At 62.4% G+C, this 56,734-nt stretch carries 60 protein-coding genes and 1 pseudogene (1 of these 61 only partly in view); 39 read left to right on the forward strand and 22 right to left on the reverse strand.

All coding sequences use genetic code 11. The annotated features are described in order from the left end of the window. The first annotated feature begins 292 nt into the window (after positions 1-292). Complete coding sequence (locus tag CXY83_RS11055; RefSeq protein WP_104197386.1) at positions 293-814, forward strand: hypothetical protein; 522 nt, start codon at positions 293-295, stop codon at positions 812-814. 99 nt (positions 815-913) lie between these two features. Here the strand turns inward: CXY83_RS11055 and CXY83_RS11060 are convergent, their stop codons facing one another. From CXY83_RS11060 to CXY83_RS17420, 3 genes are all read right to left on the reverse strand, one after another. Continuing rightward, entirely contained in the window at positions 914-1,351 is a 438-nt protein-coding gene (locus tag CXY83_RS11060) for a DUF1579 family protein (protein ID WP_104197387.1), read from the reverse strand. A gap of 82 nt (positions 1,352-1,433) precedes the next feature. Then, the gene (locus tag CXY83_RS11065) at positions 1,434-2,159 is read right to left on the reverse strand and encodes a LysM domain-containing protein (RefSeq protein WP_104197388.1); all 726 of its coding nucleotides are present in this window, start codon (positions 2,157-2,159) and stop codon (positions 1,434-1,436) included. A gap of 645 nt (positions 2,160-2,804) precedes the next feature. Then, the gene (locus tag CXY83_RS17420) at positions 2,805-3,224 is read right to left on the reverse strand and encodes a hypothetical protein (RefSeq protein WP_146069915.1); all 420 of its coding nucleotides are present in this window, start codon (positions 3,222-3,224) and stop codon (positions 2,805-2,807) included. Positions 3,225-3,689: 465 nt separating this feature from the next. On the opposite strand from CXY83_RS17420, the gene CXY83_RS17640 reads away from it, so the two are divergent. Continuing rightward, positions 3,690-3,866, forward strand: a complete 177-nt coding sequence (locus tag CXY83_RS17640; RefSeq protein ID WP_158251875.1) for a hypothetical protein — start codon at positions 3,690-3,692, stop codon at positions 3,864-3,866. A gap of 1,034 nt (positions 3,867-4,900) precedes the next feature. Here the strand turns inward: CXY83_RS17640 and CXY83_RS17425 are convergent. The 4 genes from CXY83_RS17425 to merA all read right to left on the reverse strand — a co-directional run bounded on the left by CXY83_RS17425 (position 4,901) and on the right by merA (position 9,635). Beyond that, a complete protein-coding gene (locus tag CXY83_RS17425; RefSeq protein WP_134571468.1) occupies positions 4,901-5,113 on the reverse strand; it encodes a hypothetical protein in 213 nt (70 codons plus the stop codon). Between the two features lie 912 nt (positions 5,114-6,025). Further along, complete coding sequence (locus CXY83_RS11080) at positions 6,026-7,375, reverse strand: NAD(P)/FAD-dependent oxidoreductase (protein WP_104197391.1); 1,350 nt, start codon at positions 7,373-7,375, stop codon at positions 6,026-6,028. Positions 7,376-7,482: 107 nt separating this feature from the next. Next, a complete protein-coding gene (merB, locus tag CXY83_RS11085) occupies positions 7,483-8,145 on the reverse strand; it encodes an organomercurial lyase MerB (protein ID WP_104197392.1) in 663 nt (220 codons plus the stop codon). Positions 8,146-8,177: 32 nt separating this feature from the next. Continuing rightward, complete coding sequence (gene merA / locus CXY83_RS11090; RefSeq protein WP_104197393.1) at positions 8,178-9,635, reverse strand: mercury(II) reductase; 1,458 nt, start codon at positions 9,633-9,635, stop codon at positions 8,178-8,180. A gap of 144 nt (positions 9,636-9,779) precedes the next feature. Between merA and CXY83_RS11095 the strand changes: the two genes are divergently transcribed. Both CXY83_RS11095 and CXY83_RS11100 read left to right on the forward strand, forming a co-directional pair. Beyond that, positions 9,780-10,169, forward strand: coding sequence for a heavy metal-responsive transcriptional regulator (locus CXY83_RS11095; protein WP_104197394.1), 390 nt, complete (start codon positions 9,780-9,782; stop codon positions 10,167-10,169). Continuing rightward, a complete protein-coding gene (locus tag CXY83_RS11100; RefSeq protein WP_104197395.1) occupies positions 10,105-10,539 on the forward strand; it encodes a class I SAM-dependent methyltransferase in 435 nt (144 codons plus the stop codon). The genes CXY83_RS11095 and CXY83_RS11100 overlap by 65 nt, the downstream gene beginning before the upstream one ends. Before the next feature lie 519 nt (positions 10,540-11,058). Here the strand turns inward: CXY83_RS11100 and CXY83_RS11105 are convergent. Both CXY83_RS11105 and CXY83_RS11110 read right to left on the reverse strand, forming a co-directional pair. Further along, positions 11,059-11,358 (reverse strand): PadR family transcriptional regulator, encoded by a 300-nt coding sequence (locus tag CXY83_RS11105; protein WP_233200804.1) that lies wholly within the window; start codon positions 11,356-11,358, stop codon positions 11,059-11,061. A 136-nt stretch (positions 11,359-11,494) separates the two neighbouring features. After that, positions 11,495-12,124 carry a cysteine hydrolase family protein gene (locus tag CXY83_RS11110; protein ID WP_104197396.1) on the reverse strand — a complete coding sequence of 210 codons (630 nt, stop codon included), beginning with the start codon at positions 12,122-12,124 and terminating at the stop codon, positions 11,495-11,497. 556 nt (positions 12,125-12,680) lie between these two features. Between CXY83_RS11110 and CXY83_RS11115 the strand changes: the two genes are divergently transcribed. Continuing rightward, on the forward strand, positions 12,681-14,093 hold the full coding sequence (locus CXY83_RS11115; RefSeq protein WP_104197397.1) for a glycosyltransferase family 39 protein: 1,413 nt from the start codon (positions 12,681-12,683) through the stop codon (positions 14,091-14,093). A gap of 393 nt (positions 14,094-14,486) precedes the next feature. Here the strand turns inward: CXY83_RS11115 and CXY83_RS11120 are convergent, their stop codons facing one another. Continuing rightward, entirely contained in the window at positions 14,487-15,152 is a 666-nt protein-coding gene (locus CXY83_RS11120) for a hypothetical protein (RefSeq protein ID WP_104197398.1), read from the reverse strand. A gap of 144 nt (positions 15,153-15,296) precedes the next feature. Here CXY83_RS11120 and CXY83_RS11125 point away from each other — a divergent pair, with 144 nt between their 5' ends. From CXY83_RS11125 to lepB (CXY83_RS11180), 12 genes are all read left to right on the forward strand, one after another. After that, positions 15,297-15,890: an RNA polymerase sigma factor gene (locus CXY83_RS11125; protein WP_233200805.1), complete on the forward strand. Its 594-nt coding sequence runs from the start codon at positions 15,297-15,299 to the stop codon at positions 15,888-15,890. After that, on the forward strand, positions 15,853-16,944 hold the full coding sequence (locus CXY83_RS11130; protein ID WP_104197399.1) for a CU044_5270 family protein: 1,092 nt from the start codon (positions 15,853-15,855) through the stop codon (positions 16,942-16,944). Before CXY83_RS11125 ends, CXY83_RS11130 begins: the two co-directional genes overlap by 38 nt. Positions 16,945-17,223: 279 nt before the next feature. Further along, positions 17,224-17,814: a TetR/AcrR family transcriptional regulator gene (locus CXY83_RS11135; RefSeq protein WP_104197400.1), complete on the forward strand. Its 591-nt coding sequence runs from the start codon at positions 17,224-17,226 to the stop codon at positions 17,812-17,814. Between the two features lies 1 nt (position 17,815). After that, entirely contained in the window at positions 17,816-18,175 is a 360-nt protein-coding gene (locus CXY83_RS11140; RefSeq protein ID WP_104197401.1) for a DoxX family protein, read from the forward strand. A 247-nt stretch (positions 18,176-18,422) separates the two neighbouring features. After that, positions 18,423-18,992: a cysteine hydrolase family protein gene (locus CXY83_RS11145; protein WP_233200806.1), complete on the forward strand. Its 570-nt coding sequence runs from the start codon at positions 18,423-18,425 to the stop codon at positions 18,990-18,992. A 181-nt stretch (positions 18,993-19,173) separates the two neighbouring features. Next, complete coding sequence (locus CXY83_RS18155; RefSeq protein ID WP_233200839.1) at positions 19,174-19,305, forward strand: helix-turn-helix transcriptional regulator; 132 nt, start codon at positions 19,174-19,176, stop codon at positions 19,303-19,305. Positions 19,306-19,448: 143 nt separating this feature from the next. Continuing rightward, complete coding sequence (locus tag CXY83_RS11155) at positions 19,449-19,691, forward strand: hypothetical protein (RefSeq protein ID WP_104197402.1); 243 nt, start codon at positions 19,449-19,451, stop codon at positions 19,689-19,691. Next, on the forward strand, positions 19,652-19,945 hold the full coding sequence (locus tag CXY83_RS11160) for a hypothetical protein (RefSeq protein ID WP_146069917.1): 294 nt from the start codon (positions 19,652-19,654) through the stop codon (positions 19,943-19,945). Before CXY83_RS11155 ends, CXY83_RS11160 begins: the two co-directional genes overlap by 40 nt. Before the next feature lie 274 nt (positions 19,946-20,219). Next, positions 20,220-20,774, forward strand: a complete 555-nt coding sequence (locus CXY83_RS11165; protein ID WP_104197404.1) for a hypothetical protein — start codon at positions 20,220-20,222, stop codon at positions 20,772-20,774. Positions 20,775-20,948: 174 nt separating this feature from the next. Then, complete coding sequence (locus tag CXY83_RS11170) at positions 20,949-21,914, forward strand: BTAD domain-containing putative transcriptional regulator (protein WP_104197405.1); 966 nt, start codon at positions 20,949-20,951, stop codon at positions 21,912-21,914. A 78-nt stretch (positions 21,915-21,992) separates the two neighbouring features. After that, positions 21,993-23,603, forward strand: coding sequence for a multicopper oxidase family protein (locus CXY83_RS11175; RefSeq protein WP_104197406.1), 1,611 nt, complete (start codon positions 21,993-21,995; stop codon positions 23,601-23,603). After that, positions 23,585-24,082 carry a signal peptidase I gene (gene lepB / locus CXY83_RS11180; RefSeq protein WP_255408765.1) on the forward strand — a complete coding sequence of 166 codons (498 nt, stop codon included), beginning with the start codon at positions 23,585-23,587 and terminating at the stop codon, positions 24,080-24,082. Before CXY83_RS11175 ends, lepB (CXY83_RS11180) begins: the two co-directional genes overlap by 19 nt. 608 nt (positions 24,083-24,690) lie before the next feature. Here lepB (CXY83_RS11180) and CXY83_RS11185 read toward each other — a convergent pair. Further along, on the reverse strand, positions 24,691-26,916 hold the full coding sequence (locus CXY83_RS11185) for a fibronectin type III domain-containing protein (protein WP_233200808.1): 2,226 nt from the start codon (positions 26,914-26,916) through the stop codon (positions 24,691-24,693). Between the two features lie 604 nt (positions 26,917-27,520). Here CXY83_RS11185 and CXY83_RS11190 point away from each other — a divergent pair. From CXY83_RS11190 to CXY83_RS11230, 10 genes are all read left to right on the forward strand, one after another. Continuing rightward, on the forward strand, positions 27,521-28,963 hold the full coding sequence (locus tag CXY83_RS11190; protein ID WP_233200809.1) for a multicopper oxidase family protein: 1,443 nt from the start codon (positions 27,521-27,523) through the stop codon (positions 28,961-28,963). 71 nt (positions 28,964-29,034) lie between these two features. After that, positions 29,035-29,490, forward strand: coding sequence for a signal peptidase I (lepB, locus tag CXY83_RS11195; protein WP_369831156.1), 456 nt, complete (start codon positions 29,035-29,037; stop codon positions 29,488-29,490). 133 nt (positions 29,491-29,623) lie between these two features. Continuing rightward, positions 29,624-30,124: a hypothetical protein gene (locus CXY83_RS11200; protein WP_233200810.1), complete on the forward strand. Its 501-nt coding sequence runs from the start codon at positions 29,624-29,626 to the stop codon at positions 30,122-30,124. Positions 30,125-30,142: 18 nt separating this feature from the next. Then, positions 30,143-30,661, forward strand: coding sequence for a GNAT family N-acetyltransferase (locus CXY83_RS11205; RefSeq protein ID WP_104197411.1), 519 nt, complete (start codon positions 30,143-30,145; stop codon positions 30,659-30,661). 47 nt (positions 30,662-30,708) lie between these two features. Further along, positions 30,709-30,843, forward strand: a complete 135-nt coding sequence (locus tag CXY83_RS18365; protein WP_255408766.1) for a hypothetical protein — start codon at positions 30,709-30,711, stop codon at positions 30,841-30,843. After that, on the forward strand, positions 30,840-31,478 hold the full coding sequence (locus tag CXY83_RS11210) for a hypothetical protein (protein WP_104197412.1): 639 nt from the start codon (positions 30,840-30,842) through the stop codon (positions 31,476-31,478). The genes CXY83_RS18365 and CXY83_RS11210 overlap by 4 nt, the downstream gene beginning before the upstream one ends. A gap of 23 nt (positions 31,479-31,501) precedes the next feature. Then, positions 31,502-31,990, forward strand: a complete 489-nt coding sequence (locus CXY83_RS11215) for a hypothetical protein (protein WP_146069918.1) — start codon at positions 31,502-31,504, stop codon at positions 31,988-31,990. Further along, positions 31,987-32,970: a hypothetical protein gene (locus CXY83_RS11220; protein ID WP_104197414.1), complete on the forward strand. Its 984-nt coding sequence runs from the start codon at positions 31,987-31,989 to the stop codon at positions 32,968-32,970. Before CXY83_RS11215 ends, CXY83_RS11220 begins: the two co-directional genes overlap by 4 nt. Next, positions 32,967-34,169 (forward strand): S9 family peptidase, encoded by a 1,203-nt coding sequence (locus CXY83_RS11225; RefSeq protein ID WP_104197415.1) that lies wholly within the window; start codon positions 32,967-32,969, stop codon positions 34,167-34,169. Before CXY83_RS11220 ends, CXY83_RS11225 begins: the two co-directional genes overlap by 4 nt. Positions 34,170-34,312: 143 nt before the next feature. Then, entirely contained in the window at positions 34,313-35,680 is a 1,368-nt protein-coding gene (locus CXY83_RS11230) for an NAD-dependent succinate-semialdehyde dehydrogenase (protein ID WP_104197416.1), read from the forward strand. A gap of 90 nt (positions 35,681-35,770) precedes the next feature. On the opposite strand, the gene CXY83_RS11235 is transcribed toward CXY83_RS11230, so the two are convergent. Then, on the reverse strand, positions 35,771-37,399 hold the full coding sequence (locus tag CXY83_RS11235; RefSeq protein ID WP_104197417.1) for an AMP-binding protein: 1,629 nt from the start codon (positions 37,397-37,399) through the stop codon (positions 35,771-35,773). A gap of 195 nt (positions 37,400-37,594) precedes the next feature. On the opposite strand from CXY83_RS11235, the gene CXY83_RS17645 reads away from it, so the two are divergent. Genes CXY83_RS17645 through CXY83_RS11250 form a run of 3 tightly spaced genes read left to right on the forward strand, consistent with a single transcriptional unit; the run spans position 37,595 to position 40,145 of the window. After that, entirely contained in the window at positions 37,595-38,191 is a 597-nt protein-coding gene (locus CXY83_RS17645; protein ID WP_158251876.1) for an FAD-dependent oxidoreductase, read from the forward strand. Beyond that, a complete protein-coding gene (locus CXY83_RS11245; protein WP_233200812.1) occupies positions 38,188-38,940 on the forward strand; it encodes a phosphonatase-like hydrolase in 753 nt (250 codons plus the stop codon). Before CXY83_RS17645 ends, CXY83_RS11245 begins: the two co-directional genes overlap by 4 nt. A 2-nt stretch (positions 38,941-38,942) precedes the next feature. Then, the gene (locus tag CXY83_RS11250; protein ID WP_233200814.1) at positions 38,943-40,145 is read left to right on the forward strand and encodes an alcohol dehydrogenase catalytic domain-containing protein; all 1,203 of its coding nucleotides are present in this window, start codon (positions 38,943-38,945) and stop codon (positions 40,143-40,145) included. 41 nt (positions 40,146-40,186) lie between these two features. Here CXY83_RS11250 and CXY83_RS11255 read toward each other — a convergent pair whose 3' ends face one another. Continuing rightward, entirely contained in the window at positions 40,187-40,648 is a 462-nt protein-coding gene (locus tag CXY83_RS11255) for a DUF3817 domain-containing protein (RefSeq protein WP_104197420.1), read from the reverse strand. Between the two features lie 280 nt (positions 40,649-40,928). Here CXY83_RS11255 and CXY83_RS18605 point away from each other — a divergent pair. Further along, positions 40,929-41,018, forward strand: a pseudogene (locus CXY83_RS18605) (polysaccharide deacetylase); the annotation flags it as partial. Positions 41,019-41,026: 8 nt separating this feature from the next. On the opposite strand, the gene ykgO reads toward CXY83_RS18605, so the two are convergent. Continuing rightward, the gene (gene ykgO / locus CXY83_RS11260; RefSeq protein WP_088455075.1) at positions 41,027-41,149 is read right to left on the reverse strand and encodes a type B 50S ribosomal protein L36; all 123 of its coding nucleotides are present in this window, start codon (positions 41,147-41,149) and stop codon (positions 41,027-41,029) included. 46 nt (positions 41,150-41,195) lie between these two features. Here ykgO and CXY83_RS11265 point away from each other — a divergent pair, with 46 nt between their 5' ends. Further along, the gene (locus CXY83_RS11265; protein WP_104197421.1) at positions 41,196-41,582 is read left to right on the forward strand and encodes a hypothetical protein; all 387 of its coding nucleotides are present in this window, start codon (positions 41,196-41,198) and stop codon (positions 41,580-41,582) included. 49 nt (positions 41,583-41,631) lie between these two features. Continuing rightward, on the forward strand, positions 41,632-42,057 hold the full coding sequence (locus tag CXY83_RS17870; RefSeq protein WP_104197422.1) for a (2Fe-2S) ferredoxin domain-containing protein: 426 nt from the start codon (positions 41,632-41,634) through the stop codon (positions 42,055-42,057). 381 nt (positions 42,058-42,438) lie between these two features. Here the strand turns inward: CXY83_RS17870 and purQ are convergent, their stop codons facing one another. From purQ to CXY83_RS18370, 4 genes are all read right to left on the reverse strand, one after another. Further along, entirely contained in the window at positions 42,439-43,137 is a 699-nt protein-coding gene (gene purQ, locus CXY83_RS11275; RefSeq protein WP_104197423.1) for a phosphoribosylformylglycinamidine synthase subunit PurQ, read from the reverse strand. After that, complete coding sequence (locus CXY83_RS11280) at positions 43,137-43,421, reverse strand: phosphoribosylformylglycinamidine synthase subunit PurS (RefSeq protein WP_104126403.1); 285 nt, start codon at positions 43,419-43,421, stop codon at positions 43,137-43,139. Before CXY83_RS11280 ends, purQ begins: the two co-directional genes overlap by 1 nt. 96 nt (positions 43,422-43,517) lie before the next feature. Continuing rightward, positions 43,518-44,810, reverse strand: a complete 1,293-nt coding sequence (locus tag CXY83_RS11285) for a kynureninase (protein WP_104197424.1) — start codon at positions 44,808-44,810, stop codon at positions 43,518-43,520. Continuing rightward, positions 44,807-44,929, reverse strand: coding sequence for a hypothetical protein (locus tag CXY83_RS18370; protein ID WP_255408768.1), 123 nt, complete (start codon positions 44,927-44,929; stop codon positions 44,807-44,809). Before CXY83_RS18370 ends, CXY83_RS11285 begins: the two co-directional genes overlap by 4 nt. A gap of 290 nt (positions 44,930-45,219) precedes the next feature. Between CXY83_RS18370 and CXY83_RS11290 the strand changes: the two genes are divergently transcribed. Further along, positions 45,220-45,939, forward strand: coding sequence for a TetR/AcrR family transcriptional regulator (locus CXY83_RS11290; protein WP_104197425.1), 720 nt, complete (start codon positions 45,220-45,222; stop codon positions 45,937-45,939). A gap of 39 nt (positions 45,940-45,978) precedes the next feature. Here the strand turns inward: CXY83_RS11290 and CXY83_RS11295 are convergent, their stop codons facing one another. Genes CXY83_RS11295 through CXY83_RS11305 form a run of 3 tightly spaced genes read right to left on the reverse strand, consistent with a single transcriptional unit; the run spans position 45,979 to position 48,551 of the window. Then, positions 45,979-46,830 carry a VOC family protein gene (locus CXY83_RS11295; protein WP_104197478.1) on the reverse strand — a complete coding sequence of 284 codons (852 nt, stop codon included), beginning with the start codon at positions 46,828-46,830 and terminating at the stop codon, positions 45,979-45,981. 54 nt (positions 46,831-46,884) lie between these two features. Then, a complete protein-coding gene (locus CXY83_RS11300; RefSeq protein WP_104197426.1) occupies positions 46,885-47,835 on the reverse strand; it encodes a phosphoribosylaminoimidazolesuccinocarboxamide synthase in 951 nt (316 codons plus the stop codon). A gap of 14 nt (positions 47,836-47,849) precedes the next feature. Further along, on the reverse strand, positions 47,850-48,551 hold the full coding sequence (locus CXY83_RS11305; RefSeq protein WP_104197427.1) for a FadR/GntR family transcriptional regulator: 702 nt from the start codon (positions 48,549-48,551) through the stop codon (positions 47,850-47,852). A gap of 125 nt (positions 48,552-48,676) precedes the next feature. Between CXY83_RS11305 and CXY83_RS11310 the strand changes: the two genes are divergently transcribed. The 3 genes from CXY83_RS11310 to CXY83_RS11320 are packed head-to-tail and all read left to right on the forward strand — an operon-like array spanning position 48,677 to position 52,818. After that, positions 48,677-50,044, forward strand: a complete 1,368-nt coding sequence (locus CXY83_RS11310; protein ID WP_104197428.1) for an SLC13 family permease — start codon at positions 48,677-48,679, stop codon at positions 50,042-50,044. A gap of 36 nt (positions 50,045-50,080) precedes the next feature. Next, positions 50,081-51,289 (forward strand): CaiB/BaiF CoA-transferase family protein, encoded by a 1,209-nt coding sequence (locus CXY83_RS11315; RefSeq protein WP_104197429.1) that lies wholly within the window; start codon positions 50,081-50,083, stop codon positions 51,287-51,289. Positions 51,290-51,291: 2 nt separating this feature from the next. After that, complete coding sequence (locus CXY83_RS11320) at positions 51,292-52,818, forward strand: acetyl-CoA carboxylase carboxyltransferase subunit alpha/beta (RefSeq protein WP_233200815.1); 1,527 nt, start codon at positions 51,292-51,294, stop codon at positions 52,816-52,818. Positions 52,819-52,874: 56 nt separating this feature from the next. Here CXY83_RS11320 and purD read toward each other — a convergent pair whose 3' ends face one another. Further along, positions 52,875-54,140 (reverse strand): phosphoribosylamine--glycine ligase, encoded by a 1,266-nt coding sequence (gene purD, locus CXY83_RS11325; protein WP_104197430.1) that lies wholly within the window; start codon positions 54,138-54,140, stop codon positions 52,875-52,877. A gap of 52 nt (positions 54,141-54,192) precedes the next feature. On the opposite strand from purD, the gene CXY83_RS11330 reads away from it, so the two are divergent. Both CXY83_RS11330 and CXY83_RS11335 read left to right on the forward strand, forming a co-directional pair. Next, complete coding sequence (locus CXY83_RS11330; RefSeq protein ID WP_104197431.1) at positions 54,193-54,570, forward strand: sterol carrier family protein; 378 nt, start codon at positions 54,193-54,195, stop codon at positions 54,568-54,570. 418 nt (positions 54,571-54,988) lie between these two features. Beyond that, on the forward strand, positions 54,989-56,734 hold the 5' portion of the coding sequence (locus CXY83_RS11335) for an HNH endonuclease signature motif containing protein (RefSeq protein ID WP_104197432.1). The gene runs 195 nt beyond the window's last position; 1,746 of the gene's 1,941 nt are visible here — the first part of the coding sequence; its start codon is at positions 54,989-54,991; its stop codon lies off the right edge, out of view.

The raw sequence follows: 56,734 nt of genomic DNA on the forward strand, positions 1-56,734 counted from the left end.
CACATCAAGCAGAGAAACCTCCGACGCAATAGGCGGGCTGGTGCGCAATCGCCTTTGCTTTGCCGTCCGTCCTTCCTGTTTCTTTGCCGATTGCGCTCACATCGATTTTCATCGGTGCCGCTGGGTTGCTCGTCTTCGTGCTTTCTGCCGCCGCCGTGGCAAGCCGTGCTGTACGCGCTCAAGCTGACGGGGATTAGAACGCGTTCAACCAACCACAGACGGTGATGCAGGCTGCGCGCGCCGCAATCAGCGGCTCCGCTAGCCTCAGTGGTAAGGAGTGAACGGGGACGACATGGCTAACACCGTACTGGCCACGGCGGGCAAGCGTCTCGTCGGGCTTAGCGCTGTGTTCATCGCGAGTGCAGTACTGTCAGGCTGCTCGGGTCCGATTATGAATGCGTGTACGGCGATCGGGTGGGCAAACACGCTTACAGTGACGCTTGACGGCGGAACCGATGACGTCAGCCTCGTGCAGCTGTGCATCGATGATGAGTGTTCAACTCCCGCTCCCAGCCAGCCGTACTCCGACGAGCACGCTCCCGGAGAGATTCTGTGGCCGGAAGATCTTGAGACGTACACGCCCGATCCCCGTGCAGTGGAGCTCTCGTATTTTGCTTCCAAGATCAATGACCACTCGTGGGAGATCGCCCTCAGCATGTCGTCCCCGGAAAATGTGACACTCCGCGCTTTCTCAGCGAGCGGAATTGTCCTCGCCGACGAGGACGTGACGCTCAACTGGGTCCGAGTCGGCGGTAGCGACCGTTGTGGCGGCCCTGAAGAAGCGGCCCCGGTCACTCTCGAAATTGCGTCCTGAACCCATCAAGCGTTCTTGAGATGGGCTCGTGCCGCAGGGGCTCCCGTATGACACAGCGCTAGGCAGACTTACCCACCGTTGAAAGCCGTTGGTGCTCGATCAATTGATGCGATTAGCGGTGCGGTCGCAAAGTGGTAACCATACTTCAGCGGGTTTCCACTCCCAAGCGATCTCTTGGCTGCGACCGCCTTCGCCAAATCGATACGTTGCTCGCTCGTGCTCGCCCGTCAGCGTCCAAGTATGACCGTCGACAGTCAGAGTGTAATCGCGTGCGAAGCCGTGATTCTCGACCGTTCGGGTGAAAAAGCGGCCGGCTTCAGCGTCCCAGCCCATCAGACTAAGTGTGTCGAACGGACCGTTCGCGCGCTCATCTTGCACGATGAAGTAGTTGCCCGAATGCCACCGGGCGGAGTGGATGCTGTTCCACGGACTTGCTCCCGCGTGCGGATTATCCAGCGACTGCGCGTCACCACCATAAGAGGTGCCTTCGGCATGCCAGTCACCCAGAAAAACTGCCAACTCTTCATGCTCAGCCATGATTCAACCCTACGTTCGGGAGCCAAACCGGGCAATCCTCTGAGGTGGCCGGTGACGGATCGCCCGACCGGATGTCAACGGTTCAGGCCGAGGATGGCGGGACCGAGGCGCCGCCGCGCAGTGCCACCTGAAGGTTTAGATCGTCTCCAGGCTGGAGCTGGCGGCTGGTGAGCGGGTTGAGGAAGCCGAGGTCGTCGGGCGTGATGCCGAAGCGGTCGGCGATGTCGTTGAGCGTGTCGCCGGCGACCGCACGGTAGGAGATGGGAGAAGCACCGGCTGTGGCGGTGGCGCCGCCAGCGCCGAACCGAGCGCCTGTATCGACGGCGAGTAACCCGGGGCGGGTGTCCGGCACCTCCCAGGTGATCGTGCCGACCGCCCGGGGAGTGAGCACGCAGCCGTCAGGATCGGTCGTGGCCGGGGTGCTCGCGGTGATGACGGCGGTCAGATAGTAACTGGGGTCGCCCCGGGAAAAGTCCCTGTCGCCCAGGCTCAGCCCGGGCTGATCGGCGTCCGTGGAGAGGTTACCGAACGAGAAGTTGTACATGTCGGCCAGGCAGGTCGTCGTCTTCGACCAGGGACTGAAGAACAGTTGCACGCCTCCGGGAACATCCGAGTTGAAGCCCTTCAGCGCGACGTCGAACCCGCCGCCTTCCGCGGTGACCACGACGGTTCCGGAGATGGTGTTGTCGCCCGAGGCCGGTGTGAGCTCGGCCGTGCCGATGACACCGTCGGGGATGACGACGTCGGCCCCATCGCCGGTCCAGCCGAGGCCTCGACCGCCGGAATGGCTCGACGCTTCGATCGCCATGAACCGTCGCGTAAAGGGGGGCCCTTACGGGAATTGAGGTTCGTCGGTGGCTGGAGCGAGGTGTGAGCGCGAGTACGACCACTTGTGCAGACGACTTCGAAAAACGACACCGGTCAGTTTCGTCATTTTTGCTCCCGGGGTGTCTCATAACTAATGGCAAGTACCACGGTTCAGGCCTGCGGTTATGCGACGTAGTTATGAGAATCGGCGCGCCACACGATTTCTGGGTGTGACTTTCGGCGCTATGTGGCGGCGAAATGTGATCGTTATGTGGCGCATTTACCTGGTTGCCGGCGCTGGCGTTAACACCAAGGCTTTCATTGCATCAGCCTTTCATGCCCGGTGATGAAACACTCTTGCCGACCAAGGTCGGGCTGGCTGGCTGCACGAGGACTAACCCACGCACCGACAGAGGGTTCGGCTAACGAAACGGAGCTTGGAAGATCGCGACTCACTCGGCGCGGCCAGTGCTTTCCGCCGCGCGAATGAACGTGCACCACTGGCTAGCTAGTAGCTCTCACGAGCGGAATCTAACTCGCTCAGTTTGTCAGATGCACTCGCTCGGGAACACGCAGGCCTGAACCTGGCGAAGCGCCGTAACTTCCGCGTCGCGATTCCTCGCCGGGTGGGCTTAGTAGGGGCTATTCACGGTCGAGACAAGGGCAGTTTGATTTCATCGACGTGTGTTTGCACGACTAATTCCCCGTCAATAGACTCGATTCCAGATAGATCCCATACCCATCGAGTCGTCCATTCCGAACCCGTCCCGCCCACGGAACGAACTTCCCGTCCAATGGATTGCATCGCCACTGGAGCTATGACGCAAATTTCCGCCAGCACTACATGGGCGCCGGATAAGGGAGGGGTGCCAGCGTAGCGGATTCCATTGCGCACGCTTGCTTCCAGATAGCGTTCTAAGGCGCGCTCGTAGACAGAATCGAATTCGCGCGTAGCTTCGGAAGAAACAGCCGTGACTTCCAGCACAATCGACTTGTCAGACCGCATTAGCCTCAGGACCGCTTTTACCCCGGACGCGGTCCGCACAGTACTTGTGTCGTCAGTCATTCTCGCCTGCAATCACGGAGCTTGGGCCTGAATGTTCTCCAGAAGTGTGTGCCTCCCCTTATAGTACGAGGAAGCGATCGGGGTGATGTAGCTCGACGCACTCATCGTTTCACCTTGTGTTGCAAGGGTGACTTAGGCGGTGATGATGCCGCTGCACGGGCCGGACTGCCAGGCGCCATTTCCAGGTGTAACCCGTCGGATCACGTTCAGGTTGTTCACGTTCGCGCCGTCGTACGGAACCCCGCTCGCATTCACGTCGATTGGCCACGTGCGATAAGGGTTTCTGCGCGGGCAGTTGACGTAGCTCGAAGCAGCGTTCTCGTGAATGTAGTTCCCGTACGCGGTTCGGCGTCCGGACTTCTCGCAGTCAGAAGCTGACGTTCAATAACGTGACACTTCGCTTATCCAAACCGTGGCGAAAACGGTTCAGATATCCTCAAATCACGAGCAATGAATGGGGACGACATGGCTTTCACGCGATCGATCAATGGGGCAAATTGGCTGATGGCTCTCATCGCGGCGCTCGTGGTGAGCGCGTTTGTGTCCGGCTGCTCAATCTCGGCGTGCCCCACGATCGGTTGGGCCAATACCCTCACTGTCAGGCTCGAAGGCGCAACGTCCAAGGTCAGTGTCGTCGAGTAGTGCGCCGACGGTGAATGTTCAGACCCGGATCCAAGTCAGCTATCGCCAGAGCCCGCTCGCATTGAGACCCGTGATCCACAGCAACTTGAGACCTTCACGCCGGTTCCCTCTGTAGTTCCTCTCCCGTTCTTCGCTTCCAGGATCGATGAAGACTCGTGGGAAATTTCGACAGCAATGGCGACACCGGAGAATGTCACTATTCCCGCGCTTTCAGCGAGCAGAGACGTCCTCGTCGAAAAGGACGTGACACTCAGCTGAGTCCGCGTGAGCGGCACGGATCAGGCGGAGGACCTGGAAAAGTCGGTCCCATCATCCTCAATATTGCATCCTGAATTCAGTGAACGCCCCGACGCTCTGAGCGTCCCGCTGTGGGTTCGGTTTGCGGGCAGCGGACGTTCGCACCCAATCGCGAGGCCAGATCATCGTTGGTGCCGCGAAGTTCGGCTAGCGGGTTTGATCGCCGGGAGCACCGTTAGATTCGACTGGTTTGCCCGTGGAACGCGCGTAGTAGGCCCAGGGAAACCACATTGTTCCTATTCGTTGCCATCCTTCGCTCTCCATTGCGCGTCGGCTGGAGGCGAATGCAACAACTCGGAGGTGTTCCCATTGCTCATCGGATTGGATGACGTCATGGAAGTACATTCCATAACCAATTGAATGCCACCCCGCGCGTCCGGCTGCGGCTAGCTCGTCCATCTCGTCAAACGCGGTGAGCGGATAGAGACGGCGCATCTCGGCAGAGGGAGGAGAGTCGATACCGTCATGAACCCGCCCGAATCTTTGCTGGGCCGCTTGCCGGCTCATACCAAGTTGCTGCCCGATGCGCTCCCAACTCACGCCAGCTTGACGAGCGGAAGTGACTGCGAGTTGCAGAAGCTGAGCGATTTCCTCAGCGCTCCGGGCTGTCAGATCGATGAGGTCCAGGTATGAGTTGGGCTCGTGTTCAAGACGCTCCGCCAGGGACGGGTCAACTGCTGCAATTGCATCTGATAGAGCGTGGCGAAGAGCGTCGTCGACCCACTCCGGTGATGGACTCACGAGATGCGGGAAGGCTTGGGGCGTGCAATATCGAGTGCAAGGGACATCCCAGTTGCGACAAGCAGAAATGCGGTAAGGACGATTAAGGCAATCTTGATCGCAAGGGAAGCAATGAGCAGCGTAGAAAGAGCGATGCCGACGGAAGCAAGCGCGAGGAATGTGGATGTCATTGCTGCCCGCGATTTCGAGACGGAAGTGTTTTGGTGCATGTGTCAATCATAGATTGACACGCCAGTTTGTCAACTTAAAATTGACATTTGGTATGTCTCGGCTGCAATCTCTGCGCTTTCCATCGCCGTCCGGAATTTAGCCTCGACCCGATGACCCGTAGAGGGTTCGGCGGATTCAATCGGTCGTCGCACCACTCATCACTGGAATGCTCGTAGTTGCTTTCCAGATTGTCTCTTTCTGACCGGACGATCGTCCTCGCGACTACTCATGTTCAAGTAGTCGCCGCACTTCGGGAGAGAAAAGCAAAATATAGGGGCCACTTTTCAAGATCTCGACCGATGCGCTTATCCCGATTCGTTCCAGAAGTTCACAATATTCATGCCAAGGGAGCCGCTCTCCAGCATCCTCTACGATTCCCTCATCGGGCAGCAAGGCCATCGAGACGTGATACCGCAGCTCGGATTCCACCAACTGCCCCTGACCGCCCTCAGGGCGGTAGCTTATTCCAAACCCGCGATCACTCCGAAAGGCAACTTGCGAGCAATCGTCAAGGCACGCAAATTCTTGAAGCGAAAAAGAGAGCGAGCCCTCAGACGTGCGGTCTAATGAGCACGAAACACCCAAGCCAATTAAGTGCATCCCAGTTCATCCCCACCCCTTTTTGTTCCAGCCTAACTATTCGAACCAAGTCAGTCCGTGGGCCCCGCTCCCAATGCTGCTGTCTCGGAATCTAGAACTCCACAAGGTATTCGAACGGCAACCACGACTGCGACATGCACTGTTGTGATCTGCTCCTTCAAAGCGCGATAAGGCCGTCCCGTACAAGGTTTGGCTTGCGGGCTCGCCGTAGAGGCTTATTCGCGCGAACGGCACCGTGCTATCCGAGCGGCCTTGCGGGAGCGTTCAGGCGCCCAGGAACGGCAGTACTGCGGATCGTTCGGCGATAGTAGCTAGATGTCTAGTTCCTCGAGTGCTGCTTGGTAGGCCTCGTTGTAGGTGGGGAATTGGGCGACTTGGTCGCGCAGGATTTCGATTGGGATCTGTGTGCGGATGGCGAGGGAAGCATGATGTATCCACTCGCCGGCCATTGGCCCCACGGCCCAAGCGCCAACGAGAGTCTTGCTGTCGGTGTCGGCGAGGAGTCCGAGAAATCCGCGAGGGTCTTGTTCGTAGGTCCAGGGGCGAGCGATGGCGCTGGCAAGGTCAAGCTCTGTTGCGACGGTCCGTATACCGAGCTGCTCGGCCTGTTCTTTTGTGAGCCCTGCGGCCGCAATTTCGGGATCTCCAAACACGACGCGGGGGATGCCGCTGTAGGACGCGGTGTGCGGTTGGCCAAGAATGGCGTCTGCTGCGATCCGTCCCTGGTACTTAGCCACGTGAGTGAAGGGCATTATGCCGGTGACGTCTCCGATGGCCCACACGTTCTCGGCCGCACGACAGTATTCGTCCACCTGCACCTGCCCGTGATCGCCCAGAGTGACACCAGCGTTTTCGAAGCCGAGATTTTTGGTACGAGGGGTGCGTCCGGTTGCGAAAATGACAACGTCGGCCGTCACCTCCGTGCCGTCATCAAGTTCAATCACGCTCTGGTCGCCGGTCCGGTGGGTCCGGCGGGCGGTCACGCCCAGACGGATATCGATTCCGGACTCCGTCAGGTACTTATGGGTCAGCTCCCCGACCCTGGGTTCTTCGCGTTCCAGGAGCCGGTCGCCGCGGTGGACGAGTGTGACTTTCACTCCAAAGCGGGAGAGGAAGGTGCTGGTCTCGGTCCCGACGGCGCTACCGCCGATGATCACCGCACTCTTCGGCAGAGTCTTGGTCGTGTACGTTTCTCGGTTCGTCCACGCGGTGATCTGATCGAGACCGTCGAGATCGGGGATGACTGCCTCCGAGCCGGTCGCGATAATGATGTGCTCCGCAGTGAGTTCGCGGTCCTCGACTTGGATCCGGCCGGGGCCCGTGATGCGAGCTTCGCCCTTGATCACGACGGCACCGTGGCGGGCATACCCGTCGACTTGTGCGCTGTCGTCGAGATTCCGGATCATGTAATCGCGGTACTTACTGGCCTCAGACCAGTCCAGTTCCGCTCTGGATACCCCGGCTACCCGTTGGACTTCCGTGCGGGCTTCAGCTGGCCGCAACAGCGTCTTGGATGGGATGCAGGCCCAGTAGGCGCATTCACCGCCGATCAATTCCCGCTCGATGACCGCGACCTTCTTACCGGCCTTGAGCAGACGGCCCGCGGCCACCTCGCCACCGGGCCCCATGCCTAACACCGCAACATCAAAATGTTCGCTCACAATTTTCTCCTTAATCTCAGATGTCTACATCAGGTTCTGTTTGTGGAGCTCTAACGGAGACTGCAGTGGATTGGTGACGGTGACGGTGCCGGTGCGGCACTGCGGTCTTAGCAGCAGCCGTGCGCCCCGTTGTCAGGTTGGGCGGACCGCTGCGGTGTCGTCTCTTTGAGCATTGTTTCGGCAATGGAGGTACCGAGCCGGTAAGCCTCGTCGACGGATATCACGGAACCGCCGGGGTGGCTGTCAAGCCAAGGCTTGGCTTCTTCAAGCGACGCGAAGAAGTGGACCTGGTTACAGAACGCTGAACGCACCGAGCTCATGTCTTCCGGATTGACCAGGGAGACCACGGCCGTGGCAGGCTCAACGCTCGTCACCCCGGTGGCGTCAACACTTACCCGAACTGGAATGCCAGTCGCCCCGTAGGCCGATTCGATTCTTGCGGACGTTCCGAGGGCGGCTGGCAGGATCAGGGTATCCAGAGCACACCATGTGTAGAGCTGTTCACCGTTAACCTCGAGGCGGTGCGGGGTGGACCGAAGAGTCAGGCCCTGCCCGATAATCCGACCGGACCCGTCGTACTCCGTCTCGGGAACGGCTGCCAGGGCACGGTGAACGTCTTCGGCGGGCCGGCCGGACGCAGCCACCAAGTCTGCAATGTCTACTGCGTCGCCCTGGGCCAGCAGCTTCATGAGCGGCAGCCAGAGCCAGGTTTCAAGTCCTGCATCGCCGGAGGTGAGTCGTTCTGTGACCTGATGGGTTTCATTCGTCATGAGAAGTGCCTTTCTTCGTGAGGTTGAGGTGGTTAGGCGGCGCAGCAGGAAAGCTTGGAAACGTCCGTGTTGTAGGACTGGCAGGCGATCTTGATGCCTTCGGCCATGGTCAGGTAGGGGCTCCACATGGTGGCGACTTGGTCGACGGTCATCCCGGCTTCCAAGATGTAGACGCCGGCAGCGGCGAGATCACCGGCGTCTTTGGCGACGGCAGTGATCCCCACGATCCGCCGTGTCTGGGCGTCGGCGACGATCTTGATGAAGCCGCGAGTATCCCGGTTGACCAGGGCTCGGGGGACGTATTCCAGCGGCAATACCCGGCACTCACAACGGATGCCGGCCGCATTGGCCTCCTTGTCAGTCATACCTACCGCGGCCAGCGCGGGGCTGGTGAAGGTGACTCGGGGGAGGTGACGGTAGTCGACCACCCGTCCGGCATCGGTGAACGCGTTATCCACCACCAGGGATCCGTGGGAGGCGGCCACATACACAAACTGTGGGTGTCCGGTCACGTCCCCGGCACCCCAGATTCGCGGGTTCGAGCTGGCCAACATGCCGTTGACCACAATTTCGCCTTTCTCTCCCACGTTGACGCCGACTGCACCCAGGTTCAGGCCCTCCGTCACGGGGCGTCGCCCTGTGGCGACGAGCAGTTTGCTGGCACGGAACTCTTCCCGCCCGCCTCCCGTTGTGGCCACGGCGACAACCTCGCCGGTGGACTCGTCAAGGTGCACGGCGGACACAGTGGCCCGGCGGATGACCCGCATACCCTCGTCCGCGAAGACGCTCATCAGGGTGCGGGACGCTTCCGGCTCCTCCGCCGAAGCCAGCCGGGAGCGCACCAGCAGTGTCACCGTGGAGCCGAGCCGTGAGAAAAGCTGCGCCTGTTCCAACGCGACGTATCCACCGCCTAGCACCAGCAGCGACTCGGGCACCTCGTCAAGTTCCATGGCCGTCGTGGAAGTCAGGTAGCCCACCTCCTGCAACCCCGCGATCGGAGGCGCCCACGGGGTCGACCCGGTTGCCACCAGGTAGTGGGCGGCGCGCACGGTTTCCACCGACCCATCGAAACCGGTGACGTCCAACACCGGCTCATCAGCAGACCCCGCGAACACGGCAGTGCCTTGGCGTAGCTCCCAGCCGTACTCACCGATCAGGTCCACGTACTTACCGGTGCGCATCGTGTCCACCAGAGAACGCTTGCCACCAATCAGCTCCGACATATTGACTGCGTCAGCGGAGGTAGAGATCCCCGGGAATCGTCCGGAATCCAGTGCAACGTGGCGCGCGTCGGCCGCCGCTAGCAGGGCTTTAGACGGAACGCAGCCCGTGTTCACGCAGGTCCCACCGACTGTTCCGCGCTCAATCATCACCACTCGCTTACCCAAGTTCGTCGCTCGAATGGCGGCAGCAAACGCGGCCCCACCGGAACCGATGATCGCCAAGTCAAAATCAGACGTTGTTGTTTCAGACGTTGTTGCTTCAGACATGAATCCTCCGGAAAAGCTGTGGATGCCCGAACCTGTCTTGGACCAGAACGTGCATGATTTTTTTGTACTGGGCCCAGTCTGCACCTTCCCCTACACTGGAAGGTCAAGTGTGAAAGTTCCCGATATGCGGGCGAGAGGCACAGAGTGCGCATTGGTGAAGTGGCCGCGGCCGTTGGCATGACAACCAAAACCCTGAGATTTTACGAAGACCGGGGACTGCTTCCCGCCGCTCAACGAGCGGCCAACGGGTACCGTTTCTATGGGGACGAAACAGTCACGCGGCTAGATTTCATTCGCCGGAGTCGTGGCGCGGGGCTAACCCTGGACCAAATCAGTGACATCTTGCGCATCCGTGACGCCGGCCAGGCTCCCTGCACGCATGTGAGTGACCTTCTGGCCAGGCAACTGACGGATCTGGACTGGCAGATCGCCGAGCTGGTCGCCCTTAGATCCACTGTCGCCCGATTCCATGACGCCGCCGCCGTCGCTGATCCTGCCGCGTGCGACTCCGAACGAATCTGCAGTTACCTCTGAAACGTTCTCAGCCCAGACGCTCGACGCGCCGCGGCGCTGGGGGCATCGATCAAGTGCTGAATTTATTGCGCATGCCGCGAACGCATTTCCCACCGCGGACTTCGTAATCGAAGGCCTCGAATCCATCGACGCTGGCACTAATTCGGTCGGTGGGGTTCTGTCGTGGCACTCACTCATTCACTACGAGCCCGGCGCGATCCAGGTACCTTTGCGCGAGTTCAGCCGCGTGATCAAGCCTGGAGGCACACTGCTTGCGATCAGCGCGGAGCTGGGCCGCGCCGGCTTCGACGTTCTCGAATCGCATGTGCGGAAGACTGCAGGCCAGCGCCCGCAAGCGGCGGTCAGTGCTCGACGCCAGGATGCTCGCTGAGGGATCCTGTCTGAATGAAGAATAATGACCGCCAGCGAGGCCGAGTCATCTCCTCGAGATTGCATGAGTGCATGCTCGGCCCGGCGGCTGCTAACGCCAAGGGTTTGGGATCCGTGTGCGCGTACGACACCACCCCGGGGGTGCCACCCAACTCCGCGATCACGAGCATTCCCACTAAAAAGCTTGCACGAGCCGTTTTTCCATACCCATCAGTTTTACCCCGGCCACACACTCTACTGACCTCTCTCGGCCTGGGTCGCTGGATCTAACGGGGCGCCTGGATTGTCGGCATCTGCATGCGAATGGAGGCCTGCTGATCATGTAATCCGGTCGATTCCAATCCGGCTGCAGACTCCAGTTGATGACAACCTAAATCGTCCCGCAAGTGGTTCGGCTTGCGGGTACGAAACTCGACCGGTAGCGACGCAAGAAACCCCGTGCGAGGAATGAGCCTCAATGAACTCTCAATGCACGCAAGGCGTTCATCTCCATCCCAAAGAGATTTGGAAATTCCTCGGCTCAGTCTGCGCGGCCCACGGCTTCCGCCGCGTCTATGAAGGCGAACCATTGACCGCGCAGCGCTTCCCTCTGCGTATGATCGATCGCCGTGAGGTCATAGACCTTGCGAGCGGGACCAGACTCGCTTTGCTCCCAGCGTGCGACGATCGCTCCCTCGTCCTCGAGTCGTACCAGCGCGGGATACAGTTGGGCGCCCTTGATGGGTCGAAGCCCCGCCGACGCGAGGGACTGGGAGATGCCATATCCGTGCCGTGGCGCGACCGAAAGCACGTTCAGAATGAGCATCGGCAGGGAGGCCATTCGGACGAAACTCTAATTCTTGTTTCCCGTTCGGGGTTCCGCTACTGCGTACCGATCACGCACTTTCATACCTTCAAAAGCATGGAAGCGCAGGAATCGGTACGCCGTTGCGTACCGATTCCTGCTGTCCGTTGAATTACCTGGCGTCCCGCCCCCGGGCAGCTGACTCGATGAGGTTGTCTCCTGCGACAGCGTTCTCGGACGTTACGGCTTCGGTCCAGGCGCTCGTCGTGGCGACCGCAGCCCAATTGGAGTTCAGGACGGCCATGATTGTCTCGTGCACCCGCTTTGCCGGCGCAGAACCGGCGGAATTCACGATGTCGATGGCTCCGGTTGCATCCGACAGCACCTCAACGGTGAATCCGAGGGGTTCGGCAGCGGCGGCGGAACCGATAACGCAGTTGTTCGTCATGTAGCCCACGATGGTGATTGTGTCGATCCCGCGCTCGCGCAACCATTCCTCGAGGCCAGTACCCGCGAAGATACTGGCGAATGACTTCGTGAAGCGATGGGCCACGTTGTCGGCGCGCTTCGCGATCTCGGGACGCAATTCGAAGGTCGACGACTCCGGCGCGAAGACCGGGAAACCCGCAGGGGATTGATGTTGCCCAACGACGACCGGAATGCCAGCCTGCTCAGCAACGTCCATCGCCTCGGCAATACGAATAAGTGACTCATCGCGTGCGGGGTATTGGATCGGCAGCAGTCCTTCGAAATACTCCTGTTGGGCGTCGATGACGATCAGGGCGCGGCGGGGTGAGGACATGGGATCTCCTTTGGTTGATGTGGTGAGATGGGACTTCCGGCGGATGCCCGGAGGTCTACCAATCAAAACATGGCACTCTCCTGACGTTCTTAGATAAGGGTGCCTGACGCATAGTTGGGGTGCACCCCGGATTGATCTACGGCTGTTGACCGCCTGTGGACTTTGCCGGTCTATGGCGGCGATCTGTGGTCCCTTTATGCCGTTAGTTCCTGATGAAAATGGTGGGTTGGACCCGTCATTCCGGGATACACGGCGCGTCATTGGGGGTCTCGCCGTCAATGACGCCATCAAATTCAGAAGAAAAACCGCCATACAAATCTAAAAGCCACACCCAGAAACCGTGCGGATCACCTTCGGCGCTCCGTGCGTGCCGGGGTGTCCCGGTGGACGTTCGGTTTGCGGGACGTGCGAGTTTTCGCCAAAGAATTATATGGAATAGGCTCAGAAATCGATCTGGGGGCCAACCGTGCACGCACTTCCACTTATGGTTTCGAGAGTTCATCTCGCGGGCGAAGTAAGCATTCATTCTCCAGGCAGGAGGAACCGAACAGCGGCGGTGGTTGGCCTGGTTGCCCTCGTCATCTCAATCGCTGGCTCTGGGGTTCCCGCTTTTTGGAGTGACGAGGTCGCGACGCTTCGGGCGGTCCGGCTCAGTTGGCAGGAGCTCTTTGCGTTTGTCGAACACAAGGATGCGGTGCACGCCGCGTACTATTCCCTCTTAAAGCTATGGGTGGGTATGTTCGGCGAGTCCGAGTTGGCGACACGGTCGCTCTCAGCGCTTGCCGTTGGCGCTGCGGCTGCAGGGCTGGTCGTCTTGGTCACGTCTATGACGAGCCTGAGAGTTGCCGTCATAGCAGGTGTGATATTTGCTGTGCTCCCGCGTACGACCTCCATGGGTATCGAAGCTCGCTCGTTTGCGCTGAGTGCAGCGGTTGCAGTGTGGGTCACCATCGTCCTTCTGGTGGCCGCGCGCACCAGAGACTGGCGCTGGTGGGCCTTTTATACGGTCACTGTCGCAGCCGGAACCTATATTTTCTTGTATACCGTGCTCATCCTCGCCGTTCACTTTGTTTTCTTGCTTCTGGACTATCGCGCGCGCCGCGTGCTCGCGGCGTGGTTGTTCGCCGCATCTAGCGCCGTGGTGGCGGCACTCCCAATTCTTGTTGTGAGCGTTCAGCAGAAGGAGCAGATTGCATGGCTATCCGACCTGCCGGTCGTCACTATATGGACTATTTGCGCGAAGCCAGCGTTTGATAGTTCCTGGCTTGTTGCGGCACTCGCGTGGTGCGCCTTGCTCGTGCTCGCTTTTCGGTGTCGAAGAATCTGGTCAGGACCGCATGGCAGCGCATTTCGGCTTGCTGCGTCCTGGTTTTCAGTTCCGCTTGTTGTACTTCTGACCGCCGATGCCCTTGTCGGCCCCCTGTACAACGCCCGGTATCTCTCCTTCACAGCTCCGGCGGTCGCCGTTCTTTTGGCGATTGCTTTCACGCTATCGGCGCGGGCGATCGTCGTCTGGGCATTGATTGGCGTTCTGGTGTTAGCCAGCGCGCCCACTTACATCTCCCAGCGAGGACCGTTCGCGAAGGACGGCGGCAGTGATCTCTCCCAGATTGCCGACTACATTCACTCCAACGCGGCCCAGGGCGACGGAATTTACTTGCAGGATACTGGCAAATCCACGCTCAGGCCGCGGCTGGCTCTCTACGCCTACCCAACGGCGTTCATCAGCACCGAAGACATTGCATTCGAGGCACCTTTCACGACGACGGGTACTTTTTCCGATGAAACACGATCACTCGATGAGATTAAGTCGAATCTGGTAAGACTCGAACGCATCTGGGTTGTCACGGCTGGCTCAACAGGTACCGATGCTGCCCGGAAGATAAACGCGGCCTTCCACTCGAAGGGGTTCTTCGACACCAGCTCGCACCAAACGAATCGTTCCGTCATCACCCTGTATGAACGCTAACGTGATCCCGAGGGGGGTCTACAGAAAATCACTTGAGAACACTCCTTGAATTACTTGCACGCTGCGGTCTTGGGGATGGACTTCGACAAGGCGCTGACGCGCACAGGTGCCGACGTCCCACAAGAAGTTGGCGGATTCACTTGGCCGTCGCGACATTCGATTTTTGTGAGTTGTAATCACCCATCCAATCGTGGTGGGCGGCCTTCTTTTTGAAGAGCGAAACTGGCCTACTTCTCAACGAGCGCTGACAGCTACGTTGGCGGAGCGTCGGACACGGTTCACGATGCTGGTCCACCTCCCCGGTGCTTGGCGCAGTAGGGTTCGCGATGGGCGGGCTCACCGCCTTCTTTGCTCTGCTCTTGATATCGCTCTTGACAAGGAGATCTTTCGAACTCAGGTCTGTGCTTCGGGCACCAGCGGTACACCGGTAGTCGCCCGGCGATTGACGCGGTCGGCGAGAACAATGGCGATGACACCAAGCAGTACCGTACCGCCGATCCGGGCAAGGCCGTCTAGTCCCATCAGGAGCCAGGTCACCAGATTGGGTCCGTATGTGGTGGCTGAGCCTCCGCCCAGGACTTGCAGTAACAGCCAGGTCACGGTTAGTGCCGCCACGACCCCGGCTGGTACCCAGTTCCACGGAGCCGGCACGGCGCCGAGCCGGGCGATCTGCATGACCGCGACCAATGCGAGAGCGAATTGCACGAACGAGTCTGCGTAGGCGAAAGACATCAGTACGGTCGGAGTGGGGTCGTTCGAGAAGACATCGCCAATAACGCCGTACAGCACAGATCCAAGAAGGAGCCAGAGGGCCAACAAAGCGAGAGCGATAGTGCCGACCGGGCGGCGCGCTGTAACGCTGCCCGCGCCGCGCACGCCGAAAGCGAACACTAACAGGGCTGCGGAGAACAGAGCGGGCCCCACCGTCTCGGCGTACGGGAAGAGCGAAGGCTGCGCGATCACCGTGATAACGACCGAGGCCAACAGTAGCCCCCCGCCGATCAACAACGCGAGGGAGGCGGGTGATACTGGGCGGTCACGAAGCTGTGAGTTTGCCATGCGACCGAGTTTACTCAGAGCGCGCGGCACGTCTAGTCAGGTCACAAGAGAGACGCAGCCGTGATGGATCATGCCCGGCTCGTCCTGCCGGTGCTTCTAAAGTCGAATCATGAACTTTTTCTTCGTGAATAAGCAATACCAAGTGTGAGCACAGACAACAAAGTGATCGAGCGATCGGTCGGTAGCCCGGAAGATTTCGCGACGCTGTTCGACCGGCATGCCGTCAAAGTCCAGCGATATGCGGCTCGGCGGATCAGTCCTCAAGTCGCCGATGACATCGTGTCGGAGACTTTTCTGGTGGCGTTCGACAAGCGCGCCACGTTCGATGTGACGGTAGCGGATGCTCTTCCCTGGTTATTGGGGATCGCGACGACGCTGCTCAAGCAGCACGTTCGTCGGGAAGCGGTCGCGTGGAAGGGCATGGTCGCAGAGATTGCTGCGGGCGTCATTCCCGATGCGATCGAATTAGCGGGCGCGCGCATGGATGCGGAACGGTCCGTGAAACGGATCACCACCGCCCTGCGCCGGCTCTCACCCGGTGACCGTGACGTCGTTCTGCTCTACGCGTGGGGCGATCTTGACTACGCCGGCATCTCTCTCGCGTTGGGTGTCCCGGTCGGTACCGTTCGGTCTCGTCTGAACCGGGCTCGACGCCTTCTTCGCTCTGCTCTTGATATCGCTATTGACAAGGAGATCTTTCATGGACGAACTGACACTGCTTCGCAGCGCTCGATCTGACGTCACCGCCCCCACACCGCACGCGTTGAACGAGGCCCGCTCGGCGTTGTTGACGCACATCGAGGATTCCCGCCGTCCGACGGCGGCGCTGGCGACGCACATGCGGCGGCCTGTGCTGCGACGGATCGCCTACTCGACGTTGGGCACGGCAGCAGCGGCAGCCATTGTCACCGGATTGGTCATGACCGATTTAGTCGGCCTTGCGGGGTGGCGGGGAGGGGCGGATGCCGCGGCCGCGGCCGTGCTCCGTGATACCTCCGGCCTGGCAATCGCGTCGTCTGACCCGATTTTGCAGCCGGGCCAGTATCTTCGGGTGGACACGACCGCTGTCTATGGTGGGGCCGCAGCGGCTGAGGGCAATCGTCAGATCGGATTTCTCACGATCGACGAGGGGCAGATGTATATACCGGCCAACCGTGATGACGATTGGGTGTGGATGCGAGGCCTACGCAAACCGTATCAATCGTTCGGGCCGGAATCGGAAGCGGCCGCCCAAGACGATTGGAATCGCCAACTTGCCAAGCGCGGCACACCTGACTACCAAGAGAATGTCCGCGCACCGGGAGGCACGTTCTATGCGACGAGCAGTCCCAATCTCGACAAGCTGGACGGACTCCCCACCGACCCCTACCGCCTGCTCAACTACATCTACCGCATTACGCTCGGGTCGGGACCGTCCCCCGACGCCGCGGCATTTACTTGGATTGCCGACAGCCTCCGAGGATTTGGCGCCAAGGCTGAGATTCGTGCAGCACTCTACGAGGCCGCGGCGATGATTCCCGGCGTCGTCATCACGGACAGCGCAGCTACGCTGAACGACCGCACCGGGGTGTCCATTGGACGGACGGAACCCAGTGACGGCCTCCGTCATGACATCATCATCGACGCCCGGACGGGCCGACTTATCGGAGAACGCGCCGTACTCGTGGATCCGACGAAAAAATCACCCTTCCCCGTGGGAACGAGCGTCGCGTGGACCGCAATCACTATTACCGTCGTGGACGAAGCGCCCGCGGGCGGCAAACTGTATGGCGACATGGGCTTGCCGGGGTAGCGACGACCGAACTATCGCCCCTGCTACAGCGGAAGCGGCGACTGCATCGGCGGCTGAGTCTCGATACGGGCGAGCGCCGGTCTCCACATACTTTTGCGAGTAGTCCCCGCGAGGTTCTTCACTGCGATCTCAGCTCAAGCAAACCGGCAGAGAGACCTCGATCGCCTTTCCAGGTGCTCCGGTCACCGTTCGGCTTGAGGACGGCTCCGAACCAATTCAGTCACCTCGCCAACGACACGGTCGCCATATCGACTCGAAAAAGGGAGTTATAATTTGAACATGTTCACCGAACACGTTCACTCAAGGGCGCAAGCACGCGACACGTCACGCATAAAAGTTCTGAGCGCTGCGGAGGAGTTGTTTGTGCGGCACGGTTTCGCGTCCACAACCATTCGACAGATCGCCGAAAGCGCTGCGGTCAGCGTTGGCACTGTGATGGCTGTTGCCGACAAGAATGGCCTGCTCGTGGAGATCGTCGATCGGAAGATCGCCAGCATTCAGGCCTCGCCTTTTGACGTGCCGATCGCGCAGGACTCTGCTGCAGAGATTATCGACATACTCGGTTCGTTCGTGCGATTCTTCGCAGCCCAGCCAGATCTGGCGCGCGCTTACACTGCCATTCTTGTTGGCGGGAAACACCCGTCGGTAATCTTCGCGGAGTTGACCGGCGTACTCGTAGAACAGGTATCGAAGGTACTTACTCGCGCGGGCCACCCTGCGGCAGATGCGTCCGCGACAGCCCGCATCATCCACCGCGCATATCTCGGTGAAATCTTCATTTGGGCAGGCCAGGGTAATCCGAACCCGGACAGCACCCTGACTGAGCTCGCGAAAACGGTGCGCTACCTCGTCAACGGAAAGGCCGCCTGAAATGATTCTGCTCCCCGAACCATGGTGGCTTGAAGTTGCTCTTGCTGCAGCCCTGGCAGTCGACGTCGGCATGTCCCTCAAGCCACCACAGTTCATCCGCGACTGCTTGAACGGAGTGGGGTTCCCGCGCCAGTGGTGGTGGACGCTCCTTGTCATCAAATCTCTTGCCGTCACCGGACTGCTCGTCGGGCTCGCCATTCCAGGAATCGGCCTAGCAGCCACGGTCGGCGTCATCGTCTACTTCTCATCCGCAGCCGTAGCCCACATCCGCGCTCGGTTCACCGGCACGGAGCTATGGATCAATTGCCTGGGCTTCCTGGCACTCGCCGTCGCGACCCTGCTCTTCGGGTTTCTCCTCTGACAGGCACGCTACCGGTTCGGTTTACGGGAGGTCTAAGTGACCGGCGCGCCGCCGGCCGTTTCAATCGTTCTGGAACATTGCACTTCCGGCTTTGGGGTTAGCGGCTGCGCCCAACTGCTGGCCGCGTACAGGCGCGGTGCCGCCCTCATGGGATGCTGAATGGTGTCTGAATCGGACCCGGTCCTACATGGCGACTTGGACCAACCATTTTGGTCATTGATCTGAAACCAATAAGGAGCCATAAATCGTGATCCAACTACCCTCGCTTGATAATCACACCGCCCTGATCGTCGTTGACGCTCAGCAAGGATTTGACCAAGTCGAATGGTGGGGACCCCGAAACAACGCCGACTGTGATCAGAACATCGCAGCGTTAGTGAACGAGTGGCACAGGCTTTCGCGACCGGTTGTCTTCGTGCAACATAATTCCTCCAATCCGTTCTCCCCGCTGCACCCCAGCAACCCCGGCCATGCGTTGAAAAGCTACATGTCCGGCACGCCGGATCTATTGGTCCAGAAAACGGTTAACTCAAGTTTTCACGGCACACCCGATCTTGACTCCTGGCTTCGAGAAAACGCCATCTCGACCATTGTGATCTGCGGCATCACCACCAATCACTGCTGCGAAACAACAGCGCGCATTGGCGGAAACTTGGGATACACCGTCTACTTTGTTATAGATGCGACTCACACATTTGACAGGACAGACCTCGAAGGTGGAATGATCAGCGCGGCGGAACTTTCCCGAGTAACCGCGATCAATCTTCACGACGAGTTCGCCACCGTTGTCCTCTCGCACGAACTTCTCAACCGCTGAAAGCGTCCCGTAGGCCGTTCGGCTTGCGGGCAGCAGCGACGCTCTCAGCACAACACGACTACGGGCACGGTGAAGCTAGGTGACGCGCCCACCGAATAGGTGGCACCATCTACTCCTGAAGAATTCGACGCGGCCGGCCGAATGGCTCAGGGGCGCCCTCACCGCCGCAGTGCTCTCTATCGTGAGCGAGGAAGAAACCTACGGGTATCTTGTCGCCCAGCGACTGAAGGCAGGCGGGCTCGGAGTTGTGAAGGGCGGGACCCTCTATCCACTCCTAAGCAGGCTGGAACAGGATGGCGATGTGGTCACGTAGTGGAGGGCAAGCGCAGGTGGCCCTGGACGTAAGTGCTATTCGATATCTCCGACTGGCGAACAGCACCTCAGAACGTTACGAATCGACTGGCAGATCTTCTCTGACCATGCCACGGCCATCATTTCCGGGGAGAAGCTTCAATCATGACCGAAGCAGCACTGGAAAAATATTCGGCGGAGCTTACGGAGATACTCGAACTTCGCGGTGTTCCCGAGGAAGAGATCACGCAGATCGTGCGCGAGGTTGAAAGCCACGCTGCCGAATCCAGTGAGGACCCAGCCTTCGAATTTGGGACACCGAGCGAGTACGCCGACAACTTCGCGCCGAGGTTCCGCATGATCCGTTGGTGGGCACTGATCGTCTCTTCCTCGCCCCGTCGCTCGTGACCGGCTACCTACTCGCTGACGACCTCACCGCTCCAGAGGTGCGCACCGAGGCATCGAGCTGGATCAACACGGCAGTCAACGCTGGTGCCGCTGGTGCCGCCGTCATGGTGGGGTTCGCCATGGACGCCATGGAGCCCCGTCTGGGATTCATCATCGGCGCCGCGGTGTCCTTCATCCTCTTGGTAGCCGCAACCGTGCCGATACTCAGAAACTCCAAATCCGCGCCCATCGAGGATCAATTGCAATCGGCGTAGGTAAAACGAGAACGTACATTGCGCCGAAACCTATGACCACTGGTCAAACCGGATCGGGACCATTCAAGCTGCTCCAGCTTTCCCATCGAGCGCGGCCAACAGCCGTATCGCCGATTACGGGCGATTCGCTCAGCGAATCGACTCGAGCAAAATCACGCCTCGACGCGCCTGTTGGTCGTCCGGCTTGCGGGCTGGTTCACGCCCGTCGGATTGGTGCGAACCCACCCTCGCTTTCGTCAAGGTTTTCCCAAGAGCCGAAGTCCAACATTTGCACATGAACGACTTCCTTTCGCCCACCGCGGTTGCCACCATACGTGAGCCCACCGTTTTTGGTCCTCAACGATGGCGCAGACTGCTGGGCCCGCTAATCGGTCTTGGCGCGCTGTTTCTTGCTGCTGCTGTCATTGTGATCGCAATTCCGGGGGAACAGGCTGAGGGGACGCTGCTCGGCGCTTCCGGAACGGTGTCTGGCGGAATCGCTCGGATCAACGGTGTGATACCGCTGGAGAGCGACGGCTGGCTGCCTGAAGAACCTGCCACTGTCCTCACCGAGTCGGCGGACGATGGGACTCACCGGGTACGCATCATCCTCGAACTGACCGCGCTCGAAGCGGAGGGGCTTGAGTACAGCGCCAACGATTTCACGATCACCGGGCGGGGGGCAGCCAAATCGCGTTTGCTCTGGGCGGACCCAAAATCGGCAATCCTTGCGCAGGGGGAGGTAATCACCGCGACCCAAGTGTTCGAAATTCCCAACCAGGCGATTGACCTGATCCTCGAAACTGACGCGGCCCGATTTGCACTAGGCGCTGGTCACCACACCGGCTGAACTCGCCACTCAATTCAGGGATTGGGTGCGCGAAACTTCGATCTTGTTCTCTCCAACGTCGGGAGTTGATCCTCAATTTTGGGGATACCGAACGCCAAACGCAGGGGATGCCCCGTGCCTGCCTAGATAGCACGATGGGGAGATCGAAAAATCCCATTAAAACCGAGGAATCCCATGACTTTTACTCGTCCCCGGCAAGACAACGACGTCAAAATGTCCATGAAGATCATTGGCGCGCTCACAATACAACGAGGAAACACGGTGCTTCACGCCCAAGATTTAGGGGGGCCTAAGCCTCGACAAATCCTGGAGATCCTGCTCATCAACTTTGGCCGCCCCGTCTCCAAAAACAGCCTCATTGATCTTTTGTGGAGCGATGCTCCCCCACAAAAAGCCATGGTGTCCGTTGAAAGTTACGTCAGTGTGCTGAGACGGCACTTGCAGCCGGGGTACGGGAAAACCGGGCCGCTGCGCACGACGACGGGTGGCTACCTGATCGACAGTACGACAGTTGATCTTGACCTGGCCCGATTTGACTCGCTGGTGCGCGAAGCGCAGTGGGTGAGCGCAGACGCCGCATACCCGCTCCTGCTGGATGCGCTCGCGCTTGCTACCGTTCCCCTTTTCACTGACGAGTTGACTCCGGTGTGGGCAGAGGAGGAGCGCCGCAGGCACGCCGCTGTCGTGACCAACACTCGCGTGTACGCGTCTGCTTTGGCTGCCGCCACCGGCAGGACCGGTGAGTCCATTTTCTGGGCGAATCAGGCTCTCCTCAATGACCCGTTGAATGAGGCTGCGTGGACTGCGGTAATCCTAGGGTTCGAGAAAGATGGCCAGCTCGCCGAGGGGCTCAGGGAATTCGCGCGCTACCGGTCGATGCTCGACCGTGAGCTCGGGTGCGCGCCCAGCGCGACCCTGCGAGAGGCTTACTCGCGGATGCTCATGGCTACGGCGAACAGTCACAGTGACCTCTCGGATGCGGTGACCGCGCTCCTTGTGCTGAACAACCAATTGTCACGCATCACGAACGGGAGCGTGCGACCACACGAGGGGTCGGATGACTCATACGCGCGGGCTGCGGTGCGAGCGGCGCAGCAGGTGCTTTCCTCGTTTCTGCGCCGGGTCAACGAAGCGGCGTGAAGCACATCTGCCGATAGCAGGGTTTCTATAAGGACGGTGAGAGAACTTTAGGCACACACGAATTTTCGAGGAGAACTCATGACAATCACACGCCGTCAAGTGTTGCTAATAGGTGGGATCGGTGCTGCGGGTGCTGCAGGTGCCCTCTGGCTGCCGCGCGAAACACTGAACGCGAAATCTATCAGCCGTCTTCCCTACAGCGAGATGCCGAGGCCGTTCAGAACGCCCCTCGTGCAGGCACCCATCCTTCGCCCCACCCGGGTCGAAATCGACCCGCTCGACGGCGCGCCAGTGAACTATTACTCTGTGTCCGAAATCGCCGCGAGTGCATCGATCTTGCCGCGCCTGAAAACGCCAATTCTTGGCTATAACGGGATTTTTCCCGGACCGACCCTCAGCGTCGACCAAGGAACGAAGGTGGTGCTCCGAGTGCGCAACAAGCTGCCGGCCACCCATCCGCTCGATGGTCATGCCTTGTCAACGTCGACGCATTTGCACGGCTCGGCGTCGTTGCCGCAGTACGACGGATATGCGAGTGACATCACGCCTCCAGGTTTTTACAAGGACTACCACTACCCCAACTTCCAGCCCGCACGCACCCTCTGGTATCACGATCACGGGGTGCATAACACGGCGCAGAATGCCTACTCGGGCCTTGCCGGACAGTATCACTTGCACGATCCCCTGGAACGGGCTCTTCTGCCTCAAGGGCCTTTCGATGTGCCGCTCACCATAACTGACGCAATGTTCGCAGTAGATGGCTCACTCGGGTATGACGACAACGACCACTCGGGTCTGTGGGGCGATGTCATTCTGGTGAACGGCAAGCCGTGGCCGGTGATGAAGGTACAGAAACGCGTTTACCGGTTCCGAATTCTGAACGCCAGCATTTCGCGTTCCCTCAGGCCTACGCTCAGCACGGGTGATCCTCTCGTAATTGTTGGCACAGACGGTGGGCTTATGCCGCGGTCCCGCAGCGTCGCAAACTACCGACACGCGGGGGCAGAGCGGTACGAAATCCTCATCGACTTTCGCAAGTACCAGACTGGTCAACGGATCGAGCTCCGGAACCTTTCCAACAAGAACAACGTTGACTACGATTTCACCAGTAAAATCATGGCGTTCGACGTGGTCGGCGACCCGGTTGACACCATGGATCCGACTTGGAACACCATTCCGACGACCCTGGTTGGCAGCGAAGTCATGAGCCTCACTGCCGCGCAATCAACCAAGACTCGGCATTTTCGGGTGAAGCGCAATGATTTGACCAACCTGTGGACCATCGATGACGGTTCCTGGCAGGCAGTCGTCGAGAGTGGCTTCACTAAGGTGGCCGCCAACCCCGCGCTTGACGCGACAGAAATCTGGGAATTCGAGAATAGTTCTGGGGGATGGTTTCACCCCATTCATATTCACCTCGTGGACTTTCAGATCCTCGGCCGCAATGGCAGAGCGCCGTTTCCAGCCGAGATGGGGCCCAAGGACGTCGTCTACGTGGGAGAGGGCGAAACCGTCAGGCTGCTCATGAAGTTCGGCCCGCATCGGGGCAAGTACATGATTCACTGCCACAACCTTCCCCACGAGGACCACGACATGATGGTGCAGTTCAGCGTCGGGCTAGCCGCAACCGACGTCGACCCCAACGACCCGATTTCGGCGGCACCTCCGGTATGGGACACCCAGGTATAGCGACTAAGGCACCCACCAGAATCATCTCGGTGATTATGGTGGGTGCCATTGTCATGCTCGCACTTCGCGTGTGGGTGGCCGCGCCGATGACGGTGGTTTCCGACAGCATGGAACCCACAGTGATGCAGGGCAGCATCGTTCTCGTTCATTCTGCGGCACCGTCGCTTGACGGCCCAACCGTGGGCCAAATCGTGGTCTTTCGCAGCCCTGAGGACGGCAAGCGCACGTTGAAACGTGTGGCTGGTGCCGCAGGACAAACTGTCGCTATTCGAGACGGCGCACTTTACGTTGACGGCGCACTCATCGTTGAGCAGTATGTGGACTCTCGCCAGATCGACGGAACGTTCTTTCACCGAGTTACAGTGCCCGCCGGCCATCTTTTCGTGCTCGGAGACAATCGCGCGATTTCGATCGACTCAAGGGATTACGGTTTCATTCCCATCGCCGACGTGGCAGGCACGGTTCTCTGGCCGTGGTGAGCGATCACCCAGCTGTGCTCGAATCAGCTTGAAAACGGGTCTCCTAACTCTTCCGCGATCAATTGCGTCCGCAGACTTTCTGTTTGTGGCCGCCGAGGCTGAGCAGGGTAAGGGCGATGGGGGCATCGGGTGATGTTGTGCCCAAAGCAATTGCGCAGGGGCGGGGCGGCACCATTTGCGGTGGCGACGGCCTCTCAACGCAAACTGAAAATGGGGCCAGTATCGCGGCGGTTTCTAGGGGGCGTTGCAACGCCGGGTGGTCTATTCAGTGATCAGTAGCCTAGTGAAGCGTTCGGCGGGGGATGAGATCACCCTCCCGGTTGCCGGGCACGGATCGGTCCTCTACCTCTGGGGGACGATCGCAGATCATGGTCATGCAAATCGGGATCGGCGTGCCTCGCTGCTTCTTCGTGGTTTGCGTCGTGCTTGGCCCTATTTTCAATCGGTGTTGATACGGCCCTGATCGGTTTCGACGTCTCGATCAACTCGATGCACAGCTCGTCTGTGAACTCCTGATGAAACGCCTAAGCGCTGCGGCCAGACGGCACACGAAACGGGCTCTCACCGCTGACGCCGTGAGAGCCCGTTCCCGTGTTATCTCGTAGCCGTTACCCAGCGGTCACGGCCACCGGACCCACGACGCCGCCCAGGGTGGAATCGATCCAGACCGAGCCGGGGTTGCTGATCGAGGTCCTGAGCCGGTAGGTAAACACTCCACCGGTCTGCGGCGCCGCCGCTGCCGTGATCGGCGCGCGACCAATGACAGGACCAGTCGGTCCGTCACGGTGGATTGTCACGGTGCCGCCGACCGACGAGCTGATTCCGTCGACTCTAAAGTCGCGCGACTTCCATCTCGCGCCGGTGACAGTGATCTGGCTGGCGATCGGTGTGATTCGCACCTCATCGGTGCGCACGGCAGAACCCGAAGTCACAGTGAGCCGGAAGGTCAACGGATTGTTCGTCATCGGTGTCGCGAAGAGCGGCAAAGAGAACGTTGGATTGACCGTCGTGGGCCCGGTGAGGGTGACGCGGTCGGGATCCGTTAGCCCAGTGAGCACCTGCTCCCACAGGTAGGTCGTTTCCGTGCTGGTCGAGCGGCTGCCGTCGAGCACCACCGTGGTCGCGGTGACTGCCCGAGTGATCGCCTGATCGGCTCCCGCGTTAGCAACGAGAGCGCCGAGTGCTTGGACCGGATCGGACTTAGCCGATTCGGCGCCGGCGCCGTTTGCATTGCTCGCAGTGACCGTGAATTGATAGGTCGTATCTGGAGCCAAACCGTCGAAGACGAGTGTTGTCACGTCTCCTGCGGTGGTGCGTGCGGGACCCGAAACAAGTCCATCAGCGGTGTACGCCTGCACGGAATAACCTGTCACAGTGAGTTCCGGAGCTCCCGGGTTTGCAGCAGCCCAGTTCAGCGTCACGCTTCCCGTGCCGGCGATCGCTGGCGAGGAGAAGGTTGGCGTCGAGGGGAGAGGCTCATTCGTGATGGTCAACATCACTTGGCCCTGCGTCGAGATGTTGCCGGATGGGTCGACTGCGGCAAAGTTCACCGTAGTCGTTGCGTCAATGTTGAGGGGCTGCGTGTAGAGCACAGCGACCGTAGACAAAGTGCCGCCGGATAGAAAAACATCCGACCCGTCTGTCGTGTAGTAAATCTCCGCTGCCGCCTCATTGGAGCTCAGAGTGAGCTGCTGGGCGGTGCGGAACGACCCGCTCTGGGGGGAGGCTGTCGTTAGGGGCGCCACGATGTCGGTGACCGGGATGGCATGCACGGCGGGAAAGGTTTCGCCCGCGCTGCTCACTGAGACGAGGAAAACGTCATACGTCTCGGCTGGATTAAGCCCCGAGATCGTGGTGGTCTTCGCCGCAGCGGAGTCGATGCGCTTGCCAAATTCCGCGCGCTCTCCGTTGACGACCGTTTGCGCTACCGCGTGAACCCGGTATCCGGTGATCGCCGGTGTGCCGGGGATCGCTTTTGCTGGGGTCCACGTGATCTTGAGGGAATCTGCCACAGTGGCGGCGATGACATCGGTCGCTCCGGCTGGTCCTGATTGCAACGGACCGTTCGGGCATCCGCCCATTCCAGGACCGCCCAATTCGCCGAACTCGGCGATGGTGAGACCTTGGCGGTTAGCGGCGGCATCCTCGAGCTGCCAGGACATCACGCGCACACCGGTTCCGGCGGCAGCGGCAATGTTCGCAGCATCTTGGCTGTCGAATACGTAGGTGGCCGTGAAAGTGTTCGAGCCCGCAATGCCGTACTCGAGCGATGAGCTGTAACCGACGTTGGCTGTGAGCGGTCCAGGCACAGCGCGCACTTCCCGACGGGCGACAGCGGTGTTCCTGAACGCCGGTTCGACGATTCGCTGTTCAATCTGATTTTCATTTGCACCATCGCCAATAAAACCGGTGATGGTGACGGTGACGCCGTCGGCGGCGAGCACCGGCGTTGCGTTCACATATACGTCTTGGGTTGTGGTGTCACCGGCTGCAGTGGCACCGAACTTCATTGACACGAGGTCTCCGGGACGGATGTCGGGGGTAACTTTCAGTGTCGTGCCGGCGCCCCAGCAGGCGCCGCCCGGGTGGTTGATTTCGAAAGCGATGTCGCCCGCGCTCACCACCGATTCCGCTGAACCAATCACACCGACCCCGGGACGCGTAACTTCTACGGTTGCGATCTGGCCAATGCGGTCCTGGTAGCCCTCGATGGTGATGAAGTCGCGGTCCGGGAAGACGATGATGTTGTCGGGAAAAGTCGGGACAGCCGCCGAAGCGGCCGGTACGGCGATGACGAAGGGTGCGATCAGCACTGCTGCTGAGACTCCAAACACGGTCGCGCGCCTTACGGAAGAAATCCTGTTTCCAGGACCCGCCGCAGATGGGCTGGTTTTCACGGTGATTCGCTCCTTCATGAGAATGCGTGAAAAATTCACACATAGTTGCACTCTCGTCCGGGGACCTTGGAGAAACCATGATTATCCAGCCCCGACATGGGTGGTTAGGGGTGGCGCTTTGTCCAGCGTTGGATTCGGTAAAGGTTTGTGATCACCAAAGAAGTGGCAAGTTACCTAGAACGGTCAAACTCATCATCTCGAATTTGGCCGATAAATCGATTCTGTAACACGATCAGTCGATATGCACTCGCGACGGCCACCGGGCGCGATCCTCTCCCGGCGTTAGGCGTCACATTTCTGTAAGAAATGATCCCTAGTCTCCCTCCCCGGTGCGGGATAACGTTCCGACATCAACCGTACGAAAGGGATCGACAGCATGACTATTTCTCGGCGACAGGTTTTGTTATTAGGTGGTGTGGGCGCGGTGGGAGCGGGCTTATTGACGCTACCCCTGCGGAATGCGGAAGCAGGAGCCGCGAGCGCTCTTGACCCGAGCGAGTTGCCCCGACCGTATCAAACACCGTTCGTTCAGGCGCCCATTTTGCGACCTGATCGATCGGGTATTGATCCCGTCGACGGGGCGCCCACGCAGTATTACACTCTCGCGGCGATGGCGGCCAGTGCCGCTATTCTTCCGCGGCTGAAGACCCCAATTCTTGGGTATAACGGTATTTTTCCTGGCCCGACCATCAGCGTCGAACAGGGGACGAAGGCTGTGGTGCGCATGCGTAATCAGCTGCCCGCCACGCATCCGTACGACGGTCACCCGCTCTACTCGTCCACGCACCTGCATGGATCGGCCTCGCTGCCGCAATATGACGGCTACGCAAACGACATCACGAATCCGGGATTTCGCAAGGACTACGTGTACCCCAACTTTCAACCGGCCCGCACCTTGTGGTACCACGATCATGCGGTGCATCACACCGCGATCAACGTCTACTCGGGCCTGGCCGCGCAGTACCACCTGCACGATCCGCTGGAACGAGCGCTCCTTCCCCAGGGAGAATTCGACGTTGCGTTGACCATTAATGACGCCATGTTCGCGGTCGACGGATCGCTCGCTTATGAGGACAACAGCCACTCCGGGCTCTGGGGCGATGTGGTTTTGGTCAACGGCAGGCCGTGGCCGGTCATGAAGGTCAAGAAGCGCGTCTACCGGTTCCGCGTCGTGAACGCCTGCATTTCCCGGTCGTTGCGTCCAACCCTCAGCACGGGCGATCCCGTAACGATGGTCGCCACCGACGGCGGGCTGATGCCCGTGTCCCAATCTGTGGCGAGCTGGCGCCACGGCCCGGCCGAGCGCTATGAAATTCTGATCGACTTCCGTAAATACAAGGCGGGCCAACGGATCGAGCTGCGCAACCTGTCGAACAAAAACAACGTCGACTACGAGTTCACGAATTCGATCATGGCTTTCGACGTCGTTCCGGACCCGGTCGACACGAAAGATCCCACCTGGAACACGATTCCCGTGCAACTGGCTCCTAGTGAAGTGATGGCGCTCAAGCCTTCCGCAACGACCATTACGCGCCCGTTCAAAATAGCCCGCAATAACGGTTTGTGGACCATTAATGGCACGACATGGGAGCCGATCGTTGCCAGCGGATTCCGTGACGTGGCGGCGAATCCAGACCTGAACGCGGTCGAAATTTGGGAATTTCACAACCCAGGCGGCGGCTGGTATCACCCCATGCACATCCACCTGATCGACTTTCAAGTTCTCAGCCGAAACGGGCAGGCCCCGTTCGCATACGAGAAGGGGCCGAAGGACGTCGTGTATGTGGGCGAGAACGAGAAAGTGCAGGTACTGATGAAGTTCGGGCCACACACCGGCCGATACATGATTCACTGCCACAACACCGTGCACGAGGATCACGACATGATGGTTCAGTATCGCGTTGGACCCGAGGACGCGGCAGACACCATCACGAACAATCCGATAACGGCGGCCCCGGCACAATGGGACACCGGACTAGCCTGACCCAAATAAAAGTGGGGCAAAGTGTGACAACTGGCCACCGTGGTGCGAGCGCGACGCGCGTTCGCACCACGGTGGCAGTCATCGTGACATTGCTCTTGCTTTTAGGGTTGCGTTTGTGGGTTGTCGAACCGTTGGTCGTTTCGTCTAACAGCATGGAACCTACAGTTCTTCGCGGAAGCGTAATTTTTCTGCTGAAGGCCGCGCCACCAGCGGATGCTTTCACCGCCGGGCGGCTGGTGGTCTTTCAAAGTCCCAAGGACGGTCACACGACGATCAAGCGAGTGATCGCTGTCGGGGGCCAGCGGGTCGACATTCGCGATGCCATCCTGTACGTGGATGGGGCCCGGGTCAGTGAACCCTTCGTGGATCACAGTCGAATCGATGGGACATATTTTGGCCCGGTGACCGTGCCAGCGGGTCACGTTTTCGTCCTCGGCGATAACCGCGCTGTGTCCATCGACTCGCGCGAATTCGGCGCCGTTCCGCTGGAAAACTTTGACATGTCACTACTGTGGCCCCACGAGTAGGCAATGGTGGTCGCAGCTCAAGTCAGACTTCAAAATCACCGGATTTCAATCAACGTGAGCTTATTGTTCATGGTCTCTCCCTATTGATGTGACTTCAGTCGTGGGGAACCGTCTTGCACCTTATGGTTATGGAATGGACATAACTCAGTGGCGGCAGTATCGGTGGGCGGCCGGGTTGCTCCTGGTTCAGGGCGTACTTATGGAAGGGGTCGTCTTCATTGGCGCCCTTGTTCTTATCGTTATGCAGATCCCGCAGGCATCCATTGTCGAAAATGCCGATATTTTCGCCCTTCCCTATTTGCAGGACAATCTTTATCTCATGATGGTCATGAGCGGGGTCTTTGCGGGTCTGCGTATATGTGGCGCGGTCGGGCTGCTGCGGAACCGACTATGGGGACTGGGGCTGTCCTTGGTCAATTGCATCGTGACGTTAATGCTGATGATCTTTCTGCTTCCCGCCGGCATTTTAGACGGGCTGTTATCGGGTACCGCGCTTGTACTGTTGCTCTTCGCCCGACTCGGCCAGAAGCGCGCGATCTGCCCACCTGGCATCCCGTCGACACTCCGGAAGATACGGCGAGGGGATGCTGCCTGCTGCGCTTCGCAGCACGTTCGGCTTACGAAGGCCGCATGACTCTGCCATTCTCAAAGAATGGATTGGCCCACGCCTGAACCCGTTTTTTCTGCGCGACTTTTGCTGGAACCGCTGTCAGTGGAGCATGCGCCCGCAATGGTCGAAGCTTTGGTCGACCCTTCGCTTTATGAATACACCGGCGGAGAAATACCATCACTCACGGTGCTGGAGAACCGTTACTCCAGGCAAGCCGTTGGGCACTCTGCCGATGGATCGCAGTGGTGGTTGAACTGGGTTGTCAGCAATCGAGATTCAGGGAAAGCGGTGGGATTCGTACAGGCAACCGTCAGAGACGACGGGTCAAGTCTGGTGGCTGACATCGCTTGGGTGATTTCACCGAAATGGCAAGGGCAGGGGATTGCTTCTGAGGCCGCCCAGGCGATGGTCGCCTGGTTGAGATCACACGGAGTCCACCGTTTCACAGCGCACATTCATCCGAACCATCAAGCGTCTATGAAGGTGGCGCAAAATCAAGCCCTCCATGCAACCCCATCGACGAAAGATGGTGAAACTCGCTGGGAATCCCAGCAACCGTAGCGCGGCTGCTCGGCCCGGTCGCCGCACTCGTTGCCGTCGACGACGGCGTGTTCTTTGCCGCAGACCTCGCCGTGACTCCGCTCACGGCTGCCATGGTGGTGGCGATGACCGTCGCGGCATCCGCGGCGACCGCGGGGGGAACCGCATCCGTCGAACGCACTCGGCCACGTTCCGTTCCGTGAGCGGCCTCGTGGTTGCCGTGTTCATGGTGAGTGTCTTCGCGGGCGCCGCAACGACCGCCGACCGAAGCGCTGCCCCCAGCGTTGGGCCGGGATTACTTGCCGTCAGTACCCTTATCCAATACCTGGAGCCCAGCTCAGACGCGCCCGACCCCGCTGAAACGGATGCAGAATGCGCGCGCCTCGCCGCAATCCCAGGCGTCACCGGGGTGGTCACCGTGTACAGGCATGACTCGGGTGACGGCCCCGACGTGGGCCGGCTCTTGCTCTTGGCAGATGCCGCAAACGGCCTCGGCCTCGGAGCGGTTCCGTCCGCGGCCGTCGTCTCCGTCAATAGCGATGTCCTGACAGGTGCGCCCGCTGTGTTCACCCCGGCGGAAGCAACCGATGTGGCGAAGCTCACGCCGAGCATCCTGCTCCTTGGCACTGACGGGTCGACGCCCGCGCTGGAACGGGCGCGAACGGCGTTGCAGTCCAGCACGATTTTCACAACTGGAGGGGTGCCCGCGGGCACCCGAACGGACCTCGCCGACGATCGACTGCAGTCCATGGCGGCCAGCTATGCCACCCTGACCTACGCCGTTGCCGCCAGTCGGCTGGGGAAAACCACGAATTTGGCCGCGATTCGCTACGAATGACCGCCTACTGCAGGATGGATCTCATGCGAAAAAGAACTGACGAGTCGACCCCGGGGGACCGCCGCACCCCGCGGGAACAAGCCCTTGCCGCATTTACGGCATTAGCCCTCCCGGTCCGGGTGTCCCTCCCGAGCATCGTGTCCCTCGTCGAGCAGTCAAGAAAGACGCACATCTCGATCGCATCCTCGTCGCTGCTGAATGGAACCGAAATTTGCGGTCTTTGGCTGTCGCGCGACACCGACGATCTGATCTTCCACGTCGAAACGGATTCGGAACACCATCGGCAGCAGATTGTCTGTCATGAGTTGGCGCACATGATCTTGCGCCATGACGAGGTGACCGGCCCGACGTCACACGGAGTGCTCGGAGCGGACAGCCTGGGAATCGCGTTCGGCCGTTCCGATTTTCGCGACGAGTTCGAGCTGGCGGCCGAGGCGCTGGCCGACCTCCTGACCGGCGCCATCCGCACCAGCACCAAGGAGCCCGCAGGCTTCGAGGGAGTTTTCGGATGATGCAACTGATCGTCGCCCTGGCCCTCTGGGGACTCGTGAGCGCGTTGGTGGTCGGTACCCGCCGGCGCACTGATCAGAGCATTCTCTATGCCGCCATCATGATTGCGCTCTCGCTGACCCTGAACATTGACGCGGTGTACTTTGCGGCAGACGGGCTTCTCGGGGGCCGAAACTATGCGGACCTGCCCGCAAACCTGCTCCTTCTCCTGGGTATTTATTTCCTGTCGCGGGCCATTTTGCGCGCATCGTCGCCCAGCCGCGCGAACGCGTCGGCCAGGCCCTTTCGGATCGGGGCCATCATCACGGCCGGCCTCATGGTGACGACCTTTATCTTCATCGACGCGCCCACAACCTCGGGAACGTTCATGCAGGACTTTGGCAACCAACCCGCAGCGGCCGCTTACTCCCTGATCCAGTTCATCTATTTGGGCATCGTCATGGCCTTGACTGGAACGATCTGCCTGCGCTTTGCCGCACGCATGAGCACCCCGGCTCGTCGACTCGGGTTCCGTATCGTGGGCGCCGGTTGTGGCGCGGCCGTTCTCACTGTGCTCAGCGTCGTGGGCATGGATCTTGCGCATGTCTTCGGAGCGATGTCGCTGCTTGCCCTGTTTGCGAGTGCCTACGATGTGCTGAACCTGACCGCGATCCTGCTTCTCTGCTTTGGATTATCTCTCCCGCCGATTCTGGGTGGGGTAAGCACTAGGTTCAACCGGCGAAAACTTGAGGCGGCTCTCCCCGACCTCACTCGCATCTGGGTCGACGTTTCTGCCCAACACCTCGAGTTGGGCGGCGTGGCGCACCCCAACGCACCAGGTTCGGTATCACGCGACGTCGACACCGTTGTGCACCGCATGCTGGTCGAGATCCGTGACGCTCTTCTGCTTAACCCGACAGCTCGCGACCGGCTTTCAGATGAAGATCTCGCGTTGCTCACAGCGACCGAAACGCGCATCGGTGCGCAGCGGACATCCGCGTGAGACTCGCTTATCTGGTGGCCGCCGGCAGTCTGGTCGCCGGAGGGCTGGCGATTGCGAGTCTGATGATTGCAAGTCTGGCCGTAGTCAGACAGATCGTGAGAACGGATGCGCCCAGGCGCGAACGACTCCGCGTCCTCGCGGTCGATGACGTGTCGTCGTCGCCGTATACCGTGACGCTACCGTTGAACGCGGCGACACAGGCGCCGGGCCAGTATGCGATCTGGTTCGACTCCGGCCGCGGCTACGCACAGCTCGGGACAGTCCTGGCCGTTGATGAGCGTGCTTGCATCGTCACGCGTGAGGTCGTCAGCGCGCGCGGCACACCGCTTCGAGCAGGCCTCTCGGCGAGGTGGAGCGGTGTCGTACCGTCGCAAGCAGCGGATGTTGGACTGCCGTTCACCGCCGTCATCGTTTCGACCGCACTCGGCCCTGCGCCCGCCTACCGCTTCGATGCCCCGATCGACCGGCCGCCCGCCTTGACGTGGGCGATCCACATCCACGGGCAGGGCGCGAGCCGGGCCAGCCCGCTGCGCGGCGTTCCCGTCGCCCATCGTGCCGGCCTCACGTCGCTCGTGGTCTCGTACCGCAACGACCACGAGGCCCCGAGCTCGCGCGATAGAAAATCGATGCTGGGCCAGACCGAGTGGCGCGATATCGACGCAGCCCTCGACTACGCCGTGGCCCACGGCGCCGAAAGCATCATTCTCGTTGGCTGGTCAATGGGCGCGATGATCGCTCTGCAGCTCACCCGGTCATCGCAGCATCGGAAGCGAATCATCGGGCTGTGCCTCATCGCCCCGGTCGTGGATTGGCGGTCGACGATTCTCGCCGCCGGCCGCCGAGCCCGCGTGCCGGCTCTCGTGACTCGCCTGGCGCTGGGGGCGCTCGAAAGTCCCTTGTGGCGCCGGGCAACCGGACTGCAGGAGTCGATGCACCTTTTAGATCTCGACTGGATCGACAACGGCTCCGACCTCAACGTCCCAACGCTGGTACTGCACAGTTTCGGCGACCTCTCCGTTCCGATCGCCCTGTCGCGAGCATTCGCGGATGCCCACACAGGCCTGGTCGAGCTCGTCACGCTACCCCCAGCTCCGCACACACTCGAATGGAACAGAAGTCCCCACCGGTGGGAATCCGCTCTATCCGATTGGCTCTATCGCGTACAGCTGTCGAGAAGTCCCTGGCGCAGCTCGGAATAAGGCCCAGAGCCAACGACCAGACCGCAATGAAACCAGCGTCTCAACTCCACTGGCGTCTCGAGCCTTGACAATTGCCGCGAACATGATTGGCTCGTATTACGTGATTTTCTCCGGAACAGTAGCCCCGTGAAAGGAGGTGGCTCGTGAGCCACCACGCCGTTATCAACCCCGCCACCGGCGAGACCATCAAGACGTACCCACAAATTTCGGGTGATGAACTCGAGCAGGTCATCGCAACGGCAGACAAAGCCCACGTCGGCTGGTCGCGGTCTTCTTCGGCCGCTGAGCGGGCCGCTCTCTTGCGCCGGGTTGGTGATTTGCATGAGGAGCGTCGCGACGAGCTGGCGGCCCTGATCGTGCGCGAGATGGGAAAGCCCGTCGATCAAGCGCTCGGCGAGGTCGACTATGCAGCCGACATCTACCGGTACTACGCCGAGAACGCGCAGGAATTTCTGAAGGACGAACCAATCACCCTTCGCAGCGGCGAAGGTTCCGCCTTCATGCGCTCCAAATCGCTCGGTGTGCTCATCGGTGTCATGCCGTGGAATTTCCCGTACTACCAGGTTGCGCGCTTCGCCGCACCGAACCTCATGACCGGCAACACGATCATCCTCAAGCACGCGTCGCAGTGCCCGGAGTCGGCCGCGGCGATCGAGCAAATCTTTCACGACGCAGGCTTCCCGGCTGGTGCCTATACCAATGTGTACGCGGACAGCGAGCAGGTCGCCACGATCATCGCCGACCCGCGGATACAGGGCGTCTCCCTCACCGGTTCGGAGGGCGCCGGCGCGGCCGTTGCCGAGGTCGCCGGCCGCCACCTCAAGAAGGTCGTGCTGGAACTGGGCGGATCAGACCCGTTCATTTTGCTGAGCACCGACGACATGGCCGCCGCAGTGGATGCCGCCGTCGCCGGTCGCCTCCGCAATGGCGGGCAGGCCTGCGACGCCGCCAAGCGATTCATCGTGATCGATGAGCTTTACGATGAGTTCACGGAGAAGTTCACCGCCGCAATCCTGGCCTGCTCTCCCAGCGACCCGACCGTCCCCGGAGCAGACTACGGACCCATCTCGTCCCTCGACGCGGCAGACCATCTCGCGGAGCAGGTCGAGCGCGCAGTCGCGCAGGGAGCGACCCTGGCGACCACGGGCAAACGGTCTGGTAACTTCTACCCGTCTGGCGTGCTCACCGATGTCACGCGAGACAACGACACATACCACGAGGAGTTCTTCGGACCCGTAGCATTCGTCTACCGGGCGGCCTCCGAGGATGACGCCGTCATCCTGGCGAACGACACTCCCTTTGGGCTGGGCTCCTACCTGTTCACGACCGATCCCGAGCAGGCACTACGAGTTGCCGACCGCATCGAAGCCGGCATGGTCTTCGTCAACCTCGTCGACGCCGGCAGTGCAGAGCTACCGTTCGGCGGTGTGAAAAGAAGCGGTTTCGGGCGCGAACTCGGACACTACGGTGCCAGCGAATTCGTCAACAAGAAGCTCATCCGCATCGGCTGAGCATCGCCGACCTCGGCGGCCGACGCGGCGATTGCCGTGCGGCCGCCGATTTTGGGGCGACACCACACCACGCTGCAGGCAGATCCGTCCTTATCCCGGCACCGCCGCTCGGAGGGTGCGTGGCCGCTCAACCGTCGCCGCACGTTCTCGTGCGCGCAGGTCCTTACGCAGAATCTTGCCGGAGGCCGACTTCGGAATCACCTCGATGAACTCGACCGCCCGCACCTTCTTGTGCGGGGCGACCCGCTCGCTGACGAAGGCCATGACCTCCTCGGCCGTGACCGCAGACTCAGCCACGGTGACGACGAAAGCCTTCGGTATCTCCTGGCCGTCGGCATCCGCTGCACCGATCACAGCCGCATCCGCGATCTGCGGGTGGGTGAGCAGCAAGGCCTCGAGTTCGGCCGGCGCTATCTGATAGCCCTTGTACTTGATCAGCTCCTTGCTGCGGTCGACGATGGTCACCTCGCCGAGCGCGTTCACCGTGGCAATGTCGCCGGTGTGCAGAAACCCGTCGGCATCGATAGTCTCGCGGGTGGCCTTCTCGTTATTGAGATAGCCGAGCATCACGTTCGGGCCGCGTACCAGCAGTTCGCCCCGTTCGCTGACCCCGCTCGAGGGAGCCTCGATCTCGTCCCCGGTCTCGGTCGAGACGAGCTTGCAATCCATGTTCGGCACCGTCACACCCACCGAGGCGCGTGACAGGTGCGGAGCATCGATCGGAATCAGGTGACTCACCGGGCTCACCTCGGTCATTCCGTAGCCCTGCAGAATGCGACAGTCCAGCCGGGCGGCGACGGCCGCGGCGAGGGCGCCGTCGAGCGGCGCGGCCCCGGAGAGAATGGTATGCACGCTCGACAGGTCGTATTTTTCGACCAGCGGATGCTTCGCCACGGCCACCGCGATGGGCGGCGCGATAAAGATGTAGCTGCAGCGGTGGTCCTGGATCATGCGCAGAAATTCGACGAAGTCGAACTTGGCCATGGTGACGAGGGAGGCGCGCTGTTTGAAGGCGAGATTGAGCAGAACCGTCATTCCATAGATGTGGTAGAACGGCAGCAGCGCGAGCACCTTGTCCTCTGGAACGACGCCGATCAGGTCGCGCGCCTGCTGCACGTTCGCGATGAGGTTGCGATGGCTGAGCATGACGCCCTTGGGCGCTGCGGTCGTGCCAGAGGAATAGGGCAGAACGGCCACGTGCGTGGCCGGGTCGATGGTCACGGCCGGCGCTGGGGCATCCGCTGCCAGCAGATCAGAGAGCGACCGATGCCCCGCCTCGCCATCGATCACCACGATGCGCTCGTCTGGAATACCCGACGCGTGCGCCGCCGCCTTGGCGCCCGGCAGCAGCGGCGAGACGGTGATGAGCCAGGTGGCGATGGAGTCGTGGAGTTGGCGATGGATGTCGTCGGGGGTATAGAGCGAGTTGATGGTGGTGACGGTGGCGCCCGCGCGCAGGATGCCGTGGAAGACGGCCGTGAATTGAGGCGTGTTCGGGCAGAGCAGGCCCACAACCGTGCCGGGGCCGACGCCGTCTGCGGCAAGAGCCCCAGCCACCCGGGTGATCTGATCGACCAGAGCGCGGTAGCTGAGCTCCGCTCCGCTGACCCCGTCGATGACGGCGGTGCGATCGAGTTCGGCCTCGCTCAAGTTCTCGAACAGGTAATCGAAAATGCTGACGTCGGGAATCTCAACGGGAGCGTAGGGGCTCGTGAACACAGGGATCTCCTTCGATCGGATGTGGCGTGCCCACGGTACCGCCCTGCGCTGGGGTGAAACTGTGCATATGACCACAGTCACGCTCGTTCACTTGCCGCTGCCCGTTCACCTGCTGGTTACCCGGCGCACCATCATTGTTGGCACGGTCTGCTTAATGTGACTAAACGTAATGGCCTCGATTGAGGAAGGTTTCACGTGGCAATCTGCAGCGCTTTTTCCCTCGACATTTGCGTGAAGACGTCGGCCCCGGTATCGCGGATGCGCGGACGGCCTCTGCGCTCGCTCCGCGGTCAGGTCGCCAGCGGAATCGTCGGCCCTGGTCAACCCGACGTGGTGATGCGGAGCGCTGCCGAGGTCAGTGCTCGTTTGCCGCTCGCCCCCGGTACGGCACGGGGCGGGGCGATGCTTGCGTGGGATCTTCAGGTCAATCCGCGCCAGGCCGAAGCCGGCCCTGCCGCGTACCTGGCCAATCGGGGCGTCGAATTTCGCTACCGAACCGCGGTGACGGCCGTGCGTCCCGGTCGGGTCACAACGACCCGGGGGTCGATCGATTCCGGAACGGTCATCGTGGCGATCAACCACGACATCGACCAGCCCGAACCCGGCGTCTATCGCGTCGCGGCAACCACCGGGATCGGTATGACGACCGGACTCGGTCTCGGACTCGGACTCGGACTCGGTCTCGGTCGCAGTCGCAGTCGCAGTCGCAGTCGCAGTCTCAGTCTCGCTGAGCACGTCATCGCAACCGTATGCGATTCACCCATCTCCCTCACCCTGAAAGGCACCCCATGAGCACCGCACCTTTTTCCCTTGATCTTGATCTTGACGATTTGGACACCGAAGACGTTGACGTTGACGTTGAGCTCGTCGTCTTCGACATGGCCGGCACCACCGTGACCGACGACGGACTGGTCGAGCGGGCGTTCGCGCTCGCCGCCGAGCGCAGCGGGTTGACGGACAGCGCTGATGAGCTCGCGGAAGCCATCGAGTTCGTGCGCGCGACCATGGGGCAGTCCAAACTGGATGTCTTTCGCGAACTGACCGACTCCGAAGAAGCGGCCGTCGCCGCGACGGCCGAGTTCGAAACCGCTTATGGTGAACTCGTCGAACAGGTCGGGGTGACGGCGATCGCGGGTGCGGCCGACCTGTTCCAGGAACTGCGGGACGCTGGCGTGAAGGTGGCCCTGGTAACGGGATTCTCTCGGGCGACGCAGGACACGCTCATCGACTCACTCGGTTGGGACGACCTCATCGACGTCAGCCTCTGCCCGGCCGAAGCCGGCCGTGGCCGGCCCTATCCCGATCTGCCGCTCACCGCGCTGCTGCGCACCGGCGCGTCGAGCGTTGCTGCCATGGTTGTCGTCGGCGACACCGCGAGCGACATGCTCTCCGGCCAGAGCGCCGGCGCCGGCCTGATCGTGGGAGTCCTGACCGGCACGCATGACACCGCCACCCTCGAAGATGCCGGGGCCGATGTCGTCATCGAGAGCGTCGCCGACCTCGCCGAACTGCTCGGCCTGCGTGAGGAGACGATCGAGTAGTCATGCCCGAACACGATCCGGTCGCTGACCACATGACGCTGCCCGCCCTCACCCTTGGAGTCGGTCGTGAGGTGGTATTGCCGCGCGCCGCGGAAGCTATGGTCTGGTCGGGCGTTGGCCAGCCGCTCGCGTGCGTGGCGGTACCCGGCGTGCTGCTGCGGCCCGGTGATGTGCTGGTCGAAGTGGAATTGGCCACGGTCTGCGGCTCAGACGTACACACAGTGCTCGGCCACCGTTCGGCCGCGAAACCGCTCGTGCTCGGGCACGAGCAGATCGGCCGTATCGTCGCCGTGACCGAACGGTCATATGCCGCAAATGGAATGCCGCTGCGGGTTGGGCAGCGAGTGGTCTGGTCGGTCGCCGTGAGCTGCGGAACGTGCCCGCGCTGCCGCCGTGGCGTGCCCCAGAAATGCCTCGAGCTGGTCAAATACGGCCACGAACGGATGCAGCGGGGCTGGGAACTGAGCGGAGGTTTTGCCAGCCATGTGCAGGTGCGTGGCGGGACGGCGGTCGTCGTCGTCGACGAGCAGGTTCCCGCCACGGTTCTGGCGCCGGCCTCCTGCGCGACCGCCACGGTTGTCGCGGCGCTGGGGGCGGCATCCGCTCTCGTACCGCTGGCCGGGGCTACCGTGTTGGTAACCGGTGGCGGAATGCTCGGGGTCACGGCCTGCGCGATGGCGACGGATGCCGGGGCGCTCGTGCTCGTCAGCGACCCCGATCCGGCTCGCCGACAGCTCGCGCTCGCGTTCGGGGCCGCGGCGGTCGCGGACCCTGGGGCACCGCGGGAATCACCGACCGGGGTAGCGAGCGTGCTCGCCGCGCTCCAGGACGCGGGGGCTGCCGAGCCGACGATCGCCCTCGAACTGAGTGGCGCCCGACTGGCCGTGCACACGGCGATAGACCTGATCGGTATCGGCGGCGTGGTCGTGCTGGTCGGCAGTGTCTCACCGGGGGAGCCGGTGCTGCTCGACCCAGAGTCGATCGTGCGCCGCCTGATCACCGTGCGCGGCGTGCACAATTACACGCCGGACGACCTGCAGCAAGCAGCGACGTATCTCAGTGGAGCGTGGCATCGGCATCCGTTCTCGGCTCTGGTCGGAACGACGTTTCCCCTCGAGAAAGCGGATGCCGCGCTCACGCTGGCCGCTGCCGCACGCCACCCCCGTGTCGGCATCACCCCGCAGCAGCCAGCGACGCTCGGCTGACCGGCCCCGCGCGTCGGGTGCGGAGATCATGGCGCACAACGCTAACTGATGCTGCCGGGCGGACCGATCGAAAGCAGCGTGGCCATGATCGACACCAGGGCGATCCCCATGATGCAGGCGAGGAGCACCGGCCGAGCCAGCATCCAGCGGAGCAGGGCGCTGACCCGGGTGTGGTCTCGAGGGTCGGCGGTGCGGGTCTGCCGCCACTCTCCGTTCAGCAACCCATTCTTCTCGAATCGGCGGTCGAGAGGGATCGTGCCGAAGGGAACGATTGCGGCAACCATCGCTATCGCGGTGAGCCGAAAGTTCCAGTGCTGATTGACGCCCACCAGGAGGGCTGTCATTCCGAAGGCGATGAAGACCAGTCCGTGCACAAAGCCGCCGATCTGCACCCCGATCTCACCGGCGTCGAGAACGTACTTCATGAGCATCCCGGCGATGAGTAGCGCCCAGGTAATGGCTTCGGCGATAGCGACGGAACGGAACAGCAGACGCGGGGTCATGGTGACTTTCGACTCGTGGCGGGGTAGGAGACGTCCATCGTTGCAGCCGCGCCTGAATAAGCCCCCGTTTTAGACGTTCTGACTACTCGCCGAAAAACCCGCGTGACTGAGATTTTGCAATCGCGCAAAAATCCAGTGTGCGCCCGAATTGTGTTCGTGATGGTTGCATCACACCGCGGGCTGCGGCTCTGCCGACCATCGTCGGCGAACTCAATCACGTCGACCAGCATGCTGCTCGTCTACGGCAAGCTCGGCGACCACCGTCATTCGAACGCGCGCTTTGAACGCGCGCTTCAGCCGCCGCGTCGGTGCCGTTGGGGGCTGGCTCGGTTCCTACGGCGGAGAAGACTCGCCCGGTGACATCTCGCGGTTTCCACGCTAACCCTGACGGGCTTTCAAGCGTGGGTTTTTCTTGTTGATCACGAACACTCGTCCCCGGCGATGCACGATCTGTGCGCCCGGGAGTTTCTTGAGCGCTTTGAGTGAATTTCGAACTTTCATGGCCACCTCGACTTATTGATAATAATTATCAATTAGAGTAGCAGCCATGACTCCGCAACGTATTTTCACCGTGAACCTCATCAGCGGACTGCCCGGTGCCGGCAAATCATCCATAGTGCGAGCCAGCGGCGCGACCTCGCTCAGCCTCGCCGGTTCCGGGCGAAGCGCCGTATCCGAAGCCATAGCCAGCATCACTCGGAGTGACGTGATGTTGGAGATCCACCCGTCCGCAGTGCCGATCGAGGTGGGCAGCCACGACCCTGAGTCGCCGTGGGGCCAGGAAATTGCCTTCTTCGGCAAAGACCTCGACGCAGCCACGCTCACCACCAACCTCGACGCCTGCCTACTCACCGATCGCGAATTTGTCAGCGGTCCCAGCGAATGGAAATGCCTGGCCGATCCTTTCCCCGCCTGGGACCTGGATTCGAACTGACGCTTCACCGAGAAAACATTCGTACGACACAACAGAATGGAGTGCCACCATGAAACACACCCAAGCTTCGTCCCCGATCGAACAGGAAGCCAGCGGCCCACTGGTCGCCGTGTGTGCCGGGCATCGCTGCAGTGCGCTCCACCGACTAGCTGTCGGTCAAGATGGTGCCGACCGCTTGCGGTCGACGATTATGACCGGCACGGGCGGTGTCCTTGTTTCCACAGAATGCCTGGGCGCCTGCGCCCGAGGAGCGATCGCGGCGGTGGCCCGCCGTGAGGGAAACACGGGAGTCACCGGGCCGTCGGTGTGGCTGGGTGGAATAGACCAGCCCGCCGCCCTGGACGCCCTTCTGGCCTGGATAGCGTCCGGCGGCCCGACACGCATCGACGAACCGGCACTGAGCATGCCACCCGTACTGCACAGCGCCATCCTCGGGATCGGCACACCCATCCGAGCACACAGCCCTCTGCACTGACTTTCGGGCCGTAGGGCTGTGGCACTGAGCTGGGTCGCACTCGCACCAACGCACGAGGCTCCCGCCGATTCATCCACGGAGCGTGTGCGACCCGGCTCCGGTAGGCGACGAGCGAGGGCGCCGAGGATCTCCCGCAAGACACTAACGATCCCGCCGATGTCCAGCACCGCAGAGTCCTCGTGAGCTGGTCGGTGGGCGCAGGATATTCATGCCTACAAATTAAAAAGATGTCGATCGGAGACGGACGCGCACCGTAAATTATTACCGCTTAGGCCGGTTGGAGCAGGGTGCAGCTGGTCTCTGACCGTCGGTTGTCGAATATCACTCCCACGCGGCGCGAGCTCGACGCACACGGGTGGCAGGCTGTGGCTAGGGCATCGGCTAGCGCCCGACGAGCGCCCGCGCAATGACCGAGGTGAAGAAGGTGAGACCGTCGACGCCGCTCGCCATGGCATCGTCGGTGTCGGGGCCGAACCCGGCCTCGACGGCGTGCTCGGGGTGTGGCATGAGGCCGACGACGTTGCCGCGGGCGTTGGTGACGCCGGCGACGTCGTTCAGTGACCCGTTCGGGTTGCCGCCGATGTAACGGGCCACGATGCGGCCCTCGCCCTCGAGCGCCCGGAGGGTCTCGTCGGAGGCCATGAACGAGCCCTCGCCGTTCTTGAGCGGAATGACGATCTCGGCGTTGGCGGCGAAGCCGGTCGTCCAGTCGCTCGTGTTGTTCTCGATGCGCAGGCCTTGGTCGCGGCAGATGAAGCGGCCCCTGTCGTTTCGAATGAGGCCGCCGTCGAGCAGGTGGGCCTCGGTGAGCATCTGGAATCCGTTGCAGATGCCCAGCACGGGCATGCCCTGGTTCGCTGCGTCGATGACTTCGGTCATGATCGGCGAGAGGCTGGCAATGGCGCCGGCCCGCAGATAGTCGCCGTAGCTGAACCCGCCGGGCAGTACCAGGGCGTCAACGCCGTGCAGGTCATGGTCGCCGTGCCAGAGTGCCACGGCGTCGGCGCCGGCCAGGCGGATCGCGCGCGCTGCGTCGCGATCATCGAGCGAGCCGGGAAAGGTGACGACGCCGATCCGCATTAGGCGACCGCTGACGAAGGAGCGTCTTGCACGTGGATACCGACGACGTCCTCGATCACGGAGTTTGACAGCACCGAATCTGCGAGCACGCGCACGGCGGCCAAGACGTCGGCATCCGCGGCGCCATCGATGGAAATCTCAAAGCGCTTGCCGACGCGCACTCCGCTGATGTTGGCCAGCGCTGTCTGGGTCTGACCGAGGCGACCGAGGGCGCCGGCGATGGCCTTGCCCTGGGGGTCAAGCAACTCGGCCTTGGGCATTACTTCGACGACGATCGTTGGCACTGGGCACTCCGCATACAGTCTGGGGCTAATAGTCGTGGCAAATCACTGCAATTCTACAGGCCGAGGCGGGCCGCACCGGCCCGCCTCGGTGTCGGCCTACTCGGCTACGCCGCTTCGACCGAGCAGAATGCCGCGCAAGACGTCGCGCACGGCGGCCACTCCGTCGTAGGTCTCGACGAAGCTCGTACTGAGCGGGGCAAGGCCGAGCCGCAGCCCGTTGGGTGCCCGAAAATCTGGAATCACATCGTTGTCCCACAGAATCTTCGTGACCTGGCGCATCAGCGGATGGTTGATGGTCACGTGCCCGCCGCGATGGGTCTGCTCGCGCGGCGACGCGACGGTGACCCCCATCGGCGCGAGCCACGCATCAACGAGGGTGATCGCAAACTCGGTCAGCGCGACCGACTTGGCTCGTACCGACCCGATCGTGGCTTCGCCCAGCAGGGCAATGGTGTCCTGCATAGCGAGCATGCCCACCACGGCAGGTGTGCCGCTCATGAATCGACGGATACCGGTGGCCGGCCGATACCCCGGCCCCATTTCGAAGATGGCTTGAGAACCCATCCAGCCCTGAATCGGCTGGGTCAGTACAGCCTGCAGGTCGCTTTTTACATACCCGAAGGCCGGAGCGCCCGGGCCCCCGCTCAGGTATTTGTACGAGCAGCCGACCGCGAGATCGACGGCGCAGCGGTCGAGTTCGATCGGAACAGAGCCGACCGAGTGGCTCAGGTCCCAGAGCACGAGGGCATCATGCTCGTGGGCAACGGCCGTGATGGCCCGCATGTCGGCGAGGTAGCCGGAACGGTAGGCCACGTGGCTGAGCAGCACGAGCGAGGTCTGTGGGCCGACGACGCTGCGCACTTGTTCGGCGGTAACGCCGCCCTCGGTATCGGATTCGATCCAGCGGAGCGTCAGGCCGCGCTCGCGCGCGATCCCTTCCAGAACGTATCGGTCGGTGGGGAAGTTATCGCTGTCGAGCACGATTTCGGTTCGGTGCGGCCGTGAATCCACGGCGGCCCTGGCCAGTTTGTAGAGCAGCACGGTGGTCGAGTCGCCGATGAAAACCTGGCCGGCTTCGGCGCCGAGGCAGGCCAGGCCGAGGTCGTCACCGATCTGCAGGGGCAGGTCCATCCACTGCTCGTCCCATCCGCGAATGAGTCGGGTGCCCCAGTTTTGCGCGAGAAAGTCGGCGATGCGCTCGGCGCTGGCCCGCAGCGGGCGACCGAGCGAGTTGCCGTCGAGGTAGGAGCGCGGGTTGGCGGTCTCGGGGTCGGTGTCTGTTCCCAGAAATCTGGCGCGATAATGTGCCAGGCCGTCAATGCGGTCCATCCGCCGGGCAAAAGCGAGGGGGACGTCGAGGCCGGTCGCACCGTTCATAGTGGGAGTCATGCGAGAACCTCGAGTTCGCCGCTTCGCAGAGCAGTCTCGTCGATCAGTGCGAGGTGCACGTGCGCATCGGGAAAGCCCGGCAGCACGGCGCCGCGACCGACCTGAAAATGAGCGGTCACGCGTCAAACTCCGGCGCATGGCACACAGCTCTGGAAAAAAAGTGAGTTCGAGGGCCGCCTGCAAAAAGGCTTCCTGCAAAAAGGCCGCGCCGGAGGAGTCTGGGCAGGTCGAGAGAGGGCCCGTAGCTCATCTTTTCTCGAAAATCGGTCACGATCTCGGGGTCGAATTCGCAAGTGTTGTTCTTGGGAGTCATCGGTTTCCATTCGGCTTGTCCAAATTGTGCGCAGGTTGCGACTGCGGGCGCAACACCAAGGCGAACCGAGCAGGTCAAAGTTCTAGACTGGAGCGCATGACCCCGCCGACCCGAAAGCCCCAGGATGGCGTGCCAGCCCCGTCTTTGCCCGAGCGAACCGCGCCGCTTCCGCCCCGTCGCCGAGACGCCCGGCTGAATCGAGACCGTCTTGTTGTGACGGCTCGTGCCCAGTTTGCGCAGTATGGAATCGACGCCTCGCTCGAGGAGATCGCGCGTCAGGCCGAGGTTGGTGTGGCGACTCTCTACCGCAACTTTCCGACCAGGGACGACCTTGTGCGCGCGCTCTATGACCTCGCGCTCGCCGAATTGCACGCGGTGCGTGGGGAAATCGAGGCGGCGCCCAACGCGTGGGAGGCGCTCGTCATCTATACCGAACGGGTTGCGGAATGGCTCGTCGCCGACCCGGCGCTGCCGCCGATTCTACGGCGCATGGCCCAGCTGGACCCGTCAGCGCGACCCGCCGCCGAGTTCGACGGCTTCATCGCGAGTCTCGTGGCCCGCGCGAAAAAAGATGGCACGCTGCGCCGAGATGTCGACGCGGTCGACCTTGCAGTGCTCGTCACCATGGTCGGATCGCTGGGTGGCCTCGGCGCCGGCTATGCCGGCCAGTGGCGTCGTCAGCTCTCCATCGTGCTCGACGGCCTGCGTGCGGCCGACGCGCCCCGGCCCAAGCTGCCCGGCCGCCCGCTCAACGTCAAGGACTATCAGGCCACCGTGCACGGCCTCACCCGTCGCACCGCCCGCGCCGCCCGCTGAGCCACCGGGTGCTGTCGAGCGTGGGCCGGTTGCGCGCGCCTAGACCGTCGCGACCGGGTTTTCAGCGGATACCGACGTGCCGGCGCGCACCCGGATGCGGTTGGCCCATGGGTCGTCAAATGCGAGGGTCTGCCCGTCGTAACTGGTGCCCACTTTGTAGTGGGCCATGCGCTCGTTGAGGGCGCCGATGTCATCGGCACCGGGCACGATAATGCTGATCTCGCCGAGGCCCAGGGCCAGGCGGCGTTTGCCGGTTCCCGAGCTCTCCCAGGTGTTCATGGCCATGTGGTGGTGGTAGCCCCCGGCCGAGACGAACAGTGCGGAGGGGCCGAAGTTCGCGGTCGCCTCGAAGCCGAGATGGTTCACGTAGAACTCGCGAGCGGTCGCGACATCTCCGACCGAGAGGTGCACGTGCCCGACGATGGCGGCACCCTCACTCGGCTCGGCCGACATATGCTCTGAAATGAATGCATTCGGGTCGAGCTGGAGCGAGGCCATTTCAACCTGGCCGTGGGCCCAGCTCCACAGTGTGCGGTCGCGGTCCCAGTACAACTCGATGCCGTTTCCCTCAGGGTCGGTGAAGTAGAAAGCCTGGCTGACCAAGTGATCGGCACTGCCCGTGAACGTTCCCGGGGACTTCGTGCCGATCGAAAAGACGGCGGCGGCAAGATCGGCCTGCGTGTTGAAGAGAATGGCCGTGTGGTAGAGCCCCGCCGAGCGTCGTTCGGCGGCTGCGAGCTCGGGCGCGTGCTGCAGAATAACGAGCGGTATCCGGCCACGCCCGAGCACGGCGACCGGCCCGTCGTGGCTCTGTAACTCAAGCGTCACGATGTCGCGGTAGTAGGCGAGCATGGCGTCGAGGTTGCCCACGCGCAAAGTCACCGCGCCCATTCCGGTTTCGGCGGCCAGCAGGTCATTCGCGCGGAGAGTCACAGCAGGCACAACTCAGGCGCCGGTAAGACGCTCGAGCAGTTCGCGATAGCGGGCCGCGGTCTGCTCCACGATCTCGGCCGGCAGCTCGGGCGGGGCACCGGTACCGTCCCAGTGGGCGGCGAGCCAGTCGCGCACGATCTGCTTGTCGAAGCTCGCCATGCGCTCGTCGGGTGTCGTGCCCAGGTGCCAGGCTTTTGCGTCCCAGTACCGACTGGAGTCGCTCGTGAGCACCTCGTCGGCGAGCACGGTCATGCCGGTCTGCCGGTCGGCGCCGAATTCGAACTTGGTGTCGGCGAGGATGACGCCGGCCTTCTCGGCTATCGCTCCGGCGGTGGCGAAGAGGGTGAGGGAGAGGTCGCGGAGCTCGGCGGCAATGCCCGGCCCGACGAGTTCTATCGTGCGTTCGAACGTGATGTTCTCGTCGTGCTGGCCCAGAGGAGCCTTCCACGCGGGGGTGTAGATGGGTTCCGGCAGGCGGTCGCCGTTCTCGAGGCCGGCCGGCAGCGCGATGCCGCACACCGACTGGGACTGGGCATATTCCTTCCAGCCACTGCCCGTCAGGTAGCCGCGCACGACGCACTCGATGGGGTACATGTCGAGGGTGCGGCAGAGCATCGCCCGGCCAGCGACAGGCGCGGGGATGAGCTCGCGCACGGTGCTACCGACCTGTTCGTGGTCGGCGACGAGGTGATTGGGGATGCCGGTCAAGCGGTCGAACCACCACAGGCTGAGAGTCGTGAGCAGCTCTCCCTTTCCCGGGATGCCCGGCTCCAGCACATGGTCGAACGCGCTCACCCGGTCGCTGGCGACCACGAGCACGCGGGAGGTGCTCATCAGGTCGGCCGGGGCATCCGTCGTTCCGTCGGTGGGAATATAGAGGTCCCGCACCTTGCCCGAGTAGGCATGAAGCCATCCGGGCAGATCGCGGGCGACGGATGCTGTGGGCTGCGCGGATTCGGTCACGCTTGTATTCTCTCTCACTTCAGCAGGGCGACGTCGGAGACGAGCTCGATGTGCGAGAGCATCGCCGCGCTCGCGGCCGCGACGTTCTGCGCCCGGATCGCCGCGGTGATGGTTTGGTGCGAGGCCAGGGACTGCTCGGGCCGGCCCGGCTGGGCCAGGGACTCCAATCTCGTTTCGAGAATCATCTCGGCGATGAACGTCATGAGCTGGGCCAGTACGGGGGAGTGGGCGGCCGCCGTGACGGCCTGGTGAAAGAGCTCGTCGCCGTGCGCGCCGCGGTCGCCGGCCGCGATTTCCTCGGCCATGATCCGCACGGCGTTCTCGATCGCGGCCAAGTCGGCATCGGTTCGCCGCAGCGCGGCGAGCTCGGCCAGCTTCACCTCGAGGGTGCTGCGGGCCTCGACGATTTCCGGCAGCCGGTTTCGGTGGTCGCGGAGTCCCTTGATCACCGTTGCGATGCTGGGCCGGTACACGAGCACGGCTCCGGTGCCGTGCTGGACATCGATGACTCCGAGCACCTCGAGGGCGACGAGCGCCTGCGCCAGGGTGGCGCGGGAGACGCCGAGACGTTCCGCGAGATCGCGTTCGGCGGGCAACAGGTCACCGGGGCCCAGGTGAGCCGACTCGATGTACGACAGAAGCTGCGCCACGAGCTGTTCGTACAGCCGTGGTTTCGACACGCGCGACAGGGGCTGGGGTTCTAGTTCCTGGGCCACGCGTGTACCTCCCGCATCGAAGTGTGACCCTAGGGTACACGGGCGTTGACAAACTCACCTACTATCTAGGAGGCTAGTCCAGTGAGCCAATAGCCCACATTCGCTTGAATCATGGAGGAACAAGGATGTCCGCTCCCATCATCTCGATCATCATCCTGGCGGTGATGTTTCTGACCGCCACGCTACTTCCCGTCAATATGGGGGCGTTGGCTTTCGTCGGTGCTTTCCTGCTCGGCACAGTCTTCCTCGGCATGGAGACCGCTGACATCCTCGCCAATTTTCCCGGCGGGCTCTTCCTGACACTCGTGGGGGTCACGTACCTCTTCGCGATCGCGCAGGGCAACGGCACGATCGACCTGCTCGTGCGCGGATCGGTTCGACTTGTCGGTGGACGGGTAGCTCTTATCCCCTGGATCATGTTCATCATCACGGCTGTGATCACCGCCGTTGGTGCACTGTCTCCGGCCGCGGTAGCCATCGTGGCGCCGATCGCGCTCGGCTTTGCCCGCAAGTACAAGATCAGCCCCCTGCTTATGGGCATGATGGTGATTCACGGAGCGCAGGGCGGCGGATTCTCGCCCATCGCCGTCTACGGTGTGATCGTCAACAGCCTCATCTCGACCACGGGGCTCGACGCGAGCCCTACGGCGGTGTTCCTGTCGAGCCTCATCTTCAACTTCCTGATCGCCGTCGTATTGTTCATCGTGCTCGGTGGCCGGGGGCTCCTCTCGAGCCGGGTCGGACACTTCGTGGAGCAGGCCGCCGAGGCTCGGATGGCGGTCAGCGTGGGTGCCAGGGCCGGTGGCGACGTGGCATTCAAGGGCTTCGGCTCCGGCATCTACGGACCCCGCGATCCCGCCGGTGACGGCGCACGGGAGACATCGACCCGTGCGGAACGCATTCCTCAGCTGATCACCGTGGCCGGCCTCATCGCCCTGGCCGTCATCGCACTCGGTTTTAAGGTCGATGTCGGTTTCGTGGCCATCACCATCGCCGTCATCCTCGCCCTGGTCTCGCCCGCGGCGCAGAAGGGTGCCGTCAACAAGATCAGCTGGTCGACCGTGCTGCTCATCTGCGGCATGCTCACCTTCGTGGGCGTGCTCGAAGAGGCCGGCACCATCGCATACGTGTCGGATGCCGTAGCCAACCTGGGTATGCCCCTGCTGGCGGCGCTGCTCATTTGCTATATCGGTGCCATCGTCTCGGCTTTCGCCTCTTCGACCGCCATCCTGGCTGCCCTCATCCCGCTCGCCGTACCGTTCCTGGCCAGCGGCGAAATCGGGGCGATCGGCGTGATCTGCGCCCTCGCCGTGGCATCGACCATCGTGGACGTGTCGCCGTTCTCTACGAACGGCGCCCTCGTGCTGGCCAACGCCCCCGACGACGTGGACAAAGATCGCTTCTACAAGCAGATCTTGGCCTACAGCGGCATCGTCGTGGTGGCCGGCCCTGCCATCGCCTGGGCGGTGCTGGTCCTCCCGGGCTGGCTGTAGACACACCACACACCGCAGATCGAGAGAGGACTGAATATGAGCACGGACACTCAGACCCGAGCGCGAGGTCCACTCGAGGGCTATCTGGTCGTCGACCTGAGTCGTGCCCTCGCCGGGCCGCACGCGAGCATGATGCTCGCCGACCTCGGGGCACGCGTCATCAAGGTGGAGAATCCCGGAATGGGAGACGATACCCGGGGCTGGGGTCCGCCGTTCGTCGGTCCCGACGACAACCTGCAATCCACGTATTTCCTCTCTTGCAACCGCAACAAGGAGTCGATCGCCCTCGATCTGAAGAGCGACGACGGCCGCGCTGTGCTGCGCGACCTGCTGCTGCGCGCCGACGTGGTGGTCGAGAACTTCCGCCCCGGTGTTCTGGATCGCCTCGGATTCTCGCCCGAGGCGATGCACGAGCTCAACCCGTCGCTCGTGATCCTCTCGATCACCGGTTTCGGCCACGACGGCCCTGAGTCGAGCCGCAGCGGCTACGACCAGATTCTGCAGGGCGAAGCCGGCCTCATGTCACTCACCGGATCCGGCCCAGACGACCCGCAGCGGGTGGGGGTGCCGATCGCCGACCTGCTCTCGGGAATGTACGGCGCCTTCGGGCTCCTCGCTGCCTTACTGCAGCGCGAGCGCACGGGAGAGGGGCAGATCGTTCGCACCTCGCTTTTGGCCGCACTCGTGGGAGTGCACGCCTTTCAGGGCACCCGCGCTACCGTGGCGGGCGAGGTGCCTGAGGCCCAGGGCAACCACCATCCGTCAATCGCACCCTACGGACTGTTCGCGTGCCGCGACGGCAGCGTGCAGATCAGCATCGGCAGTGAGAAGCTCTGGGCCACCTTCGCGGCCGAGTTCGGCTTTGATCCTGCCCGGGCCGAGTGGGCCACCAACGCCCATCGCGTGCGCAACCGGGAGAGCCTCAAGGCGGCGATAACGGATGCCTTCGCCCATTTCGACGCCGCGCCGCTGCTGCACAAGCTTGGCCAGGCCGGAATTCCGGCCGGAAAAGTGCGCTCATTGGATGAGGTCTATCAGTGGGACCAGGCGCTGTCGCAGGGACTGCTGATCGACGTCGAGCATGATGTGCTCGGCAAGATCAGCCTCCCGGGCCCGCCGCTGCGGTTCTTCAGCCCCGCCGACACCGCCGAGACGACCAACACCACGCACTCTGCTCCGCCGGTGCTCAACCAGCACGGCAGCGAAATACGTGACTGGCTCAATCGTGCAGTGGAAGGGATCTAACCGTGCCGAATGACAACGCGTTGACCGAACCGAAAACCCGTCACCTCAGCGCCGCCGAACTTATCGGGGTGGTACTCGACGACGGATCGTTTTCGAGCTGGGACCAGCCCGTGGTCGATCCCGACCCGGACGAGGCGTACCGGCTTGCTCTGGTGAAAGCTCGGCAGAAGAGCGGCACCGACGAATCCGTGCTGACGGGCGAGGGCCTGATCCGCGGGCATCGGGTAGTGATCGTGGTGAGCGAGTTCGCGTTCCTGGCCGGCTCCATCGGGCTCTCCGCCGCGGACCGTATCGTCGACGCGATCGAACGCGCCACTCGCGAGGGGCTGCCGGTACTGGCCGGGCCGGCCTCCGGCGGTACCCGCATGCAGGAGGGCACGCTCGCCTTTCTCTCCATGGTGAAGATCACCGCCGCCGTGCGGGCGCACCGGCAGGCGGGGCATCCGTATCTCGTCTACCTGCGGCACCCCACCACGGGCGGAGTTATGGCATCGTGGGGATCGCTCGGGCACGTCACGGTGGCGGAGCCGGGCGCGCTGCTCGGGTTCCTGGGCCCGCGGGTCTATGAAGCGCTCTACGGAAAGAAGTTTCCGGAGAACGTGCAGGTCGCCGAAAACCTGTTCAACCACGGCCTGATCGATGCCGTCGTGCCGCCTGAGCAGCTGCCGGAAATCGTCGACCGGGCGCTCACCATCCTCACCGGCAAGGCGACCACCCCGGTGGCGGCCCCGGAAAGCCTGCAGGTGCGGCCCGCTCCTGTTGGCGCGTGGGCATCCATCGAAATCTCGCGAAACCCGCGCCGGCCCGACCTGCGCCAGCTGCTTGCCTATGGCGCCCACGACGTGCTGCCGCTCAACGGCACGGGCGAGGGCGAGAACGACCCGGGGCTCATGCTCGCTCTGGCGCGCTTCGGGCAGCAGAGCTGCATCGTTCTGGGTCACATCCGCCCGCGGCCGTCACGCGACACCACGATGGGCCCGGGGTCGCTACGCGAGGCCCGCCGAGGTATGCGCCTCGCCGAAGAACTCGGGCTGCCGCTGCTCACCGTGATCGATACGGCCGGGGCCGCCCTGTCGCAGGAGTCCGAGGAGGGGGGAATGGCCGGTGAAATCGCCCGTTCCCTGCATGAGCTCATCGGCCTGCGGTCGGCCAGTGTGTCGGTCTTACTCGGCCAGGGAGCCGGCGGTGGGGCGCTCGCATTGTTACCGGCTGACCGCACCATCGCCGCGCAGCATTCCTGGCTGTCTCCGCTGCCGCCCGAGGGCGCGAGCGCCATCGTGCACCGAACGACGGAATTTGCCCCGGCCATGTCGGAAGCACAGGGCGTAGACGTTGCGTCGCTCTTTGCCAACGGGATCGTCGACCACATCGTCGATGAGCGCCCGAATGCAGCCGAGGAAGGACGGGCATTCTGCCAGCGGATGGCGGCGGCCATCGAGTACGAGCTGTCCACGCTCTCAAACGTGCCGGTAGACGAGCTGCTGCCGCGCCGGGTGTCGAAGTTTCGTGCCATGGGCCGACGCACCTGAGCCCGCTGACAGGCGATGGCTCCGCCATCGCCTGTCGCGCGGCGTCGGGGCGTCAGTCAGGCGACGCGGGCGGCGATGTCTGTTCGATAGTGTGAGCCCTCCAGCGACACCCGCCCGAGCGCCTCGTAGGCACGCGCGCGCGCCTCGATGAATGAGGCGCCCACGGCGACGACGCTGAGCACTCGGCCGCCGGTGGACACGATCGTGTCACCCCGAGCCGCCGTCGCGGCGTGTGCGATCGTGACACCGGGCACCCGCAATGCGGCGTCCAATCCGGTGATCTCGCGCCCGACCAGCGGGGATTCTGGGTAATTTTCGCTCGCGACCACCACCGTCACGGCCACATCGGCGGAGAACTCCGGTCGGGGTAGTGTGCCGAGTGTGCCGGTCGCTGCGGCCAGCAGCAGGCCAGACAGCGGCGTGAGCAGGCGCGGCAGCACGACCTGCGTCTCGGGGTCTCCGAAGCGCGCGTTGAATTCAATGACTCGGATGCCGGCATCCGTCAAAATAAGTCCGCAGTAGAGCAACCCGACGAACGGGGTGCCCTCGGCGGCGAGCTGGCGTATCGTCGGCAACGCAACCGTCTCGATGATCTCGTCGACGAACTCGTTCTCGCTGCCGAACCGGGCGTCGAGCCAGGGCAGCGGCGAGTACGCGCCCATGCCGCCGGTGTTCGGGCCGGCGTCGTGGTCGAGGGCGCGTTTGTAGTCCTGGGCGGGCGAGAGCGGTAAGACGCTGTGGCCGTCGCTGAGTAGAAACAGCGAGATCTCCTGGCCGTCGAGGAACTCTTCGATGAGCACGCTGCCGTGTTCGAGCCAGAAGGTGGCGTGGGCGAGGGCTGCGGCGCGATCCGATGTGACCAGCACGCCCTTGCCAGCGGCGAGGCCGTCGGCCTTGACCACGTAGGGCGCTCCGAACTCGTCGAGCGCAGCGCTGGTTTCGGCGAGTGAGCCCGCGCGCACGGCGCGGCCGGTGGGAACCCCGGCCTCATCCATGATGCGTTTGGCGAAGGTCTTGCTGCCCTCGAGGGCAGCGGCGGCCCGGTCGGGCCCGAATACGGCGATACCGCGAGTGCGCAGGGCGTCGGCGACGCCGGCCACGAGCGGGGCCTCCGGGCCGATGACGACGAGTTCGATGCTGTTCAACACGGCATAGTCGGCGACGGCGACCGGGTCGTTGGGGTCGAGCGCTACGACCGCAACTTCGGCGGCGATACCGGCGTTGCCGGGAGCGCATTCGACGCTCGGTCGCGGCTGCTCACGAAGCAGCGCGGTGATAATGGCGTGCTCGCGGGCACCGGAACCAAGGACCAGAATCTTCACCGTTTCAGGCTACCCGATGCCCCGGGCCCGGCGGATCGGGCAGACTGGAAGCATGGCACGAGCGCGTATCGACGACGGAGCCGGCCGGGCGGCCGTGCGAGCGGCCCTCGCGGCGGTCGCTGCGGGTAACAGCGCGAGCCGGGACATCCGGGCGCAAGCCGTGCGCTACACCCTGCAGCTGCTGGCCGAACAGGCTGAGGGCAACACTCTTGAGGTGCGCGTGCCGCCGTTCGGCGCAGTGCAGTGCGTCGCCGGCCCGCGCCACACCCGCGGTACACCGCCCAACGTCATCGAAACGGATGCCGCCACCTGGCTCGCGCTCGCCACCGGCGCCCTGCCCTGGGCGGACGGCCTGGCGAGCGGCGCCATCCACGCCTCCGGGTCCCGGGCCACCCTGATCGGGCATGTGCCGGTGCTGCCCCTTCCCTGAGGGTTGAGTTTCGATGCTGTCGGGGGTTTGCGTTGAGTCACTGGTACCGGCGAGGCACTGGTACCGGCGAGGCACGGGCGGAAGGTGGTGCACAGTCGTCGGGGTACAGGAAGACCACGAGCCAACTCAGCGCCGATGACCGCCGCGGTCGTTCATCGGCGGCGGAGAATTGGCTGCGTCGGGCCGTGGGGCCGGCGAAATTGTTCGGGGCTTATTTCTGATGAAGAATCGTTTATTTCTTCGATAGGACGCAGACTGCCGCGGCGGTGAATCACGAGGGCGGGCCTCGGTAATACCTTGCAGAATTGACCGCTGTCATCGTGAATTCGCATCGATCGTGCCAATTTATTGATTGGAAGACTTATGAGGTTCTATCGCTTTTGTGTTCGATTCGCGGTAGAATGGTGCGAAGGAGGCAATGGCGCCCATGTTCATGGAAAACCCGAGTGAGTCCAGTTCACACCCCGTGATTGTGGCGGTGGAGCAGGCTCGGGAGATTCTAGTGGCGGCGTTGCGTGGTGTGTCGTTCGGGCTGCTCGGTGATGAAGAATCGCTGACCGTGCTGCTCGCGCTGGAAAATGTGGGCCGGGTGGTCGACGGAGCCCGGGTGCTTTCCACCACAGATGTGCTGCGCCGGTCCGTGTATTTCGATGCTGCCGCGGCCCAGAGCGCCGCTGCCCAGGCAGCTACCGCCCAGGCATCTACCGCCCAGGCTGCTGCTACGAGTGCTGATGCAGCCTCTGCGATAACGGGGAGCGCCGTGCCGGGGAGCGCCGTGCCGGGGAGCGCGGCGGCTGCTAACGCGGCGGGGGCTATGGCTGCGCCGACGCTGGCTGCGCCGACGCTGGCCCGTCGCCTCGGCTGCCGCAGCGGCGTGGACCTGATCTGCACCCTCGCCCGGCTGTCCCGAGCCGAGGTTCGCCAGCGGTCCGCGCTCGGCGAGAAAGCCGGCCAGCGGATGCTCCTCGGCCGCCCTCTCGCCCCCACCTACCCCGTTCTCGGTGAAGCACTGCAGTGTGGGAAACTCGGGCTCGAGCAGGCGCGCGTGATCGTGTCGGTGCTCGACGGCCTGCGCTCCTCCGTCCTGGTGGAGGATCTCGACCGGGTGGAACGTTCCTTGGTCGCCAGCGGCTCCGGCGCAATCACCCCCGAAACCGAGGGGCTTCCCGGTGCCGGTATCGCGTTCGCACCGGAGTTGCTGCGGCAGCAGGGCATCCAGTGGAAGGCCCGCCTCGCCCCCGACGGCACCGCGCCCGGTGAGACCCCGCCCGAACGGCGCAGCTGGCTTACCTTCGGCAACCTCAGCAACGGCGGCTACAGCCTAAACGGCTGGTTCACCACCCTCGATCGAGCCGTTGTCAGCAACGTCTTCGACGCTTTCCTCTCCGCCGCGGCGGCGAACCCGGTCCCAGGAGCCGAAAACACCGCGACCCCAGTTCCCGGAGCCGAAAACACCGCGACCCCGGTTCCCGGCACGACCCGAGTCTTCGACAGCACTCCGCGTGCCCGGGTCGCGTTTCGTGAAACCGAAAGCAACGACAAGCCAGCTTCGGAAACGAGCGTCGAGGTCGTCGTGGCCGGCGAAGCCGCCGAGGACAGCGGAACGCGCAAAGTCCCCGAGGTCGGAGCGACCAGCGAGGCCAGCGACACGCTCGGCAGCGACCCACCCGACCCACCCGACCCGCTCAGTTTCAACCCGCTCAGTCCCGATGCGCTCAGTTCAGACTTACACGGTCCGTGCCCGCAGCAACCCGACGACACCCGCTCGCGCAGCGAAAAACAGGCTGGCATTCTCCGCGCAGTGTTCGAAGCCGCCGCACGGCACCCGGGCGCCCCGACCCTGGGCGGCGCGGCCCCCACCGTGCTTGTGCACATCAACATCAACGACCTCCTGGCTGGCCGCGGCGCCGGCTGGATCGACGGCATCGACGGACCACTCACCACTACCCAGGTCGACGAATTGATCTGCGCCGGCGGGTATCAACCGGTGCTGTTCGGCCACAACGGCAAGATCCTGCACCTCGGCACCAGTAACCGATTCTTCACCGCCCAGCAACGCCGAGCGTTGGCTGCTAGGGACGGCGGGTGTGTCATCCCCGGCTGCACCGTGCCACCCCAGCTCACCCAGGTACACCACCTGAAACCGTGGCGTGAGGGTGGCCGC

Origin of the sequence: Cryobacterium sp. M15 (genome assembly GCF_002929675.1) — a bacterium.
In the GTDB taxonomy this organism is placed as follows: Bacteria; Actinomycetota; Actinomycetes; order Actinomycetales; family Microbacteriaceae; genus Cryobacterium; species Cryobacterium lyxosi.

Excerpts from the sequence above, each read along its gene's own strand:
- merB (WP_104197392.1), bottom strand. The coding sequence starts at position 8,145 with ATGACGAATGAAACCCATCAGGTCACAGAACGACTCACCTCCGGCGAT.
- CXY83_RS11250 (WP_233200814.1), top strand. The coding sequence starts at position 38,943 with ATGCCCGAACACGATCCGGTCGCTGACCACATGACGCTGCCCGCCCTC.
- CXY83_RS11100 (WP_104197395.1), top strand. The coding sequence starts at position 10,105 with ATGACGCCGCCGCCGTCGCTGATCCTGCCGCGTGCGACTCCGAACGAA.
- CXY83_RS11255 (WP_104197420.1), bottom strand. The coding sequence starts at position 40,648 with ATGACCCCGCGTCTGCTGTTCCGTTCCGTCGCTATCGCCGAAGCCATT.
- CXY83_RS11065 (WP_104197388.1), bottom strand. The coding sequence starts at position 2,159 with ATGGCGATCGAAGCGTCGAGCCATTCCGGCGGTCGAGGCCTCGGCTGG.
- CXY83_RS11105 (WP_233200804.1), bottom strand. The coding sequence starts at position 11,358 with ATGGCCTCCCTGCCGATGCTCATTCTGAACGTGCTTTCGGTCGCGCCA.
- CXY83_RS11165 (WP_104197404.1), top strand. The coding sequence starts at position 20,220 with ATGAACGACTTCCTTTCGCCCACCGCGGTTGCCACCATACGTGAGCCC.
- purQ (WP_104197423.1), bottom strand. The coding sequence starts at position 43,137 with ATGCGGATCGGCGTCGTCACCTTTCCCGGCTCGCTCGATGATCGCGAC.
- CXY83_RS11060 (WP_104197387.1), bottom strand. The coding sequence starts at position 1,351 with ATGGCTGAGCATGAAGAGTTGGCAGTTTTTCTGGGTGACTGGCATGCC.
- CXY83_RS17420 (WP_146069915.1), bottom strand. The coding sequence starts at position 3,224 with ATGACTGACGACACAAGTACTGTGCGGACCGCGTCCGGGGTAAAAGCG.
- CXY83_RS11140 (WP_104197401.1), top strand. The coding sequence starts at position 17,816 with ATGATTCTGCTCCCCGAACCATGGTGGCTTGAAGTTGCTCTTGCTGCA.
- CXY83_RS11265 (WP_104197421.1), top strand. The coding sequence starts at position 41,196 with ATGACTCCGCAACGTATTTTCACCGTGAACCTCATCAGCGGACTGCCC.
- CXY83_RS11245 (WP_233200812.1), top strand. The coding sequence starts at position 38,188 with ATGAGCACCGCACCTTTTTCCCTTGATCTTGATCTTGACGATTTGGAC.
- CXY83_RS17425 (WP_134571468.1), bottom strand. The coding sequence starts at position 5,113 with ATGCACCAAAACACTTCCGTCTCGAAATCGCGGGCAGCAATGACATCC.
- CXY83_RS17640 (WP_158251875.1), top strand. The coding sequence starts at position 3,690 with ATGGCTTTCACGCGATCGATCAATGGGGCAAATTGGCTGATGGCTCTC.
- CXY83_RS11220 (WP_104197414.1), top strand. The coding sequence starts at position 31,987 with ATGATGCAACTGATCGTCGCCCTGGCCCTCTGGGGACTCGTGAGCGCG.
- CXY83_RS11290 (WP_104197425.1), top strand. The coding sequence starts at position 45,220 with ATGACCCCGCCGACCCGAAAGCCCCAGGATGGCGTGCCAGCCCCGTCT.
- CXY83_RS11155 (WP_104197402.1), top strand. The coding sequence starts at position 19,449 with ATGACCGAAGCAGCACTGGAAAAATATTCGGCGGAGCTTACGGAGATA.
- CXY83_RS11215 (WP_146069918.1), top strand. The coding sequence starts at position 31,502 with ATGCGAAAAAGAACTGACGAGTCGACCCCGGGGGACCGCCGCACCCCG.
- CXY83_RS17870 (WP_104197422.1), top strand. The coding sequence starts at position 41,632 with ATGAAACACACCCAAGCTTCGTCCCCGATCGAACAGGAAGCCAGCGGC.
- CXY83_RS11205 (WP_104197411.1), top strand. The coding sequence starts at position 30,143 with ATGGATTGGCCCACGCCTGAACCCGTTTTTTCTGCGCGACTTTTGCTG.
- CXY83_RS11130 (WP_104197399.1), top strand. The coding sequence starts at position 15,853 with ATGGACGAACTGACACTGCTTCGCAGCGCTCGATCTGACGTCACCGCC.
- lepB (WP_255408765.1), top strand. The coding sequence starts at position 23,585 with ATGGGACACCCAGGTATAGCGACTAAGGCACCCACCAGAATCATCTCG.
- CXY83_RS11295 (WP_104197478.1), bottom strand. The coding sequence starts at position 46,830 with ATGGGCGCGGTGACTTTGCGCGTGGGCAACCTCGACGCCATGCTCGCC.
- CXY83_RS11135 (WP_104197400.1), top strand. The coding sequence starts at position 17,224 with ATGTTCACCGAACACGTTCACTCAAGGGCGCAAGCACGCGACACGTCA.
- CXY83_RS11285 (WP_104197424.1), bottom strand. The coding sequence starts at position 44,810 with ATGACTCCCACTATGAACGGTGCGACCGGCCTCGACGTCCCCCTCGCT.
- CXY83_RS11315 (WP_104197429.1), top strand. The coding sequence starts at position 50,081 with ATGAGCACGGACACTCAGACCCGAGCGCGAGGTCCACTCGAGGGCTAT.
- CXY83_RS11310 (WP_104197428.1), top strand. The coding sequence starts at position 48,677 with ATGTCCGCTCCCATCATCTCGATCATCATCCTGGCGGTGATGTTTCTG.
- merA (WP_104197393.1), bottom strand. The coding sequence starts at position 9,635 with ATGTCTGAAGCAACAACGTCTGAAACAACAACGTCTGATTTTGACTTG.
- CXY83_RS11120 (WP_104197398.1), bottom strand. The coding sequence starts at position 15,152 with ATGGCAAACTCACAGCTTCGTGACCGCCCAGTATCACCCGCCTCCCTC.
- CXY83_RS11170 (WP_104197405.1), top strand. The coding sequence starts at position 20,949 with ATGACTTTTACTCGTCCCCGGCAAGACAACGACGTCAAAATGTCCATG.
- CXY83_RS11055 (WP_104197386.1), top strand. The coding sequence starts at position 293 with ATGGCTAACACCGTACTGGCCACGGCGGGCAAGCGTCTCGTCGGGCTT.
- CXY83_RS11330 (WP_104197431.1), top strand. The coding sequence starts at position 54,193 with ATGGCACGAGCGCGTATCGACGACGGAGCCGGCCGGGCGGCCGTGCGA.
- CXY83_RS11110 (WP_104197396.1), bottom strand. The coding sequence starts at position 12,124 with ATGTCCTCACCCCGCCGCGCCCTGATCGTCATCGACGCCCAACAGGAG.
- CXY83_RS11175 (WP_104197406.1), top strand. The coding sequence starts at position 21,993 with ATGACAATCACACGCCGTCAAGTGTTGCTAATAGGTGGGATCGGTGCT.
- CXY83_RS11200 (WP_233200810.1), top strand. The coding sequence starts at position 29,624 with ATGGACATAACTCAGTGGCGGCAGTATCGGTGGGCGGCCGGGTTGCTC.
- ykgO (WP_088455075.1), bottom strand. The coding sequence starts at position 41,149 with ATGAAAGTTCGAAATTCACTCAAAGCGCTCAAGAAACTCCCGGGCGCA.